This window comes from Thiomicrorhabdus immobilis, assembly GCF_021654855.1.
In the GTDB taxonomy this organism is placed as follows: domain Bacteria; phylum Pseudomonadota; class Gammaproteobacteria; order Thiomicrospirales; family Thiomicrospiraceae; genus Thiomicrorhabdus; species Thiomicrorhabdus immobilis.
Map to the genome: position 1 here is coordinate 461,371 of NZ_AP024202.1, position 57,671 is coordinate 519,041.

The 57,671-nt window shown below is 43.4% G+C and carries 49 protein-coding genes and 1 riboswitch (1 of these 50 running past the window's edge); of the genes, 27 read left to right on the plus strand and 22 right to left on the minus strand.

What is annotated here, in order from left to right:
* Nucleotides 1-32: 32 nt before the first annotated feature.
* The 3 genes from L6421_RS01990 to L6421_RS02000 all read right to left on the minus strand — a co-directional run bounded on the left by L6421_RS01990 (nt 33) and on the right by L6421_RS02000 (nt 5,855).
* A complete protein-coding gene (locus L6421_RS01990; protein WP_237262328.1) occupies nt 33-1,481 on the minus strand; it encodes an efflux transporter outer membrane subunit in 1,449 nt (482 codons plus the stop codon).
* Nucleotides 1,481-4,630 carry an efflux RND transporter permease subunit gene (locus L6421_RS01995; RefSeq protein WP_237262336.1) on the minus strand — a complete coding sequence of 1,050 codons (3,150 nt, stop codon included), beginning with the start codon at nt 4,628-4,630 and terminating at the stop codon, nt 1,481-1,483. The genes L6421_RS01990 and L6421_RS01995 overlap by 1 nt, the downstream gene beginning before the upstream one ends.
* Before the next feature lie 61 nt (nt 4,631-4,691).
* A complete protein-coding gene (locus tag L6421_RS02000; protein WP_237262344.1) occupies nt 4,692-5,855 on the minus strand; it encodes an efflux RND transporter periplasmic adaptor subunit in 1,164 nt (387 codons plus the stop codon).
* 144 nt (nt 5,856-5,999) lie between these two features.
* Between L6421_RS02000 and L6421_RS02005 the strand changes: the two genes are divergently transcribed.
* Nucleotides 6,000-6,623 (plus strand): TetR/AcrR family transcriptional regulator, encoded by a 624-nt coding sequence (locus L6421_RS02005; RefSeq protein WP_237262357.1) that lies wholly within the window; start codon nt 6,000-6,002, stop codon nt 6,621-6,623.
* Nucleotides 6,624-6,661: 38 nt separating this feature from the next.
* Here the strand turns inward: L6421_RS02005 and L6421_RS02010 are convergent, their stop codons facing one another.
* On the minus strand, nt 6,662-8,056 hold the full coding sequence (locus tag L6421_RS02010; RefSeq protein WP_237262380.1) for a patatin-like phospholipase family protein: 1,395 nt from the start codon (nt 8,054-8,056) through the stop codon (nt 6,662-6,664).
* Nucleotides 8,057-8,260: 204 nt separating this feature from the next.
* On the opposite strand from L6421_RS02010, the gene L6421_RS02015 reads away from it, so the two are divergent.
* Nucleotides 8,261-8,881 (plus strand): hypothetical protein, encoded by a 621-nt coding sequence (locus L6421_RS02015; protein ID WP_237262388.1) that lies wholly within the window; start codon nt 8,261-8,263, stop codon nt 8,879-8,881.
* A gap of 108 nt (nt 8,882-8,989) precedes the next feature.
* Here L6421_RS02015 and ispB read toward each other — a convergent pair whose 3' ends face one another.
* Nucleotides 8,990-9,955 carry an octaprenyl diphosphate synthase gene (gene ispB, locus L6421_RS02020; RefSeq protein ID WP_237262396.1) on the minus strand — a complete coding sequence of 322 codons (966 nt, stop codon included), beginning with the start codon at nt 9,953-9,955 and terminating at the stop codon, nt 8,990-8,992.
* A gap of 371 nt (nt 9,956-10,326) precedes the next feature.
* Between ispB and rplU the strand changes: the two genes are divergently transcribed.
* From rplU to L6421_RS02060, 8 genes are all read left to right on the plus strand, one after another.
* On the plus strand, nt 10,327-10,641 hold the full coding sequence (rplU, locus tag L6421_RS02025; protein WP_237262435.1) for a 50S ribosomal protein L21: 315 nt from the start codon (nt 10,327-10,329) through the stop codon (nt 10,639-10,641).
* A 66-nt stretch (nt 10,642-10,707) separates the two neighbouring features.
* Nucleotides 10,708-10,965 carry a 50S ribosomal protein L27 gene (gene rpmA / locus L6421_RS02030; protein ID WP_029406786.1) on the plus strand — a complete coding sequence of 86 codons (258 nt, stop codon included), beginning with the start codon at nt 10,708-10,710 and terminating at the stop codon, nt 10,963-10,965.
* A gap of 233 nt (nt 10,966-11,198) precedes the next feature.
* On the plus strand, nt 11,199-12,278 hold the full coding sequence (gene cgtA, locus L6421_RS02035; protein WP_237262440.1) for an Obg family GTPase CgtA: 1,080 nt from the start codon (nt 11,199-11,201) through the stop codon (nt 12,276-12,278).
* 34 nt (nt 12,279-12,312) lie between these two features.
* Complete coding sequence (gene proB, locus L6421_RS02040) at nt 12,313-13,437, plus strand: glutamate 5-kinase (protein ID WP_237262441.1); 1,125 nt, start codon at nt 12,313-12,315, stop codon at nt 13,435-13,437.
* Between the two features lie 283 nt (nt 13,438-13,720).
* Nucleotides 13,721-14,011: a co-chaperone GroES gene (locus L6421_RS02045; RefSeq protein WP_237262442.1), complete on the plus strand. Its 291-nt coding sequence runs from the start codon at nt 13,721-13,723 to the stop codon at nt 14,009-14,011.
* A gap of 72 nt (nt 14,012-14,083) precedes the next feature.
* Entirely contained in the window at nt 14,084-15,715 is a 1,632-nt protein-coding gene (groL, locus tag L6421_RS02050; protein ID WP_237262443.1) for a chaperonin GroEL, read from the plus strand.
* 338 nt (nt 15,716-16,053) lie between these two features.
* Nucleotides 16,054-16,788, plus strand: coding sequence for a glutathione S-transferase (locus L6421_RS02055; RefSeq protein WP_237262444.1), 735 nt, complete (start codon nt 16,054-16,056; stop codon nt 16,786-16,788).
* Nucleotides 16,789-16,883: 95 nt separating this feature from the next.
* Nucleotides 16,884-18,302, plus strand: a complete 1,419-nt coding sequence (locus L6421_RS02060) for a sensor domain-containing diguanylate cyclase (protein WP_237262445.1) — start codon at nt 16,884-16,886, stop codon at nt 18,300-18,302.
* Between the two features lie 13 nt (nt 18,303-18,315).
* On the opposite strand, the gene msrQ is transcribed toward L6421_RS02060, so the two are convergent.
* Nucleotides 18,316-18,903: a protein-methionine-sulfoxide reductase heme-binding subunit MsrQ gene (gene msrQ / locus L6421_RS02065; protein WP_237262446.1), complete on the minus strand. Its 588-nt coding sequence runs from the start codon at nt 18,901-18,903 to the stop codon at nt 18,316-18,318.
* Between the two features lie 72 nt (nt 18,904-18,975).
* Nucleotides 18,976-19,872 (minus strand): protein-methionine-sulfoxide reductase catalytic subunit MsrP, encoded by an 897-nt coding sequence (msrP, locus tag L6421_RS02070; protein ID WP_237262447.1) that lies wholly within the window; start codon nt 19,870-19,872, stop codon nt 18,976-18,978.
* 194 nt (nt 19,873-20,066) lie between these two features.
* Between msrP and argC the strand changes: the two genes are divergently transcribed.
* From argC to L6421_RS02085, 3 genes are all read left to right on the plus strand, one after another.
* Nucleotides 20,067-21,110, plus strand: coding sequence for an N-acetyl-gamma-glutamyl-phosphate reductase (gene argC / locus L6421_RS02075; RefSeq protein ID WP_237262448.1), 1,044 nt, complete (start codon nt 20,067-20,069; stop codon nt 21,108-21,110).
* A gap of 121 nt (nt 21,111-21,231) precedes the next feature.
* Nucleotides 21,232-21,573, plus strand: coding sequence for an iron-sulfur cluster insertion protein ErpA (erpA, locus tag L6421_RS02080; RefSeq protein ID WP_237262449.1), 342 nt, complete (start codon nt 21,232-21,234; stop codon nt 21,571-21,573).
* A gap of 78 nt (nt 21,574-21,651) precedes the next feature.
* On the plus strand, nt 21,652-22,830 hold the full coding sequence (locus L6421_RS02085) for a citrate synthase (RefSeq protein WP_237262450.1): 1,179 nt from the start codon (nt 21,652-21,654) through the stop codon (nt 22,828-22,830).
* Between the two features lie 166 nt (nt 22,831-22,996).
* Here L6421_RS02085 and L6421_RS02090 read toward each other — a convergent pair whose 3' ends face one another.
* The 3 genes from L6421_RS02090 to L6421_RS02100 form a co-directional block, all read right to left on the minus strand.
* Nucleotides 22,997-24,124: an anhydro-N-acetylmuramic acid kinase gene (locus L6421_RS02090; RefSeq protein ID WP_237262451.1), complete on the minus strand. Its 1,128-nt coding sequence runs from the start codon at nt 24,122-24,124 to the stop codon at nt 22,997-22,999.
* The gene (locus L6421_RS02095) at nt 24,125-25,426 is read right to left on the minus strand and encodes a peptidoglycan DD-metalloendopeptidase family protein (RefSeq protein ID WP_237262452.1); all 1,302 of its coding nucleotides are present in this window, start codon (nt 25,424-25,426) and stop codon (nt 24,125-24,127) included. It lies immediately after the preceding gene.
* Nucleotides 25,427-25,580: 154 nt separating this feature from the next.
* Nucleotides 25,581-25,835, minus strand: a complete 255-nt coding sequence (locus tag L6421_RS02100) for a sulfurtransferase TusA family protein (protein WP_237262453.1) — start codon at nt 25,833-25,835, stop codon at nt 25,581-25,583.
* Nucleotides 25,836-26,063: 228 nt separating this feature from the next.
* On the opposite strand from L6421_RS02100, the gene glyQ reads away from it, so the two are divergent.
* From glyQ to L6421_RS02135, 7 genes are all read left to right on the plus strand, one after another.
* A complete protein-coding gene (gene glyQ / locus L6421_RS02105; protein ID WP_237262454.1) occupies nt 26,064-26,981 on the plus strand; it encodes a glycine--tRNA ligase subunit alpha in 918 nt (305 codons plus the stop codon).
* The gene (gene glyS / locus L6421_RS02110; protein ID WP_237262455.1) at nt 26,981-29,062 is read left to right on the plus strand and encodes a glycine--tRNA ligase subunit beta; all 2,082 of its coding nucleotides are present in this window, start codon (nt 26,981-26,983) and stop codon (nt 29,060-29,062) included. Before glyQ ends, glyS begins: the two co-directional genes overlap by 1 nt.
* 93 nt (nt 29,063-29,155) lie before the next feature.
* Nucleotides 29,156-29,692: a D-glycero-beta-D-manno-heptose 1,7-bisphosphate 7-phosphatase gene (gene gmhB / locus L6421_RS02115; RefSeq protein ID WP_237262456.1), complete on the plus strand. Its 537-nt coding sequence runs from the start codon at nt 29,156-29,158 to the stop codon at nt 29,690-29,692.
* Complete coding sequence (locus L6421_RS02120) at nt 29,689-30,441, plus strand: lysophospholipid acyltransferase family protein (protein WP_237262457.1); 753 nt, start codon at nt 29,689-29,691, stop codon at nt 30,439-30,441. The genes gmhB and L6421_RS02120 overlap by 4 nt, the downstream gene beginning before the upstream one ends.
* Entirely contained in the window at nt 30,442-31,266 is an 825-nt protein-coding gene (locus L6421_RS02125) for a motility protein A (protein WP_237262458.1), read from the plus strand.
* 10 nt (nt 31,267-31,276) lie between these two features.
* Entirely contained in the window at nt 31,277-32,083 is an 807-nt protein-coding gene (locus L6421_RS02130) for an OmpA/MotB family protein (protein WP_237262459.1), read from the plus strand.
* Nucleotides 32,080-32,757: an OmpA/MotB family protein gene (locus tag L6421_RS02135; RefSeq protein ID WP_237262467.1), complete on the plus strand. Its 678-nt coding sequence runs from the start codon at nt 32,080-32,082 to the stop codon at nt 32,755-32,757. The genes L6421_RS02130 and L6421_RS02135 overlap by 4 nt, the downstream gene beginning before the upstream one ends.
* Before the next feature lie 42 nt (nt 32,758-32,799).
* On the opposite strand, the gene L6421_RS02140 is transcribed toward L6421_RS02135, so the two are convergent.
* From L6421_RS02140 to pdxH, 5 genes are all read right to left on the minus strand, one after another.
* A complete protein-coding gene (locus L6421_RS02140) occupies nt 32,800-34,575 on the minus strand; it encodes a methyl-accepting chemotaxis protein (protein WP_237262470.1) in 1,776 nt (591 codons plus the stop codon).
* Nucleotides 34,576-34,987: 412 nt separating this feature from the next.
* Nucleotides 34,988-36,961 (minus strand): methyl-accepting chemotaxis protein, encoded by a 1,974-nt coding sequence (locus L6421_RS02145; RefSeq protein WP_237262480.1) that lies wholly within the window; start codon nt 36,959-36,961, stop codon nt 34,988-34,990.
* Nucleotides 36,958-37,611, minus strand: coding sequence for an SCO family protein (locus tag L6421_RS02150; protein ID WP_237262490.1), 654 nt, complete (start codon nt 37,609-37,611; stop codon nt 36,958-36,960). The genes L6421_RS02145 and L6421_RS02150 overlap by 4 nt, the downstream gene beginning before the upstream one ends.
* 168 nt (nt 37,612-37,779) lie before the next feature.
* Nucleotides 37,780-38,469 carry a uracil-DNA glycosylase gene (ung, locus tag L6421_RS02155; RefSeq protein ID WP_237262507.1) on the minus strand — a complete coding sequence of 230 codons (690 nt, stop codon included), beginning with the start codon at nt 38,467-38,469 and terminating at the stop codon, nt 37,780-37,782.
* A 40-nt stretch (nt 38,470-38,509) separates the two neighbouring features.
* Nucleotides 38,510-39,166, minus strand: coding sequence for a pyridoxamine 5'-phosphate oxidase (gene pdxH, locus L6421_RS02160; RefSeq protein ID WP_237262517.1), 657 nt, complete (start codon nt 39,164-39,166; stop codon nt 38,510-38,512).
* 64 nt (nt 39,167-39,230) lie between these two features.
* Here pdxH and parE point away from each other — a divergent pair, with 64 nt between their 5' ends.
* Nucleotides 39,231-41,117, plus strand: a complete 1,887-nt coding sequence (gene parE / locus L6421_RS02165; protein WP_237262549.1) for a DNA topoisomerase IV subunit B — start codon at nt 39,231-39,233, stop codon at nt 41,115-41,117.
* A gap of 137 nt (nt 41,118-41,254) precedes the next feature.
* The gene (locus tag L6421_RS02170; RefSeq protein WP_237262550.1) at nt 41,255-41,848 is read left to right on the plus strand and encodes a hypothetical protein; all 594 of its coding nucleotides are present in this window, start codon (nt 41,255-41,257) and stop codon (nt 41,846-41,848) included.
* A gap of 85 nt (nt 41,849-41,933) precedes the next feature.
* Here the strand turns inward: L6421_RS02170 and L6421_RS02175 are convergent, their stop codons facing one another.
* From L6421_RS02175 to L6421_RS02185, 3 genes are all read right to left on the minus strand, one after another.
* Nucleotides 41,934-44,324 (minus strand): methyl-accepting chemotaxis protein, encoded by a 2,391-nt coding sequence (locus L6421_RS02175; RefSeq protein ID WP_237262562.1) that lies wholly within the window; start codon nt 44,322-44,324, stop codon nt 41,934-41,936.
* Nucleotides 44,325-44,420: 96 nt separating this feature from the next.
* Nucleotides 44,421-44,501: riboswitch (cyclic di-GMP riboswitch) on the minus strand.
* Between the two features lie 153 nt (nt 44,502-44,654).
* On the minus strand, nt 44,655-45,002 hold the full coding sequence (locus tag L6421_RS02180) for a hypothetical protein (protein ID WP_237262564.1): 348 nt from the start codon (nt 45,000-45,002) through the stop codon (nt 44,655-44,657).
* A gap of 319 nt (nt 45,003-45,321) precedes the next feature.
* The gene (locus tag L6421_RS02185) at nt 45,322-46,788 is read right to left on the minus strand and encodes a protein adenylyltransferase SelO (RefSeq protein WP_237262575.1); all 1,467 of its coding nucleotides are present in this window, start codon (nt 46,786-46,788) and stop codon (nt 45,322-45,324) included.
* A gap of 297 nt (nt 46,789-47,085) precedes the next feature.
* Here L6421_RS02185 and L6421_RS02190 point away from each other — a divergent pair, with 297 nt between their 5' ends.
* The 4 genes from L6421_RS02190 (at nt 47,086) to L6421_RS02205 (ending at nt 51,563) form a co-directional block, all read left to right on the plus strand.
* On the plus strand, nt 47,086-47,409 hold the full coding sequence (locus tag L6421_RS02190; protein WP_237262585.1) for a heavy-metal-associated domain-containing protein: 324 nt from the start codon (nt 47,086-47,088) through the stop codon (nt 47,407-47,409).
* A 105-nt stretch (nt 47,410-47,514) separates the two neighbouring features.
* On the plus strand, nt 47,515-49,743 hold the full coding sequence (parC, locus tag L6421_RS02195; RefSeq protein ID WP_237262596.1) for a DNA topoisomerase IV subunit A: 2,229 nt from the start codon (nt 47,515-47,517) through the stop codon (nt 49,741-49,743).
* A 224-nt stretch (nt 49,744-49,967) separates the two neighbouring features.
* Nucleotides 49,968-50,807, plus strand: a complete 840-nt coding sequence (locus L6421_RS02200) for a motility-associated protein (RefSeq protein WP_255695492.1) — start codon at nt 49,968-49,970, stop codon at nt 50,805-50,807.
* A 51-nt stretch (nt 50,808-50,858) separates the two neighbouring features.
* Nucleotides 50,859-51,563 carry an OmpA/MotB family protein gene (locus L6421_RS02205; protein ID WP_237262617.1) on the plus strand — a complete coding sequence of 235 codons (705 nt, stop codon included), beginning with the start codon at nt 50,859-50,861 and terminating at the stop codon, nt 51,561-51,563.
* A gap of 69 nt (nt 51,564-51,632) precedes the next feature.
* Here L6421_RS02205 and L6421_RS02210 read toward each other — a convergent pair whose 3' ends face one another.
* The 4 genes from L6421_RS02210 to hemA form a co-directional block, all read right to left on the minus strand.
* Entirely contained in the window at nt 51,633-52,409 is a 777-nt protein-coding gene (locus tag L6421_RS02210) for a HesA/MoeB/ThiF family protein (RefSeq protein WP_237262626.1), read from the minus strand.
* Between the two features lie 57 nt (nt 52,410-52,466).
* The gene (gene prmC, locus L6421_RS02215; protein WP_237262638.1) at nt 52,467-53,318 is read right to left on the minus strand and encodes a peptide chain release factor N(5)-glutamine methyltransferase; all 852 of its coding nucleotides are present in this window, start codon (nt 53,316-53,318) and stop codon (nt 52,467-52,469) included.
* Nucleotides 53,319-53,398: 80 nt separating this feature from the next.
* Nucleotides 53,399-54,487, minus strand: coding sequence for a peptide chain release factor 1 (prfA, locus tag L6421_RS02220; protein WP_237262654.1), 1,089 nt, complete (start codon nt 54,485-54,487; stop codon nt 53,399-53,401).
* A gap of 74 nt (nt 54,488-54,561) precedes the next feature.
* The gene (gene hemA / locus L6421_RS02225; protein ID WP_237262680.1) at nt 54,562-55,842 is read right to left on the minus strand and encodes a glutamyl-tRNA reductase; all 1,281 of its coding nucleotides are present in this window, start codon (nt 55,840-55,842) and stop codon (nt 54,562-54,564) included.
* Nucleotides 55,843-56,224: 382 nt separating this feature from the next.
* Between hemA and L6421_RS02230 the strand changes: the two genes are divergently transcribed.
* On the plus strand, nt 56,225-57,671 hold the 5' portion of the coding sequence (locus L6421_RS02230; RefSeq protein ID WP_237262689.1) for a tetratricopeptide repeat protein. The gene runs 344 nt beyond the window's last position; 1,447 of the gene's 1,791 nt are visible here — the first part of the coding sequence; it begins with the start codon at nt 56,225-56,227; its stop codon lies beyond the right edge, outside the window.

Below are 57,671 nucleotides of genomic sequence, written 5' to 3' on the forward strand. Positions count from 1 at the left end.
ATGATGCTTTTTTGTTTTTAGGGGCCGAGGTTTTAGCCTTTAATCGATGGATTTTTGGCGGTTTGGGTTTCCCAGTTGCCGCCTAATGCTTTATAAAGGTTCACCAAGGCGGTTGAATAAGTTAATTTAACCGCTACTTGTGACAGCTCGGCACTAAATAAATTGCGTTGTGCATCAAGCACTTCTAGGTAGCTTGAATAACCCGCATCAAAACGAGTTTGCGCCAAATCCAAAGTTTGTTGTAAAGCCGTTACCTGGTGTTGCTGTGCTTCCAGTTGTTTATAACTGCCTTCAAGTTGAGTCATCGCATCCAATACTTCCTTAAAAGCGGTTCTAATCGTTTGTTGGTATTGGATTAGCATCGCCTGTTTTTCTATTTCTGAAACCTCAACATTAGTTTGACGACGTCCATAGTCAAAAATGGGTGCATTGATGTCAGCCGAGGCATTCCAGTTGTTTGAACCGGCTGCAAACAGGCGGTTTAAAGCCTCACTTTGAAAACCTACCAGGCCTGTTAGGCTTATGGAAGGAAATAGAGCGGCTTTCGCCAAGCCGATATTGGCATTAGCGGCAATAAGCCGTTGCTCAGCGGCCAAAATATCCGGGCGGCGTTCCAGTAGTTCAGAAGGTAGGATATTCGGCAGAGGTAAACTTTCTATCAAGGTCAGTTTATTGGTCTGCAGCGTTTCACGGCTCATTGTCATTAAAGACTTGGGTGAGCGACCCACCAGTACCGCCAAAGCATGCAGTTGTAAGTCACGTTGTACTTGTTGTTGATTAAAAGCTAACTCAACCGATGCCAGTTCTGCTTCTGCTTGGTGAACACTCAAAGGTGTGACACTGCCATATTCAAGTTGGGTTTGGCGAAGTTCTAGCGCCTCTTTACGAGATTGCACCGTGTTTTCGGCAAGTTCAACATCTTGGTTCAATGCCATTAAATTTAAGTAGGCGTTGGCCACTGCGGCGCTGACCGTTAATTTGACTGTTTGGTAATCAGCCTGAGTGGCATTGAGATTGGCTTCAGCTTGTTGATTTAATGCATCGACCTTACCCCATAAATCGAGTTCATAACTTAACAAGGTACCAAGTGAAAAATTGCCGTAAGAGGTTTGGGTAAACTGGGGGTAGGCTTCATCACTGGTTTGAGTTCGCGACAAACCCGCTGTTAGGCCAATCTCAGGAAATCGCGAGGATTGGCTCTGTTTCAAGAGTGATTGTGCTTGTAGTAAATTCAATTTAGCTAAAGCAATATCACTATTGTGTTCTAAAGCTTCATCAATTAGCGTTTGGAGACTTTGATCGCCAGACAGTTGCTGCCACCATGATTTGTCATCGACATTCATCTGTAGCACCAATCCGGCATTTTCAGATGGCCATGTTTTTGGCAGTTCTGTCTTAGGGTGTTCATAGCTAGGGATTTGACTGCAACCAGCTATGAATAAAATAGGAACAAGGCTAGAAATCGTGATGAATTTTTTCATTATTTAGACTCCTTGTGCTGTTCAAAGTCGCGAGTGTTTTGGCTTTGTTTGCTAAAACGTTCTGAAAATCCTGCAATCAAACGGAAAAACATCGGTATAAACAATGGCGCCAATAAGGTCGCAGCTATCATGCCACCAACCAGGCCTGTTCCGACGGCCTCACGAGCGGCGGCTCCGGCTCCGGTACTCAAAATGAGTGGGACAGCGGCAATCGTAAACGCCAAAGAGGTCATCACAATCGGTCTAAACCTTAGTTTTGCAGCCATTTCTGCCGCTTCTGCTAATGACAGGCCTTCTTTGCGTTTCTGCATTGCAAATTCAACAATCAAGATGGCATTTTTGGCAGAAAGTCCAATTAAGGTTAAGAGCCCCAGTTCGAAATAGATATCATTTTGTAATCCGCTCAAGCCAACCGCAATCGCCGCGCCTAATACAGCGAACGGTACAGCCGTCAAAACGGCAAATGGAATTGACCAGCGTTCATATTGGGCGGCCAGAATCAAAAACACAAATAACAGCCCGAATAGGAAGGCTTGATTGCCCGTGTTTGCAGACTGCTTTTCTTGATAGGCTTCACCGACCCAGCCTAAAGAGTAACCTTGTGGCATGACTTCTTTAGCGGCTTCTTCAAAGGCTTGAATCGCCTGGCCTGAACTGTAACCCGGGGCAGGTTCTCCCATTAACTTGGCGGCGGGGAAGAGATTGAAGCGGTCAATAACATCCGCTCCAGTTAGGCGTTTGACTGTTACCAATGAACTCAAGGCAATCATGTCGCCCTTGTTGGAGCGTACAAAAACTTGAGAAAGGTCTTCCGGTTTTTCCCTAAAGTTAGATTCAGACTGTAGGTTCACCTTATAGATACGTCCATAAAGGTTAAAGTCATTCACATATAAACTGCCGAATGTGGCCTGCATGGCGGCAAAGACATCATTGATAGGAACTTGCATCGCTTGCGCTTTTTCACGATCTAACAAGATTTCGTATTGCGGAACCTTGGTCGAAAAAGTGGTGCGTACTGACGCAAGTTCTGGACGTGCGCTGGCTTTTGCAATCAGCTCTTCAGTGACTTTGTTAAGGGCTAGAGAACCATCGCCGTTACGGTTTTGCAGATAGGCTTCAAAGCCACCGGTCATGCTCATTCCCATAATGGTCGGCATGCTGATGGGAATACTGAAAGCATCCGGAATCGCCATTAATTTGCCGAAAAGTTGGCCGACAATCGATTGCGAACTCAGCTCGGGTGCTTGACGTTCATCCCAAGGCTCTAAACTCACAAAGGAAACCGCTGAGTTGGTTTTGAGGGTAAAGGTTTGTAAGTCAAAACCAGCAAAACTGATTGCATGGGCAACACCTGGATGATTGGTTAAGGCCTCGGATGTTTGGTCTCGAACTACTTCGGTTCTAGAAAGCGATGCCGCAGGAGGTAAGTAGTTTAAAACAAATAGAGTCCCTTTATCTTCTTGTGGTAACAGGCCTTTTGGCAAACCATTTAAAGATTGATAGGTCAATGCCAGCAGGCCTGTAAATAGCAACAGGCTGATAAGGGTGTAGCGCATAACGGTTCTGACACCTGCGGTGAAACCTCTAGTGAGTTTTTCAAAAAAGTGATTAAAACCTTTGAAGAATCGGTTGGATTCTAAATGACCTGCTTTAAGAATATTGGCGCATAATGCGGGTGTTAACGTTAATGCGACCATACCTGAAATGGTCACCGATATCACAATGGTAATGGCAAATTGCTGGTACATCTGTCCAGTCAAACCACCGACAAATGCGACCGGGATGAATACCGCTCCCAGAACTAAAACAATGGCAATAATCGGACCGGTTATTTCATTCATCGCCTTAATGGTCGCTTCACGAGGAGAAAGCTGTTCGGTCCGCATGATCCTTTCAACGTTCTCTACCACGATGATGGCATCATCGACGACGATACCTATCGCCAGAATCATTCCAAATAGGGTAAGTTGATTGATGGAGAAACCCAGTAGATACATACCAACAAAAGTTCCGATAATCGATACTGGAATAGCCAATACGGGTATTAGGGTGGCGCGGAAGTTTTGTAAAAATAAAAACACCACTAACACCACTAAAATCAAAGCTTCAAAAAGGGTGTAGATGACCTTGTTAATAGAGATTTTCACAAATTCGGTGGTGTCATACGGCACCGCATAACTCAATCCCTTTGGGAAAGACTCCGACAGTTCGGCAAGTTTGTTGTCGATCAGATCCGAGGTTTCTAAGGCGTTGGCCCCCGGTTTTAAAAACACCCCAATCGGTACGGTTGGCTTGCCGTCGAAGGTGGCGTTAAAGCTGTAATCTTGAGCTCCCAATTCAACTCGGGCGACATCTTTTAAACGCAGGGTTTCACCTTGGTTTGCCGCTCTTAAGATGATATTTTCAAATTGCTCAGGTGACGATAGACGTCCTTCGGTGGTAACGGTATAGGTAAAAGCCTGTGGGTTTGCCATCGGCTCTTGTCCAAAACGTCCCGCTGCAAATTGCGAGTTTTGTGATTGGATTGCCTGGTAAACATCATTGGGGGTGAGTTTGTATTGCGCTAATTTATTCGGGTCTAACCAAATACGCATCGAATAGTCTTTTGAACCGAATTGACGCGCTTCACCAACACCTGGAATACGGGCCAATTCATCCAAAACATTAATCAAACCATAGTTGGCAATGAATACGGTGTCTAAACTAGCATCGTCCGAATACAGTGAAATGACTTTTAAAATGCTTGATGATTTCTTGTTGACCTGCACGCCAATCCGCTGGACTTCTTGGGGTAATTTGCTTAAAGCCCCTTGTACTTTGTTATTGACATTAATATTGGCTTCTTCAATATCGGTACCAATCTTAAAGGTGACCGTTAAGGTCAAGGTTCCTGACGAGGAGGTTACCGAGTTGATGTAGAGCATGTTCTCTACACCGTTAATCGCTTGCTCCAACGGGGCCGCAACCGTTTCGGAAATGGTTTCCGCACTGGCGCCAGGGTAGGTGGCAGTCACAGCGACTTGGGGAGGCACGATTTCAGGGTACTCTGCAATAGGCAGCGATTTCATCGCCAAATAACCGGCAATGATGATGATTAGCGACAGTACGGAGGCTAAGACAGGGCGGTTAATAAAAAATTTAGAAAACATGCGGTATCCTTAAAAGCGTTTTATAGAATCAATTAAACTGTATTTTTCTTATTGAGCTTAATTAATGAACTGCCTGAGATTTTTCTGAGTCTGCTGGCATGATTTGTACAGGCGTTTTGGGACGTAATTTAATCAGGTTGTTAAGTACTACTTGGTCACCTTCTTTTAAACCAGACTCCACCAGCCAGTTATCGCCTTGTTGGTCTGCTAATTGCACCGGTAAAAGATCGGCAATGCCGTCTTTAACCACATAAACAAACGCTTGTTGCCCCATTTGTAAAACCGCTTTTTGTGGAATCACAAAAATATTTTTGCGAAGCGCATTCGTCACTCTTAAACGGACAAATTGACCAGGCAACAGTTGGAGTTTTTGGTTGTCGAATAGGGCGCGTGTTTGCACCCCACCGGTTGAGGTATCAATTTGATTGCCGACAAAGTCGACTTTACCTGAGGCAATGATTTGGTTTTGAGCATCAAGCAATTCAGCCTTCCACTCGGTTTGTTCAAGCAATTCAAGTTTGCCTTGTTGAGAAAGGGTCGTCATTTGACTGAAGTTAGCATCTGGTATCGCAAAAACCGCATGAATTTGCTCAAGTTGGGTTATGGTGGTCAATAAAGCATTTTCTGCGGTGCTTCCGACAAGGTTGCCAATATCTTGTTGTTTCATTCCCGTAACACCAGAAATTTGCGCCTTGACATCCGTGTAGTCTAAATCGATTTGTACCTCGTTTAAAGCCGCCTTTTGGCCTTCGATGGTGGCTTTTGCCAATTCCAAAGCGGAGAGTGCGTTATCGACCTCTTGTTCACTTACGGCTTTATTTTTGTATAAACCTTTGACACGTTTATATTCTCGTTCGGCTTTATTGTAGTTGGCCTGGGCAACAGCCAGTTCGGCTTTGGCTTTAACTACTGATGCACGGTATTTGCGGTCGTCTATTTTGTAGAGGCGCTGACCCGCTTTAACGATTTGCCCTTCGGTAAAAAATTTCTTTTCAAGAATGCCGCTTACACGAGCATAAACCTCGGTTTGTTGGGTGGCACGAGTACGTGCGGAATATTCCGAATAAACAGCAATATCTTGCTTATGTACGGTTTTTACGGCAACAGGAAGGGTTGGTTTGGCCGGTGCTTGCTGTGCGGCAAACAAAATAGAAGGCGCTAATAGTAAGCCTCCAATAATTCCTATCTTTAGGCGAATTTTTGAGCTAAAAACGGCTAATGACATAAATGCTTCCTTTGCAAAATAGTGGGATAGTTAAAGAAGTGTAGCATACACTACACTTTTATTTCAATCTTAATAACTGGGTTATTTAAAGTATAATAAGTCAAAATTTCATGCGGATCGAAATACAAAACAATGCCTAAAAATATGCAATTAAATATCGTTGAGCCCTCTAACAAGAGGGGGTTGGCACGACAACAAAAATTCTTGGAAGTTGCCGAAAATTTATTTTTAACGCACGGTTATGCAAATAGCAGTGTGAATGAAATTGTACGTTTGGCGGGTGGTTCTTTAGGCACTCTGTATCGAATCTTCGGCAATAAGTTGGGGTTGTTTGAGGCGGTTTTCAAACGCAAATCACTTGAAATTTTCAGCGAGTATAGTGATGGTGATTACTGGCACGATGATTTGGAGCAGAGTTTGTTCTTGTTTGGAAAGCATCTGCAGAGTGTGGCCTTATCTACCGATGGTCTTGCTATTTACCGTTTGGTTATCACCGAAAACAACGTCGATCAACAAGAAATCCAACGGATCTTTTATAAGTTTGGCCCGGAAGTCGCCATTAGCATGTTATCGAATTATTTGAAAAAGCATGTCGATGCAGGCCGTATCACATTGTTTGATGAGCGGCTTGCGGCATCACAGTTTCTAGAAATGGTAAAAGGTCCATTTATCCATAGAGCCTTGTTTGGTGAAACGATTTTAGATGAAGAGTTGGATTGCGCTTTAGAGCAAGCGGTAAAAATCTTCATAAAAGGCTGTTCTACATAGTTCTGTTAATCACTTTTCAACCGTTTTAAAAGCGGTTTTTATAAATTACCAGGCCTGGTAACTTTCGACTTGATCGTGACATCTTGGTCGCTGTCTAAATCTTGTAGTAGTAATTGAAATTGCAGATTGTTTTTAAGTAGTGATCGTCCGGCGCGAATCAGTTTGCTGATTTCGGGTTCAGTCAGTGTTAGGCTCGTTGGAATAAGGTTAAACTCGGCTTGCTCTTCTTGACTGGGGAGTTGTTTGAAGTTTAGCTGAATAAAGTGTGAATGAACCTTTTCTTGCGTGGTTGAAAGTTCATTGCTCCACTTGGTCAAGCTTTCCTCAAAAAGTTGTGTGGTTGAAATATTGTAACGATGGATTTGAATATCGGTCATCGCATCGACACTTTGTTTAATGCTCGGGCTTTTATTGGTCAAACGTATTGCTTTTGTGGTTTTCGTTGAAGCATCAACCGAGATGACAGCAATATGTTTGACGTTATGTTTACCGACTTGTTTCATAAATGCACTAGCACCTCCAGCCAGCTCAATCGCCTCATAAATCGCTCTTAATCCAAGGTTGTCACTGATTCCTCCGTCCACCAATTGTAGATAGGGGTAATACGAGTCGGTGTAGTTTTTCAAACCGTTAATCGTCTGCATCAATTCATAGTTGTTTTTTGCAATCTGCTCCAAACCGCTTAATTTTTTCTTGATCTTACTGTTACAAGGGTAGTAGTTTTTTAACACAATAGGGTTAAACACGACCGGTACTGCCGAAGAGGCTGTTACCGCTTTGGCAATAGAAAAGCTATTGATGTCGGAGCAAATGAGATCGAAATAATCTTGGGTGAATGAAAATCGTACGCCGTTACTTAAGTCGGTTGCACTGATGAGGATTAACGGTCGCCCTGGTTTGTTCAAATCCGCAAAAGTCGCATCTTTAAATATCGATTGATTATAGAGTTGCACGGCCATTTCAGTGCGGCCGGTATCCATAAACCAACGAAAAGGGTTTAACACGCCACTGATTAATTGCGATTCTATGTCTTGTTTCAGCATCACCGTTTCGAAGTCTTCAAAGGTTCGTTTGCCTTTAAGACCGTAATAGGCGGCAATAAAACTACCTCCCGATACAGAACTGATGATATCGACCTCATCTAATAGTGGAATAAGGCGATCTTGCAAGCGCACTTTGGTGTCGTTAAGTTCTTCGAGTACGCCATAAGCTAAAGCCGCCGCTCTTGTGCCGCCGCCTGAAAACGTGAGCACTAAGGCGATTTTACCTTGCGTTTTATTTTGGATAATCGATTGCATTGAGTAGGGTGGGGATGATGGTTGAGCATTCTTTTGCTGTTCAGCATTGCTGATAACACCATATGAAGAACAGCCTGAAATCAAACTTAGAAAAAGAGCGAAAATAGTGGTTTTTAAGCGAAATATGAACTGCACGATAAATGACCTGGTGAAAACGTTTGCGATATCTTATCACGTCTTTTGATAGCTTTAGTTAAGATGATAAGGGTGTGTTTTGATGGCGACTTAACGATGTAAAAGTTGATGTAAATGCAGACGGTAAAAAAGTGCAAATTTAATTGAATTAAACACTTTATAAAAATGGGGTTTGGCCGATACCTTTACTAGAGGTATCCAAGGATGAGAAACAATAAACCCGTCGCTCCAGCAGTTCGGTATTTTTTTAGACGTTTAGAAAAGCGTTCAGAGCAGATTCAAAAAGCCATTCACTCAGAGGCTTACTCAAAGCAAGAGGTTGAGTTTGATAAGGTTGAAGGTTTTTTTAGACAGATTATGACGCAGAATATTTTTATTCATACGGTTGGCTTGAATGGTAAGCATGAATCGACCATTTTATCTAAAGCCATTTTTAGTATGAATAGGGTGGTGCGTGTTTATTACAGTACCAGTTTTGACGAGAATCAAAGCGGTTTCATTCGTGTACGCCCAGATAGTGATTTGCAAGCGATTGTGGTCGAGCGTTTACATGGTTATCGCCCGACTCCTGAAACGCTTTATGTGAATAGCCAGCAATGTCATATTATCCGTTTTATGGTGCGTTGGTTGATTCGCCGTATCGATTGGGATAAGACTAAGCTAAATAATCTAGACCTCTATAAACGTTTTCTTGAAGAGCAGCAGATGGAGATTGAGGCAAAAATAGCCGAAGCGGCCGCCAAGCAGGAAGAAGAAGAGATTAAGAGAGCGTTAGAGAAGCATCAGGCTGTCGGCAATCGTCGCAGGAAAATCCATGCGAATTAAATAGGTGAGTTACCTGCTTTGCTTGTAACTGGATTGATCATGATAAAACCCTTTTTCAATGGTATATGAAAAAGGGTTTTTTAATGGCTGGTCTTTTATTAGGCAGGTTTAGTGTGAACGGTTTACAGCTAAGTCGGCTAAAGAACAGAGCGCTGTTTTCAGGTCGTTGGATTCTAGAACGTCTAACGCAGATTTTGCGAGTTCGGCTTCTTTTTGTGCAATCTCTTGGGTGTAGGCGATTGCGCCAGAGGCTTTGATGATTGCCGTGACTTCATCTAGAAGCTTGATGCCTTCTGTTTCGATGGCTCTACGGATAATGGTTTTCTCATCGTCACGACCATTTTCGAGCACGTAAATCAATGGTAAGGTCGGTTTACCTTCCGCTAAATCATCACCGATGTTTTTCCCCAGCTCTTCTTCATTGGCGGTGTAATCCAAAGCGTCATCAATTAACTGGAAGGCCGCACCCAGGTGTTTTCCGTAAGCGACAAATGCGTCTTCCAGTTCTGGCTTGTTGGCTAGGATTGGACCCATTTGAGTGGCCGCTTCAAATAATTTTGCGGTTTTACGGTGAATCACTTCCATGTAACGTTCTTTAGTGGTGTCGGCATCATGGCAGTTTAACAGTTGCAGAACTTCACCTTCAGCAATCACGTTGGTCGCTTCGGACATCACTTGCATGATTTTCAGTTCGCCGGGTTCAACCATCATTTCAAAGGAGCGTGAGTATAGGAAGTCGCCGACTAATACGCTGGCGGCATTTCCCCAAACTTCGTTGGCTGTTTTGTTACCGCGGCGAGTATCCGATTCATCAACAACATCATCGTGAAGCAAAGTAGAGGTGTGGATGAACTCAATGACCGCCGCCATTAATTGATGATTGGTACCAGTATAACCACAGGCACGCGCACTTAATAAAACCAGTAAAGGGCGTAAGCGCTTGCCACCACTATTAATAATGTAATGCCCTATTTGGTTGATGAGGACAACGTCTGATGAGAGTCTGTCTAGGATTAACTGATCAACAGCGTGAATATCTTCTTGGATTAAGGCACGAATTTCAGATAGTGTCATGGCGAGATAGGCAATTTGCCTTCCAGGTATTAATAAAAAACGCTATTTTAGTATGAATGGGATGTTGAAGCTAGTATTAGCGAATCCATCATTCTATTTTAGATAAAATCAGTGGTTGAATGGAGTTGAATTTCGAATGAAAGGCTTGAAATCGCCCTGTAGGATGTCTAAAAATAATTGAATATTTTCAAACTGTTATCCGGTTTTTATGTAAAATGCGCGCTGCAGATTAACTAAAGACTCTTGCCAGGCCTGGTAAGTTAAAAATATTTATAATTTATTTTGACCTTATCTAAAAAAGCTTATATAATTCCGCTTTCGCTAAATTAGCGGCTTATTAAAAAGAATATAGATATCCGGGAGATATAGTTATGTATGCAGTTATTAAAACCGGTGGTAAGCAGTATAGAGTTCGTGAAGGTCAAATCTTACGTATTGAATCACTAAACGCAGAAGCGGGTGATGCAATTGAGTTTGACGAAGTATTGATGGTAGGTGAAGGCGCTGATGTTAAAATCGGTATGCCTGTTGTTGAAGGTGCTAAAGTTGCAGCAACTGTTGAATCAAACGGTCGTGGCAAAAAAGTAACTATCATCAAGTTCCGTCGTCGTAAGAACCGCTCTAAGACTAAGCAAGGCCACCGCCAAAACTACACTGAAGTTAAAATCGGTAAGATTTCAGCTTAAAATTTGAATCTAAAACGGCTGTTACTTCTGAGTAGGGGGTAACACTGTTAACAAAAGGACTATACCATGGCTCATAAGAAGGCAGCAGGTAGTACTAAAAACGGTCGCGATTCTAATGCCAAGCGACTAGGTGTGAAAGCATTTGGTGGTCAGCAAGTTTCTGCTGGAAGCATTATCGTTCGTCAGCGCGGAACTAAATTCCACCCTGGTGAAAACGTTGGTCGCGGTAAAGACGATACCTTATTTGCGAAAGCAGACGGAGCAGTAGCATTCGTTTCTAAAGGTAAGCCTGTACGTACTTACGTAACAATCGTTTCTGAATAATTTCAGCTTCTATTGTTAACAAAACGCCCCGCTTTGACGGGGCGTTTTCGTATGTAAAAGAAAAATTTTAATCCGCTTGAAAATAGGCTTACAGAAATTGAAGCAAAAAGCTTAAAATAAACGCTTTATATCAAATGATTTTCTAAACTGATTATTTGTATTGTTATAGTCATTTTATAAAATCAAAAAATAATACCGCTCATTAGTGGTCAACCAAAGGAAAGGGTGCATTCATGCAATTTGTAGATGAAGCTAAAATTCACGTAGAAGCAGGCCGTGGCGGAAACGGAGTGGTGAGTTTCCGCCGTGAAAAATATATTCCTTTTGGTGGCCCAAATGGCGGTGATGGCGGTGATGGCGGTAGTGTCTATCTATTGGCTGACCGCAATCTGAATACCTTGGTGGATTTTCGTTTCACCAAAAACTACAAGGCTCAAAACGGTCAAGGTGGAATGGGGCAGCAAAAAACCGGTTGTGCCGGTGAAGACCTGATTATCACCGTGCCGGTTGGAACCACGGTTTATGACGTGCACGCAGACCAGATTATTGGCGATTTAACCGAGCACGGTGAGAAACTGTTGGTTGCAAAAGGCGGGCTTCACGGTTTAGGCAATATACACTTTAAAAGTAGTAAGAACCGCACGCCACGCCAATGTACCCCTGGTGAAGATGGCGAAGAGCGCGAGTTACGTTTAGAGCTTAAAGTGCTTGCAGATGTTGGTTTGTTAGGCATGCCTAATGCCGGTAAGTCGAGTTTAATCACTTCGGTATCTGCTGCACGTCCTAAGGTGGCTAATTACCCGTTTACCACACTTTATCCTAACTTGGGTGTAGTTGCGGTTTCTCCTGAAACCAGTTTCGTGATTGCGGATATTCCTGGTTTGATTGAGGGCGCGGCAGAAGGAGCAGGCCTGGGTATCCAATTCTTGAAGCATTTGTCGCGTACCGGGTTGTTGTTGCATGTGGTGGATATTGCGCCAATTGATGGTTCTGATCCTGTTGAAGATATCAAAATCATTCAAAAAGAGCTGGAAAAATACAGTGAGGAGCTTTCGGGGAAAGAGCGTTGGTTAGTGTTGAATAAAATCGACCTGTTGCCTGCAGAAGAAGTGGATGAACTTTGTCAGCGAATTGTTGATGAAACGCAGTGGCAAGGTGAAGTTTATGCTATCTCAGCGGTTCAGCGTGAAGGCACCCAGAAACTGGTAAATGATATTGCTTATAAACTGAATCAAAATCGTATTGAGGCTCAAGCTCAAGAAGAGCATGAGCAGCCGGAGCGTGCTCAAATTGATGAAGATTTCGATTTTTAAATTTGTCTGTTATTGTTAGGAAGCTTAAGAGTAAATGCAACGTTCTGATTTAAAAAATACCAAACGCTGGGTGGTTAAAATTGGCAGTGCTCTATTAACCAATGATGGTCAAGGTCTGAATCGTGAGGCTTTAGCCAGTTGGGTTGCTCAAATGGTTGAGCTGAAAAAACAAGGTATTGAAGTTGTGATTGTCTCTTCAGGTTCGGTTGCTGAAGGCATGAAAAGACTCGGATGGAATACGCGTCCCAAGTTGTTGAATGAGTTGCAGGCAGCGGCTTCAGTCGGTCAAATGGGGTTGATTCAGGCCTATGAGTCAAAGTTCTCCCAGTATGATATCCACTCAGCGCAAATTCTGATGACACATGACGATTTATCGAATCGTAAGCGGTATTTGAATGTCAAAAATGCCATTGAAACGCTGTTGGAATATGGGGTGGTGCCGATTATCAATGAGAACGATACAGTGGTCACCGATGAGATTCGTTTTGGTGATAATGATACTTTGGCCGCGTTGACTGCGAACTTAATTTCCGCTGATGTATTGGTTATTTTAACCGACCAAAAAGGCTTATATAACGACAACCCGCGTGAAAACCCTAATGCCGAGTTGATTTCTGAGGCACGGGTCAGCCGTAAAGATATTGAAGCGATGGCAAGCCCTGAGGGTGGTGCTCTTGGTAAAGGTGGAATGTATACCAAAGTGATGGCGGCTAAACGTGCGGCACGTTCTGGTACGGCAACCTTAATCGCTTCAGGACACGCAACGAATGTTTTACCAAAGCTATTCAACGGTGAGGCGGAAGGGACTTTATTGATTCCTGATTTGGAGCCATTAACGGCACGCCAGCAGTGGTTGGCTGGGCATCTTCAGGCGAAAGGCTCTTTGGTGCTGGATGATGGGGCGGTAAATGTGTTGCGTAGCTCTGGTAAAAGTTTATTGCCAATTGGTGTTAAATCGATGCGAGGGAGTTTTCTGCGTGGTGAAATGGTGGTTTGTTTTGATGAGGCCGGTCAAGAAGTCGCGCGCGGTTTAATCAACTACTCTTTCACCGAAGCCAATAAGATTATGGGGCACCCTAGCCAGGATATAGAATCTATTTTAGGTTTTATTGAGGATGAATCTCTTATTCATCGCGATAATATGGTTCTAAGCGAATAACTCTTATCACGTGATATTTAATGTGAGTTCTTTAAGGCTAAACTTTCGTTTAGCCTTTTTATTTTCAGATTCTGAACTTATTTTTACTGTAAACACTTGAATCCTAAAGATTCAGCCTTATATTTTGTTGACAGATGAAGATAGATGACTAAAATTATTAGCACTCTCGATGTAAGAGTGCTAATTGAGATATGGACCACTTTATTTCTTAAGCGAAAATTAAGATAAAAGTGGTTTTACAGTTTGTACTACTATGAAATTTATAAACTTTTAGGAGAAACCTATGAATATTAAACCATTACAAGACCGCGTTGTTGTTCGTCGTGTAGAAGAGCAAAAAGAATCAGCTGGTGGAATCATTCTTCCAGGTTCAGCACAAGAACAGCAAAACATTGGTGAAGTGGTTGCAGTGGGTCCTGGAAAGGCATCTGATTCAGGCGCTATTATCGCTATGACCGTTAAAGTTGGTGATAAGGTTATGTTCGGTCAGTATGCCGGTCAAGAAGTTAAAGATGATGCTGGTCAGCCAGTCATGATTATGCGTGAAGACGATATCGTTGCGATTATCGACTAATTAATATTTAAAACGAATATTTAACCCGTTTATACAGTATTAAATACAGAATTAAATAAAGGAATTAGAAAGATGGCAAAAGACGTCAAATTTGGTTTAGATGCACGTGAGTTAATGGTTGATGGTATCAACATCCTTGCAGATGCGGTAAAAGTAACTTTAGGTCCTAAAGGTCGTAACGTTGTATTGGAAAGATCTTTTGGTTCACCATTGGTCACTAAAGATGGTGTGTCGGTAGCGCGTGAAATTGAACTTGAGAACAAGTTCATGAACATGGGTGCACAAATGGTTAAAGAAGTTTCTTCACAAACCAATGATGTAGCTGGTGACGGTACTACAACAGCGACGGTTTTAGCTCAAGCAATCGTTCGTGAAGGGATGAAGTCTGTTGCTGCAGGTATGAACCCTATGGATTTGAACCGTGGTATCCACAAAGCCGTAGATGCGGTTGTCGCTGAAATCAAAGCAATGGCTCAGCCTTGTACGACTTCTGAAGCAATTGCTCAGGTAGGTACTATCTCTGCAAACTCGGATGCGGCTATCGGTAAGATGATTGCGGATGCGATGGAAAAAGTATCGACTGAAGGTGTTATCACGGTTGAAGAAGGTTCTTCACTACAAGATGAATTAGTAGTTGTTGAAGGGATGGAATTTGACCGTGGTTACCTGTCTCCTTACTTTGTTACCAACCAAGAGAAAATGGTTGCTGAATTGGACAACCCATTCATCTTGTTATATGACAAAAAAATCTCAAGCATCCGCGACTTATTACCAACGTTAGAAGCGGTATCAAAAACAGGTCGTCCGCTACTTATCATCGCTGAAGATGTTGATGGTGAAGCTTTGGCAACATTGGTTATCAACAATATGCGTGGCATCGTTAAGGTGTCTGCGGTTAAGGCGCCTGGTTTTGGTGAGCGTCGTAAAGCGATGATCCAAGATATGGCTATCCTAACAGGTGGTACAGTGATTTCTGAAGAAGTGGGTCTATCATTAGAATCCGTTACTTTAGACATGTTAGGTGAAACTAAGTCAGCGGTTGTTGGTAAAGATACAACTAAGTTGATTGATGGTGCGGGTGCTAAAGAAGATATCGAAGCTCGTTGTGCACAGATCAAATCACAAGTAGCAACCACAACGTCTGAATACGATTCTGAGAAATTGAATGAACGTCTAGCTAAACTTTCTGGTGGTGTTGCGGTACTTAAATTAGGTGCGGCGACTGAGATGGAAATGAAAGAGAAGAAAGACCGTGTTGATGATGCACTTCACGCAACACGTGCAGCGGTTCAAGAAGGGATTGTTGCAGGTGGTGGTGTAGCATTGGTACGTGCTTTATCTAAAGTTGACGTTAAAGGTGATAACGATGACCAGAACGTAGGTATTCAGATCGCTTTACGTGCCATGCAAGAGCCAATGCGTCAAATCGCAGCTAACTGTGGTTTAGAAGGTTCTGTTATCGTGAACAAGGTAATGGAAGGTGAAGGCCACTTTGGTTTTGATGCGGCTAAAGAAGAGTATGTAGACATGATTGCAGCGGGTATTATCGATCCAGCTAAAGTAACACGTTCTGCACTTCAAAATGCAGCGTCTGTTGCTGGTCTAGTTCTGACTACAGGTGCGGCGATTGCGGATATTCCTGCGAAAGATGGTGGCGCGGCAGATGCGGCGGCTCAAGGTTACGCACCAGGCGGCATGATGTAAATTTTTTGTTTGAGAAGCTCATTTTTACGCCATCTTCTGCGTTGATAATTTGCTTCCGATGCTCATGGACTTAATGTCCACTCGGCTCTGGCGTCCTGCTTTGCTCTAACAACCACATCCGTGTGGTTGTCCGCTTCGGATTAAATTCTCGTCTTGAGGCTAACGCAAAACTGAACTTCTCAATTCAGAAATTAACATTTTGTTGATTAAAAAGCTCGAATTTACAGGTTAAGTTCGGGCTTTTTTATTATTTAAATCTTATAAATTAAGAATGGATTCAAATTACCAGGCCTGGTAATTTGAATCTGTTTTTAAATAAAGTTTTTAGAAGAAAATTCATGGATAAACACCCTATCTTATACTCTTATCGTCGCTGCCCTTATGCGATGCGTGCCCGTATGGCGATTGCTTTTTCGGGTGTGCAAGTAGAGCAGCGTGAAATCGTCTTTTGGGATAAACCTGAACAGATGCTGTTAGCCTCCCCAAAAGGAACGGTACCGGTTTTGATTTTGCCGGATGGCCAAGTCATTGATGAAAGCCGGGATATTATGTTATGGGCACTTAATCAGGATGAGAAATCTTACCAGGCCTGGTTGTTTACGGAAAACGCTCACGAGCAAGCCCAAATCAACGATTGGATTGATGCTTGCGACAATGAATTTAAAACGCATTTAGATCATTACAAATATGCTGATCAGTACCCAGAATATTCCGAAGAGCATTATCGTGAGCTAGGCTGTGATTATTTAAGGAAGTTGGAAAACGCCATTAAGGAAAACTCTCAGTCCGACAATATTGATTCCGAATTTACCTTGATTAACGGTCGAATCACCATGGCCGATATCGCCGTGTTTCCGTTTGTCCGCCAATTTGCAAATGTGAATAAAGACTGGTTTGCACATTCTGACTTTGTCTATTTACAGCGTTGGTTAGAGAAGATGTTGGCTCTGCCTTATTTTGTATCGATTATGAAGAATCGGCCGGTGTGGAATCCATCTCATAACGCACTATGGGTGGATGAACCCGAGTTGATTTATAAAAATCAATTTGTCGCTAAAGCCGAAGCTAGCTAAGGTCGCTGTTAATCAAGTTTGTATTGACTTAATAATCTGTTTTATGGCAATGTGAATCGAATAGTGCCTGCCTGGTACCAAGTTAGGAGATTTGGATGGAGCGTATTCGCTCAAAATCGATGTTTATCTTGATTATGTTGGTCGTTTTGACGGTTCTGACAGTTTTGCTGTGGCAACGCTATAACTCTGAGGTGAAACAATTTTCTGAGCTCCAGCAGACCTTGATGCAACAACAGGCTTATCAAACGGCTAAAGATATCAAAAACCAAGTGAATATCTATCGAAATCAAATGGCGGCGATTAGCCTAGACCCGTCCTGGATATCCAATTTATCGCTATTTCGAGATATGACGGTTCTCCAAAAGAGTATGCATGACCGACTCCAGCTGTATTTCCCCAATATGTATGCGTTTTCCATCGCTGATGATAACGGTGCTCAATTAGGCGGGGATATTGAGCTGTTTGTAGCAGATGTGTGTCAGGCGGATATCTCTAATTTGGCAACGATGTTTAATCCCCAAGTACCTTATTTCGATTATGAACCTTATATTCATCCAAAAGACGGGGCTTATCACTTTGATGTCATGATTCCGATTTTTGTGCAGGGCAAAAAGTTGGTTTTTTTCATGAGTTTCAAAGCGAATATCTTAACCCGTATACTCCATGAGCATATCATCTCTGAGCATCGATCATTTTTGGTGCGAAAGGATATCCCAGATTTGATCGAGGTCAGCGACAAGCATGTCAGAGATGAACTTAAGCGTCCTTTCAGGTTGAGTGAGAGTGAAGTGAAAAGGGTTGCGGCAACGGCATTTGTTGATAATACGAGATGGAAGGTGGTGGTTGTCGAAAACTCAGAAATTATGAACAACTTCAAATATGAACGATTCTTGGATTTCATCATTCTCTTTCTTATTCTGTTTATGTTTTGGATGGCGGTTGCCTGGTTGGGTTTACAGCACGAAACTAGACAAGGGACTCTATTATCCAGGTTGTCCCATCAGTCTTCCCATGATGCTTTAACCGGTTTGGTTAATCGCCGTCAATTGGCCGCAGAGATGGCTAGCGCAATTGAGGACGCTCGTGCTTTAAATACCTTTAGCGCAATTCTATATATGGATTTGAATGGCTTTAAGGAAATCAATGATGAATATGGCCATGATATTGGCGATGCTTTATTGGTGAGTTTCGCACATCGCCTTAAATATCTGGCACGTAATCATGATGTGGTGGCAAGATTAGGTGGAGATGAGTTTGTGGTGTTATTAAAGAATATAGGAACCACTCTAGAGGAGGTTGAGAAGTCGGTAAATGACACTCTAAAGCGTTTTGAGGTTAAGCTTGACACACATTATCGTTTTAAAGATTTGGAACAAACGATAAACTGTCAACCAAGCATCGGTAAAGCAATTATTGATAACCAGGATAGAACGGTGGAAGAGTTGTTGAAAATAGCGGATTACGAGATGTATGAAGCGAAAAGAAGTTTTCATAAATACCGAGAGAATGCTTAATCGGCAATGGCTTTCAAGAATCGAATCGTATTCTGAGCAGCATTAGAATAGCGAATAAACTTAGGTAGATCAAAGGCTGGAAAAGGTCGGCTTTTACCAATAAAGCGTAATGCAGAATCCCTAAAAAAGTCAGGGTGTAAATCGCTTTATGTAACGTTTGCCAATGCCTTTTTAGGCGTTTTTGCCAGCTGGCTGTTGATGTTATCGCTAGCGGGATTAGCAGTATCAACGAAACCATGCCAATCAAAATAAACGGTCTTTCAATGATGTCGTTGACGCTATCTGTCAACGAAAGCCCCATATCAAAGACCAAATAGGTCGCCAAATGTAATAACGCATACCCGAATGCACTTAAACCCAAAACCCTTCTCACTAGATGCATTGGCATAAGCCATCGATTCCAATTCGGTTTAAAGAATTTTTGAATCGGGGTGATGCTTAAGGTTAAGAGTAAAAAATAAATCGTCCAATCTCCGGTGTGATGCTCTAGAAATTCCACAGGGTTGGCGCCGAGTTCATCGTTCAGAAAACGCCAGGCTAAATCCCAAGCGGGTAGACTACACAACAAGCTGAATAAGAAGACTTTTAGGGCTGTCGTCATTAACTGGATTTACCTTGATTTTAAGATGAAGTTTTTATGATTCTGATTCATTTTTAGGATTTAATCGTTTTTTTAAAAGTATTTTTTTAAATCCATGCCTTTATAAAGGCCTGCCACTTCGTTTTCATAACCGTTAAACATCAAGGTCTTTTGTTTAAAGAAAGAGCCTAAGGGGCGCTCCTTGGCTTGCGACCATCTTGGGTGTGACACATTGGGATTCACATTCGAGTAAAAACCATATTCAGATGGGGTTGCGACCATCCAACTACTAAACGGTTGCTTCTCAACTAGGCGAATTTTGACAATGGATTTACTGCTTTTAAAACCATATTTCCATGGAACCACTAACCGTATAGGGGCGCCGTTTTGGTTTGGTAATGCTTCACCATAGATGCCGGTAGCCATTAAGGTTAAGGGGTGCATGGCTTCGTCCATACGTAAACCTTCTCGGTATGGCCAGTCTAAAATTCTAAAACGTTGTCCAGGTAGATTGGAATCTTCAATACTGACAAATTCAACAAATTTTGCTTTGCTTGTGGGTTGAACCTGCTTTAACAGTTTTGCCAAAGGAAAGCCAATCCATGGAACCACCATTGACCAACCTTCTACACAGCGAAAACGGTAAATACGCTCTTCTTGTTCAAGTTTAAGCAGGTCATCCATATCAAAGGTAGTGGGTTTACTGCATTCCCCTTCAATAACGACTTTCCAGTTGTCGGTGTTTAATTTATCGGCATTCCGAAAAGGGTCTTCTTTTGAGGTGCCTAGTTCGTAAAAATTATTGTAATGGAGTGCGTGCTCAGGGTCGGTAAGTTTTAAACGGGGTTGATAGTCTGGATTTTTTGAAAAGTCCAATGCATTGGCGATAAAAGGCGTCCCAAGCAGGCCTGCAGCCGTTAAGCTTTTTACAAATTGACGACGATTTAAGTATAGATTTTGATCGGTTACTTGGTTTTCTGTCAGTTTCATCTTAATGGCTTCCTGCTTTACTAAGTGTTTGGATTGAAAGAATTCAAGCGGATTCAATTATCGGCTTTAATCAAAAGACCTGTATGACCGCAAAAACTTTCAAATAAACCCGATTATAGCAGTCAAAAGTTTTATTCAAGCGATGGATGCTTGTAAAATAGTCATACAGTTTTAAATCTTAATAGAGAATCGAAATGGCAAAAGTAAAAGTAGGTATTGTTGGTGGTACGGGTTACACCGGTGTTGAATTGTTACGGCTGTTAGCAAACCATCCAAATGCAGAAGTTGTGGCAATCACTTCACGTAGCGAAGCAGGTATGCCTGTTGCAGAAATGTTTCCCAATTTACGTGGCTTTTACGATTTAGCTTTTTCGGAGCCTAATCCTGATGTGTTGAAAGCGTGTGATGTGGTGTTTTTCGCAACCCCGCATGGTGTGGCCATGAGCATGACTCCTGATTTGGTTGAAGCCGGAGTTAGGGTCATTGATTTGGCCGCAGACTTCAGGATCAACGATTTAGAGGTTTGGGAAGATTGGTATGGTATGTCACATGGTTGTCCTTCAATTATGGATGAAGTGGTATACGGTTTACCGGAGATGTTTCGTGAGAAAATCAAAGAAGCCCGCGTTATCGCCAATCCTGGTTGTTACCCCACTGCGGTTCAGCTAGGTTTTCAGCCTTTGTTGAAGGCCGGCCTGGTGGATATTGATCATTTGATTGCGGATGCTAAGTCGGGGATTAGTGGTGCAGGTCGAGGTGCAAAGGTAGAGTCTTTGGCTGCAGAGACCAGTGAGGGGTTCAAAGCGTACGGTATCAATGGACATCGTCATTTGCCTGAAATCGTACAAGGTTTAAATGCGATGGTTGGCGGTAAGGTGAATTTAACATTCGTTCCTCACTTGATTCCGACTATTCGCGGTATCGAAGCCACGTTATATGGAAAGTTGACCAAAAACGTCTCACAGCAAGAGTTACAGGAATTGTTTGAAAACACTTATTGTGAAGAACCTTTTGTCGATGTAATGCCTGCCAATAGTCAACCTGATACACGCCTGGTTAAGGGGTCCAATATGTGCCGCATGGCGGTGTATCGTCCCTCAGGCGGTGATATTGTAGTGGTCACTTCGGTGATTGATAACCTGGTAAAAGGTGCGGCAGGTCAGGCGGTGCAAAACATGAACATTATGTTTGATTTAGAAGAAAACGCCGGCCTAAATCACGTTGCATTGCTTCCATAAAACTACAAAGAGCAAAATTTAGTTTTTTGTTATAATGACTCTTTGGCTACATTTAATTTGAGTTGAGCAAGTTTTTTAAGGCTTAGTTTGACCAAAAATATAAAAACAAAAGGAAACAGAAATGTCTGATATTCCACAACCACTGGACTTTACCGAAGCTGCGGCACGTAAGGTGAGTGGGCTTATTGAAGATGAGCAAAATCCAAACTTGAAACTTAGAGTTTATATCACTGGTGGCGGTTGTTCGGGTTTCTCTTACGGCTTTACGTTTGATGAAACACAGGCAGAAGATGACACTGTGGTGAGCAAAGATGGCGTGACTTTATTGGTTGATTCGATGAGTTTTCAATATCTAGTCGGCGCTAAGATCGATTATTTAGAAGATCTTCAAGGTGCTCGATTTGTCATTGAAAACCCAAATGCAACCACCACTTGTGGTTGCGGTTCATCTTTTAGCGTTTAATACGTAAATCCAATAAATTCTCATTTATATTCACGCTCTAGACTTTAGTTTAGGGCGTATTATTTTTTAGGGCAGTCTATGCAGTATATTCCAGGCCTGGCAGGTGTTCCAGCCACAGAATCTAAAATTTCTTATATCGACGGACAGAAAGGTTTACTGACTTACCGTGGATATGACATTCAAGAGTTGGCGGAGTTTTCTTCTTTTGAAGAAACTACGTTATTGCTTTTGTTTGGAGATTTGCCGACTGCAGAAGAGCTGGAAAAGTTTGATACCCTGTTAAGAAATAATCGACGTGTGAAATATAACATTCGTGAAATCATGAAGAATTTACCGCCGACAACGCATCCTATGCACATGTTGCAAGTGGTGGTGGCAAGTTTAGCGAGTTTTTACCCAAGCACCGAGTACATGAAAGGTGCTTCTGAAAACCAAGATTATATTAACTCGGTAACGGTAAAGATTATTGCCCATATGGGAACTTTGGTTGCCAACTGGGAGCATATGCGTAATGGTTATGACCCGATTGAGCCTCGTAAAGACCTGAATTATGCCGAAAACTTTTTGTATATGGTCACTGGTGAAGAGCCCGATAAAGATTGGGCTCGTCTGCTGGATGCAATCCTAATTCTGCATGCTGAGCATACCATCAATGCTTCCACGTTTACGACTATGGTTACCGGCTCTACCTTGGCCAATCCATGTTCGGTGATTTCATCGGCAATCGCTTCTCTATCCGGGCCTCTTCATGGTGGTGCAAACCAAAAAGTCATCGAGATGTTGGATGAAATTGGTAGACCAGAGAATGCGCGTGCCTATATTGAAGAGCGCTTGGCTAAAAAACGTGTGATTTGGGGAATGGGGCACCGTGAGTATAAAACCAAAGACCCACGTGCCACTATCCTGCAAAAGCTTTCCTTAGAGCTTCTAGAGAAAAAATCGGGCAACGGTGAATTGAGTTTGGCTTTTGATACGGCAATGGAAGTGGAAAGAGTATGTGAAGAGCTTCTAGGCCATAAAGGTGTTTATCCTAATGTCGATTTCTATTCGGGTATTTTGTATAAGGAGATGGGTTTTGACCCAGGCCTGTTCACTCCAATTTTTGCCGTAGCTCGTTCAGCTGGCTGGATGGCTCATTGGCGTGAGCAATTGCAGAACAATAAAATCTTTAGACCCACTCAGGTTTATACGGGTGCGGGCAAAGCCTGTTATATTCCGGTCGAAAAACGTGGTCAAGGCGATAATGAGTTGTTGTAACAACGGTTGTTGAATTTGTTGTTAGTAACTCTTTAAAATCAAAAAAGCCCAGTAGATACTGGGCTTTTTTGTTGATAAGCAAAAGTTTTGCTGTAGTTTCTATTTAGTTTTCTAGCGGTAATGATAAGCTTGAATTCTAGTTTATGACGGTGTCGTGGTGAGTGTGTTATGGATGCCATATTCCGCCAAGCACGGCATCGCGTTTCGCGCCCGTTACCGCAGCAAGCTCAACGGTCTTGTTGAGTATCCGTTGTTCAGCCAGCCAGCCGCACATCATTGCTTCAACGGCGTTTGGATTAACGCCTATGGTTTCACTGCTTGCTACCTTGTATAGAGGGAGATGCTTCTGCAGTCTTTCTAGTAAGAAATCGTTATAAGCACCACCACCGACTACCCACAGGCTGGCTGCAGAAAGTTCAGAATCGGTTCGTTGGACACTCTCTATTTGTTGAGCAATGCTGATGGCCGTTAATTCACAAAAAGTGGCGAGTTTGTCCTCGCTTGATAAGCGGATGCCGGCATCCTGGATTATTTGATTGACCCATTGGTTATTGAAGGTATCACGTCCAGTGCTTTTAGGGTGCGTTTGTGAAAAATACGGGTGTTTAAGCAAGGTTTTTAATAGGGTTGGGTTGGGTTTGCCTCGGCGCGCATTCTCTCCGGCAGGGTCGAAATGGATATTCAATTCACTATGGCAAATTTCATCCATTAAGGCATTACCTGGTCCGGTATCCCAACCTATCACTTTAAGTGCGCTATCAATGCCAGGCAAAAAACTGATATTGGCGATGCCTCCGATATTGACCGCAAAACTTGGATTCTCTTCTGAGAAAAGCGCTTTATGAAATGCTGGTGCAAAAGGTGCCCCTTGACCATTTAAAGCCATATCGTCGGTTCTGAAGTCTCCAATGGTGGTGATGCCGGTTTGTTTGGCAATAAAAGCCGGGTGGCCGATTTGCAGTGTCATTGGAATCTGCGGCGCATGGTAAATTGTCTGACCATGACTACCTATGGCCGTAATTTCTGAAGAATTGAGCCGATTTCTACTAAGCAGATTTTGGGTTGCTTCGATAAAGGCATCGGCAACTTGTTTGTGCAATAGGCATAACTTTTCAAGGTGGATGTTTGAGTCTTGATTGAGTTTTAACAAGTCCTCTTTAAGTTCATGCGAAAGCTCGGTAGAGCAGAAATCGAGTAATTTAACTTGGCCGTTAGAGGTATCTATCAAAGCCGCATCGACACCATCGGCACTTGTGCCTGACATCAGGCCAATAAAATAGCCTTGTTTGGCCATTTATTCAAAGCTCCTTGCAATGTGTGTATTGCTGTCGATGCGGTTAAGTTGTGTCAATAAGAAATGGCTTTGTTCCTTAAACAGGGCTTTATACTTTTTCGGTATTGGGCCAGAAGCAGGGAATTTCACTTTTAGAGGGTCAACGTGTTTGTTGTTGATGCGGAATTCATAGTGTAAATGCACCCCTGTAGCGAGTCCTGTTTTACCCATGTAACCGATGACATCACCCTGTTTAACAAATTGGCCTTTTTTGTATTTGCCAAATTTATTCAGGTGGCCGTATACCGTCATATATTTTCCAGCATGTTGAACTTTGATGTGATTTCCGTAACCGTTAGCCCAGCCGCGTTGAACAATTTGGCCGTTTCCGGTAACGTGAATCGGGGTGTTGATTGGTCCACCATAGTCGACACCTCGGTGTGAGCGCCATTTCTTCAGGACAGGGTGGAAGCGTTTCGGGTTGAATTTCGACGTGATGCGTACATAGTCAACCGGGTTGCGTAAAAAGGCTTTTTTAAGGTTTTTACCTTGTTCATTGTAGAAGCCAATGATTTCTTTATTGTTCCTTAGAATAAACGCGCTGTGTACATCTGTTCCGCCACCGGTAGTGATTTGAGCCGCCAATATGTCGCCGTCGCCTAGGTATTCACCATTAAGGTAGCGTGTTTCATAGATAACTTTAAATGTATCGCCCTTGCGTAATTCACGAATAAAATCAATATCCCAGGCAAACATGTCGGCTAATTGCATGATGCTTTTTGCGCTTAAGCCTGCACGTTGGGCGGCTAGATAAAATGCACCATCGATTGTGCCATAAGCGGTTTCGGTACGGATTTCTATGGCCGATTTTTTTTCCTGGATTTGGTAACCGGTATCGGTTTTGATCACTTCGTAGGAGAGGGTTCGGCTTTTTGGATAGAGGATTTTTTGTAATTCAGAATCTTTGTCAACCCAAATTGTCAGCTCATCTCCAACACGTAAATTGGTGATTAGATTGCTGTTTTTCAAACGTCCGATATTATAAGTTGTGGTCGCACTGACTTTGGCTTGATCCAAAGCGGTGCTTAAAGAATCGTTCTTGCCGATTTTGATTTTATGAGGTTGCCAATTAGTTTCAGCTGATTTGGTTTTCTCTACGTCTTGGTTGTCATCATTGGTTTCAATCGGTGGAAGGGGGAGGCTTGAGGTTTCAAGCGGCAAGTTGGCTATAGAGGGGGTTGGTAAGAAGCTAATCGCGGTGGTTAAAACCACAAAAGAGATTGCTAATTTGGTAATTTTAGATGCTGATAGCCAGTTCTTCATTTGTATTCTGTGTTTTTAAATTATAAAAATTGAAAATCATTATAACTAAATCTAGCAGGCTCTGAGTAGCTCTAAGGGTCTTTTTTAAGACTATTTCAATTATATTTTAATCCATGTATAAACCATATTTATTGTCATGTGGTTTTAAAGCAATTTAATCCATTTTTACTTGAACTATCAACTCACATCCATAATCGGTTTTGATGGCTTTGACCAGAGTGTGTTTGTTGACTCTGCACCAGCTTGAGATGTCTTTCTCGGCTCCCGGGTCAGTACAGGCGATTTTTAAGGTTTCACCAGGCCTGCTTTTACGAACCTGCTGTTGGAGTTTAATCACCGGCATCGGGCATTTAAGGCCTTTTGCATCGATGGTGATGATTTCGGTTTGGGTCTCTGTGGTTGTTGTCATCGCAAATTCTCGTTAATTCAAAGCCGATTGTCATAAGGGTGAGTTGTGAATTTTGCTTAAAAAGTCACTGCTTAAGGTTTTTAGTGGGTTTTTGTTGGTTTTTGGCCGTGCAAAATACGTTATAATTGTCGGAATTTTACAAGCGAAATCTCGCCATTTGCTAATGGATTTTTACATTTAGTTGGCGGGAATGCAAAGACAAAAATATTCTTTAATGAGGTTTTCACGGTGTCGGCACAAGCAGCAACAGATATTCGTACGTTTCAAGGGTTGATACAAACCCTTCAAGCCTATTGGGCAGAACAAGGTTGTGTGGTCATGCAACCTTACGACAATGAAATGGGAGCGGGGACGTTTCACCCATCTACATTCTTAAGAGCGGTTGGCCCAGAGCCGTGGCGTGCTGCTTATGTTCAGCCTTGTCGCCGTCCAACAGATGGTCGTTACGGAGAGAACCCTAACCGATTACAGCATTACTACCAGTTTCAGGTTATGTTGAAGCCATCTCCAGATAATATTCAAGAGTTGTACTTAAACTCTTTGAAAGTGATGGGTGTCGATCCTTTGGAGCATGATATCCGTTTTGTGGAAGATAACTGGGAATCGCCTACTTTAGGAGCTTGGGGCTTAGGTTGGGAAGTTTGGATGAACGGTATGGAAGTGACCCAGTTCACCTACTTCCAGCAAGTCGGTGGTTTGGAGTGCCGTCCGGTCACGGGTGAAATCACTTACGGTTTAGAACGTATCGCCATGTACCTACAAGGTGTGGATTCAGTGTATGACTTGACTTGGGTCGATGGCCCTGCAGGTAAAGTCACTTATGGTGATGTGTTTCACCAAAATGAAGTGGAAATGTCGACCTATAACTTTGAAAAAGCCGATACCGATATTCTGTTCAGAACCTTCGATGAGTGTGAGCAAATCTTTGCCAAGTTGGTCGAGGATAAACTGCCATTGCCAGCTTACGAGCAGGTGTTGAAAGCGTCACATGCATTCAATATGCTTGATGCTCGTCACGCTATCAGTGTGACGGAACGTGCCCGTTTTATCGGGCGTGTGCGTACCATGGCAAAACAGATTGCCGAATCCTATTATGAAGGGCGTGAAGCGCTTGGGTTCCCGTTAGTTAAAAAGGAGGCTAAATAATGAGTTTAGACAATCTGAAAACCGAAGCCTTTTTAGTCGAAATCGGAACGGAAGAGTTACCTCCAAAAGCGCTGAATAAACTGGCGAATGCTTTTGCTAAAGGCATTGAAGATGGTCTGCAAGAAGCCGAGTTGGCTTATGGGGCAGTCACCATTTATGCGGCACCCCGTCGTTTGGCGGTGATGATCGATGATATGCAATTGGTGCAAGCCGATAAGGTTGTCGAACGTAAAGGACCTGCGAAAAAGGCAGGGTTTGATGCGGACGGTAATCCGACCAAAGCGCTAGAAGGTTTTGCTCGTGGTTGCGGTGCGACAGTTGCTGACTTGATTGAAATTGAAACCGATAAAGGTATCTGGATGGCTTATAACCTTGAGCAAAAAGGTCAGCCAGCAACAGCGTTATTAGCCGATATCGTCAATCAATCTTTGGCAAAACTCCCTATTCCAAAACGTATGCGCTGGGGAAGTTCGGAAGTTGAATTTGTACGTCCGGTACATTGGGCGATGATGCTGTTAGGCAGTGAAGTGGTTCCGGCAACCATCTTGGGACACCAAACTTCAAATACCACACAAGGTCACCGTTTCCATGCACCAGGCCAGCTAACAATTTCTGAGCCAAAAGAATATGTTACAAAATTAGCTGAAGAAGGCTATGTGTTAGCCGATTTTGCGCAACGTTCAGCTCGTATTGCACAACAAGTTAATGAGGTCGCTAAACAAGCCGGTGGTAATGCGGTGATTGATGCGGATCTTCTAGAAGAAGTTACCGCTTTGAATGAATGGCCAACTGCATTAGTCGGTGGCTTTGATCAATCGTTCTTATCCGTGCCTTCAGAAGCTTTGGTTTCGGCGATGGCTGGGCACCAAAAATATTTCCATATGTTGGATGCCGATGGCAAGTTGATGCCTAACTTCATTACCATCAGCAATATTGAAAGTTCCAACCCGGAATCGGTCAAATACGGTAACGAGCGTGTGATCCGTCCACGTTTGTCGGATGCCAAGTTCTTCTGGGATCAAGACCGTAAACAGCCGTTAGATGATTTCCTGCCTCGTTTGAAAACCGTGGTATTCCAACAGCAGCTGGGAACCTTGTTTGATAAGGTTGAGCGTCTAGAGACTCTAAGCGTTAAAATCGGTAAGCCACTTGGGGTTGATGGCGCCTTATGTGAAAGAGCGGCACGTTTATCTAAGTGTGATTTGATGTCGGAAATGGTCGGGGAATTCCCAGAACTGCAAGGTGTGATGGGGCGTTATTATGCAACTGCCCAAAATGAACATGCCGATGTGGCGGAAGCCATTGATGCTCAATATCAGCCTCGTTTTGCCGGTGATGATTTGCCAAATTCCGCTGTAGCGCAAGCTTTGGCGATAGCCGATAAACTCGATACCATCACAGGTATCTACGGTATCGGTCAATTGCCAACGGGCGATAAAGATCCTTTTGCATTACGTCGTGCGGCATTGGGTCTGCTAAGAATCATGATTGAGAAAAATCTAGATTTGGATTTACGCCTGCTGATTCAATTTAGCTTGGAGTTGCATGAGCAAGTCAAGGTTGATGATAAGTTGATCGATGATATCTATGACTTCATCATCAGTCGCTTACGAGCTTATTACGCTGATCAAGGCATCTCGGCAGAACAGTTTGAAGCGGTGCGTGTTTGTCGTCCTGCTCATCCAATTGATTTTGCAAAACGTATTGAAGCGGTTAAACAGTTTAGCCAGATGGACGGTGCGGAGAGCTTAAGTGCAGCCAACAAGCGTATTAGCAATATCTTGAAAAAAGTGGATGATGCTATTGCGGAAACGGTTAGCCCGGAGTTGTTTACAGAACAAGCTGAAATCAATTTGTGGAATGCTTTAGATTCACTGCGTGAGACTGTGAGTGAACAGATTGCGGGACGTGATTACGTTGCGGCGATTTCTGCTTTAGCGACCATCAGGGAAGCGGTTGATGCGTTCTTTGATGATGTTATGGTCATGGCTGACGATGAAGCCGTAAAACAGAACCGTTTGGCACTGTTGAATCAAATCTATCAACTATTCCTTCAGGTTGCCGATGTCTCAAGACTGTAAGTTTTGATTGGTCGGTAGAGAAGAGTTTAAAGGTAAAAAAATTCCCGCTTCGGCGGGATTTTGTTTTTTGGATAAGTTTCTTTGGACACAAGCATGGCTCAAAAAATTATTGTGTTGGATCGTGATGGGGTGATTAACCATGATTCGGACGCGTTTATCAAATCGCCTGATGAATGGCTACCCGTGGAAGGCAGTATTGAAGCGATAAAACGTTTGAAGAAAGCCGGTTGGATCGTGGCTGTGGCGACCAATCAATCGGGCATCAAACGAGGTTATTATTCACGCCAAACTTTAAGTCAGATGCATCAGAAGTTTGTTGGATTGTTGGGGGGGATGCAGCTTGACTGGATCAGTTATTCTCCTTATTTATCTGAGGATAACTCTCCTTCAAGAAAACCTGGAACCGGAATGTTGCAAGCCATTGAACAACGTTTTGATTGTAGCTTGATTAATGCACCAATGGTGGGCGATACTTTGGCAGATATTGAAGTGGCGTTGGCAAAGTCGATGCAACCCTATTTGGTGAAAACCGGTAAAGGGGAGCGCACTTTGGCAAGTGGCGACCAGCGTTTACAAAATATACCGGTTTATGAAGATTTATACGCAGTTGTGGAGGCGTTATTAGCATGAAAGCGATTTGGTTTGTTCGTTCTGTTCTATTTGCTTTAGGGCAAGTTACCACATTGGTCTTATTTTCGTTAGTTGGCCAGTTGACTCGCCCGTTCTCCTTCAAGGCACGTTATCAATTCATGCACTATTGGGCTAAGTTTTGTTTAGTGTGGGTTCGTTGGACATGCGGTGTTAAATATCGTGTACATGGTGCAGAGAATATCAATCCTAAAGAGGCTGGCTTAATCCTTGCTAGACATGAGTCGGCCTGGGAGACATTAGCCTTTCAGGCAATTTTCCCAAGGCAAGCGTATGTGCTTAAAAGAGAGTTGCTGAAAATTCCATTTTTCGGCTGGGGAATGGCGCTGCTTAACCCGATTGCGATTGATCGTGGTGCAGGTAGAAAGGCTTTGAACCAATTGGTCAAAGAGGGTTCGGCACGTTTGCAGCAAGGCGACTGGGTCGTGGTTTTTCCAGAAGGCACCCGGATGCCGGCTGGTGAACTCGGCAAAATAAATATTGGTGGGGCAATGTTAGCCACCAAAGCGAAAGCCCCAGTGTATCTAGTGGCACATAATGCCGGCAGTTATTGGCCTAAAAACAGTTTCATCAAAAAACCAGGCACAATTGATGTGTTTATCAGTGCGCCTTTGGATGTGGCGGAGATGTCCGCCGCTGAAGTAAACCAACAGATAGAGAATTGGTTAAGTCAACACTTAGTGACCACGACAAGTTCGGTTGCAAAAGAGGAGACTGCCCAACCGGAATAAATGAGTAAATTTGCCACATTATTAGGAATTTTGATTGGCTCAATTATTTTAGTATTGAGCATGATCGATTACCAACAAGGCCAGTTCATCTATGCTTTTCTTAATTGGCAGGGTTTGGCTTTGGTTTTGGGTGGCACATTTGCAGCTATTCTCATCAACTATCCGCTTAGTCAGGTCGCTTGTGTTTTCAAGGGATTTGCTAAGGTCCTCACTTCCGAACCCGCAGGTTACAAAGACATTATCGAAGAGATGGTGCGCCTGAGTCATATTTCCAAGCAAAAAGGCCTATTGGGTGTTGAAAACGAGATAGATTCCATTGAGGACCGTTATCTAAAATTTGCTCTGACCGAAATGTTGGTATATCAAAATTCGGACACACTACGCCAAAGTTTGGAAAACCGCCTGTTCAATATCCGTTTACGCCACCTGTCTTGCCAGGAAGTATTTGGCAATATGGCCTCCTATGCACCCGCATTCGGCATGATGGGAACCGTCATGGGGTTGATTATCATGATGACAACTCAGGTCACTGATACCGGTTCACCGTATGGTGGGGCGAATGGCCAGGATATGTTGGGTGGTCTGCTGAGTGGTATGGGGTTGGCGTTAGTCACGACTTTTTATGGAGTGTTGTTTTCCAATCTGGTGTTTTTACCGATTGCAGGCAAACTTAAGGTGTTGACCGATGCCGAGGTGTTGCGTAACGAGATGATTATTCAAGGGGTCATCGCGTTAAAAAAATCCGATGCGACCTTATTGGTGAAAGAGCAACTATTGGCTTATGTGAATGAAAAAACTAAACAAAAGCTAGAATCCTTAAGGTAGGGCGTTATTGATGTCTTTGCTGCTACTTTCCCATGTTCTCAAAAACAAACAAAACAAGTTACCAGGCCTGGTCAGTTCAGATATTGACAACGAATCCAGCGAGGTAAAATCCATCAAGCGTAACCGTCTGTGGTTGTTGACCTATATCGCCCTATTTACCTCTTTATTAGCCTTTTTTATCTTGATCATTAGCTTGGTGGAGCTAGAGGGTTCAACACCCAAACGCAATTACCAGAAGTTGGTGAACCAGCTTTATCGAGATGTACTCTACCAAAGAAATCAACAAGCCATTCCCTGGTTGCAGGTTGAAAACACCCTGACCAAGGGGGTGCGTTTAACCTTGCCAGCGGATTTAGTTTCGAATTCGAGTTTATTTGCATCAGCCCGTGCGCAAATCAATCCACGTTATCTGCCATACTTACAGAGTGTTGCAGAGCTACTGCAGCGGTTGAACGTGGATGAATTTAGAAACCGTAATGCCAAGCTGATTCGTGGAATTGAAACCCCGGGCACAAAAGTCAAATTCATGATTCGTATAGAAGGGCATACCGATTCCCAACCAATGGCGGCATCGGCACGTTTCAAAAACAATGTTGAACTCAGTACGTTCCGAGCCTATGCGATGATGGAGTGGATGCGTATCCATACCGGGCTAGCAAGAGACCATTTTGCGATTTCTGGCTATGGTAGCTTCCACCCTTTAACTTCTAATGCACAAGAACCGGAAAACCGCAGAATTGAGATTTACCTTATTCCGCAACTTATTGATAACCCTGCTGCTGTGGCGGTAGAAAATGAACTTGAGCGACCACGATGAACGTGGTGATGGAAAGGGCAAAATCAGCTTGGTTGTTGGCGTTTGGTGATGTCATCACCTTGTTGATTACCTTCTTTATTATGGCTATCGCGTTGAATAAAGGCGAAATCAGCAAGGTTCAAAGATGGGTCGATGACCAGGTCACGGAAAGTTATCAAGTCTTGGCCGATGAAATCAAACAGCAAAATCTACAAGTGATAAAGGTTAATAGAACCGCGCGTGGGGTTTTGTTGAGTATACAAAGTGATAATGCTTTTGAAAGCGGTTCTTTCAGGCCAACAGAGCAACTCAGTCAGGAGTTGGAGACCTTAGGTAAAGTGCTTAAGAAAACGCCTTTATTGAATATCTTACAATCGGAAGACAATCGACAAGTGATTGGGCGTGCCAAGGAAGATGGCATGCAATGGTATTCCGAGATAAGAGTGGAAGGGCATACCGATAATGACCCAATCAACCCTTTATCAAGGTTGCGTAACAACTATTTCTTGAGTACCTTGCGAGCGGAATCGGTCATGCAAACCCTTTATAGGGCAAGTGAATTGCCTGCTCAATTATTCTCAGTTTCTGGTTACGGAGAGTGGCAGACGATTGCTGATAATGGCACCGATGACGGCAAGCGCCAAAACCGTCGAGTTGAGGTGTTGATCAGCGCCAGTTTTCAAAAAATAAATTAAGTGGCCGTAATGTTTAAATCGGTTGAAGTTGTATTAAGTTTCTTAATTTGCAACGACCAATTGTTTGTTGATTGAGAACGAATCCACTTCTGTTTGTAGGTTGTGAGAAAGAGAAACCAGTGAATCCGATTTTTCTTTAGTGGCTTCAACCAACAGCGCATTTTCACGAATCCCGCTATCTAAAGCGGAAATAGCCTGGTTCATCTGTAACATTCCGGCGGATTGCTCTTGTGCGCTGTGGGAGATGCTTGTCACCAATTCATCAATCGTACAGATGCCGTTGTGGATTTGATTAAATACGATATTGGTTTCATTGATCTGCTCGGCACCTAAGTTGACCTTTTCCACCACTTGAGTGATTAATTCGCCAATCTGTTTAGCGGAGTCCGCCGATTTTTGTGCAAGGTTTCTCACCTCGGTTGCCACTACGGCAAACCCTCGGCCTTGTTCACCCGCTCGAGCGGCTTCTACGGCCGCATTTAAGGCCAGCAGGTTTGTTTGGAAGGCAATCGTATCAATCAGGCTGATAATGTCGCTGATTTTCAAACTCTCTTCCTGGATAGCTTGCATGGAGCTAACGGTTTGTTCCATCACTTTTGAACCTTGTTGAGCCATTTTCTGGGTTTCAATGGTTTTCTCATTCGCATCACTGGCGTTTTGAGCGGTCTCTTGGATGGTTGCGGTCATCTCCTCCATCGCGCTGGCGGTTTGGTCAATCGATGTAGCCTGGTTTTGGGTGCGTTCAGCCAAAGCTCGGTTACCTTCGGCTATTTCGGCGACTTCTTTGTTAAGGTCCGCAGCACCATTTGAAACCGCTAAAATGGTTCCGTTCAATTGTGCCGAGGTGTTGTTTAAACGATGTTTAAGCGTCTGCATCTCACCTTGAAAATCCCCTTCGATAACATGAGTTAAATCCTTGTTGGAGAGCTCTTCTATTGCCGTGTTGATTGCGCCTAAGCCCGACTCCAAGCCTGACATCGCTTCGTTGATATAGCGTTTTAATTCGTCCAATCGCCCATCGGCTTTGGCGGAAACTCGTTGTTCAAAACGACAGTGTGTCACATTTCCCATAACCATGTTGATGTCTTCAATGATGTTATCCATCGATTGCATCGCATGGTCTACTTTTAACTTGAGTTCACCTTGTATGGCATCACTCATGCGTACACTGAAGTCACCGTGGCTGATACCATCCATGATGGTTTCAAGAGAGTCCATGGTTGCGGCAACACTGTCAATTGAGGCATTGACATTGTTCTTAAAGAGCTCCAAATCACCACCGACATCCAAGTCAACACGTTGATGGAAATCACCATTTGCCACTCGTTCCAAAGTGTTATTGGTTTCGTTGAAGGTTTGTTTTAAATTTGCGGTTAGATGATTAAAACTGGTTAGTACTTGACCCACTTCATCACAATTTTTAATCGGTAATTCGGTTGAGAAGTCGTTGCTTTCGGTAATGGATTCGATTCCTTGGCGCATCTTTTCTAAAGGGCGTGCAATTTTACCGATTAGGGTGAAGTACATGAGTAAGGTAAACATCGCTACGGCAATCAAGACAGCAATAATGAACCAGTCGATCATGGAAACCGTGCTGACAATGAGTTGTTCATATTGAACGGGCATGGCATGGTCGCTACTTAGAAGTTCGGGATTTGCTTCGAGTTGAATCCATTTTTCTAAAATGGATTCCGTATTGCTTTTAATCATCAAGAATGCGGTGGTGAAAAATACCCCTGCCCCTGCCATCATGATTAACAATGTTCGACTGAGTGTAACGATTTTAGTCCGACCCCAAATAGATTTTAATGCCTTCATTCCGTTTTATCCCTATTCCAACAAAGATGGTTTGTATTAATTAACATATAATCAAATTATTATAATCATGGAGGGATAATACGTAGGTTAAGCAGCCAGTTCGAGATAAAAGTTTACATAGGTCGATAAGCACCATTTATAAGTTGTTATAAGCCGTACTGATTTTGAGTGAATGGCTTTTATATTTGATGGTTGTAATCAGGTCGGTAATGGCTAAACGCTTGGTAGTAATTTATGGAAGGGGGTGCAATAGCCTTGTAAGGCTTCAGTCAAGAGATGGACTGTTGTTGGTTACATTGATGATTGCATGGATGAATGAGGGAATAATTTCATTGCGAAATTATCCCCATTTTGGAATTGACGTGTTTTGGTAACTGCCATCAATCAATAAGAAAATCGATAACGGGTAAGCTTAGCGCAACTTTGGAACCGTTGCCGTCGTTTCAAATTGGCGCACGCTGTCCGATAAAGACTCAACTTCTTGCACCACGGTATTGGCGGAACCCAAAGCTTGGTTGGCGACGTGAACATTGTGTTGTGTGGTTTTATCCATTTCTGAAATTTGCTGATTCAGGTTTGCAATACTGTTCGCTTGTTCCAAACTCATTGAGGCCATTTCTGAAATCAGCTCACTTACACTGTTAATACCAGTATTGATTTCACCTAAAGCATCGCCCGATTTTTCAACCAGCTGGGTTCCTGACTCAATCGCATTCACTGTATTATCTATCAGGCCTCTAATCTCTTTAGCGGCATCTGCTGATTTTTGGGCAAGGGTGCGAACTTCACCCGCCACCACGGCAAAACCTCTACCTTGTTCACCCGCTCGAGCGGCTTCAACCGCTGCGTTTAACGCCAATAAGTTGGTTTGGAAAGCAATGCTATCAATCAAGCTTACAATCTCAGCAATTTTCTGGCTTGAGTTTTGAATGCTACGCATGGAATCTATCGTACTATTCATGACCGAGACGCCATCTTGTGCTTGTTGGCGCGCTCTGTCGGAGAGTTTATTCGCCTCAATGGCGCTATCTGCCGATTGTTTTACTTCATGGGTTATGCGTTCCATGGTATCGGCAGTATGCTGAAGTTGCGAAGCCTGGCTAGATAGACTATTCGATAAAGAGACACTGTCTTTAGAAATGCTTTGCGAAGCTTGTTCTAATTTGCCATTCATATGAGTGACATTGTTTATCAGGATGTTCAAACTCTGGAAAGCCGAATTCATACCTTGTTTGATGGTATCCAGTTCACCTTTGTATTCGCCTTCAATCATCTGGTTCAAACGCCCGACCCTCAAGCGTTCGGATGCTTGGTTTATTTCAGTAAAGGCGTGTTGAACATCGTCTAATGCTTTATTCACATCATCTTTAAGCAATCCAAGCTGGCCTTGAGCCTCTATCTGGATGCGCTGGCTAAAGTCCCCATTGGATAAGCCTTCCATTACGCTGATTAAACGTGAGATAAGCGCTTCGGTTTGCTCCATTGCATGGTCCACTTTGACTTTAAGTTGGCCTTGTACCTTTGGATTCATCCGCACAGAGAAATTACCTTGGTTTAAACCATCCATGATCTCTTCTAAGCTGTTCATGGTATGGGTAACACTTTCTGCACTATGGTTCACGGCTGTTTTGAGTGTATTGATGTCACCAGCGAACTCTTGTTTGATGCGTTGATCGAATTGTCCTGCAGCAATCGCACTCATGACATTGTTGATTTGTGAGAAGGCGGCCTGAATTGAGCTTAACAGTGTGTTGGTGGCAACCACTGAAGGGTGGGATTCATTTTCTGTAATGCGGGCAGAAAAGTCGGAGTCTTTAGAGACTTGATTGATGGTCTGCATCACACTGTTAGAAACATCCGCTTCACGTTTCATAATAACCGAGTAGTAAATCAATACGGCTGATTCAATCACCACAAACAACGCATGGAGAAAGGTGATGCCCCAACTGCAGTCATAGTTGAATAACATAATGGGCATGCCGGCTATTTCAACTTGATTGAGTTGTAAATAAGTCACCAATAGGTGGTGAACGGCACCCACTGCCGCCGCTACAACCACCACCAGCCAGTCTTTATAAAGTAGTAGGAAAGCCAATGCGACAAAGATGTGAAAGTGCATTTCGATGCGCCCCATCTCGGTTTGAATGAGAGTGGCGGAATAGAGCATAAGAAACACACCACTTAAAATACCAAAACCTCGCGTCCCTTTTAAGGTGAAAAAACTTAGTAAGATTAAAGTGGCAATCACCGCGGTCATAGGAATGGCAAAACTGAAGGTGTCATAACCCAATGGCGCTAATAATGCGACAAATGGGATATGAGCCAGTAATATCAGCAACATTTTTTTATCTGCTGAAAGTAGCACAGGGTCTTTGGCGGTACTCATAAACTCTCCTTTGAGTGGCTTTGAGGTTTTTCAGTGTCATTTTTCAGTGATTTGCTTCTTAGTTTATTTAAGTCTTCAATCACTTTGTCATAACGTAAATAGGTGTTTTGGTAAACCAAACGGATTTGACCATTCGGGTCAATCAAAAAAATATTACCGGGGTGGGATATCTCATAATCCTTACCGAGATTGGTACCGCCATCCGCAAAAAAGTAGGCTTTATATAAGCTGGCTACTTTTTGGATTTGGGCCATTGACTCAGCGGTTAAGGCATAAAAATTTTGTCCAAACTGGTTGAAGTAGTCATTCAGCATGCTGTTTGAATCGCGTTTAGGGTCCATGGTGACAAAGATAAAATCTAAGTCGCTATTATCCGTTTGATGATTGATGTTAAACATCACCCCAACTTGATTATGACAAACCTCGTTGCAGTTCAGATAACCGAAATACAAGAAAGTGAATTTCCCCTTATGTTCAGCCAAACTATGCGGCTGGTTTTGGGTATCCCTTAAAGTAAAGTCGGGCGCGGTTTCATCCACTTTTCGTCCATAATACTCTCCGGTTGTAATCAAGTAAAATGCCATAGGCATGATAATCATGACAAGAAGAGTAAGAGTCAGCAGTCCAAAGAATAATGGTCTATGCGTCATCGGTTTTTTTCATCATTTTTATATAAACCTTTTTTATATAAACCTTCCCTGAACAACGTCTTAACGCTTTTATATGATGGTGATTGAACTTTATCAATAACAAAGTTGTGACTTTGAAAGCCGTATTTCAATTATGTATTTTAATTGAAAACCAAGCGAAAATTGTGCCTACAGTTGCCAGTCGATACCTTGTTTTTGATGCTGTTTTAGATAGTGGTTCACCTTAGAAAAGGGTTTGCTGCCAAAAAAACCACGATAGGCTGACAGCGGAGAAGGGTGCGGGCTTTCAATCACCAAGTGTTTTTGTCGATCAATCATCTTGCCTTTTTTCTGAGCATAGGCTCCCCACAAAATAAATACCGTATGTTCGGTCTTTTGATTGACTGTGGCGATAATGGCATCGGTGAATTGCTCCCATCCTTTGTTTTGATGGGCGTTGGCCTTGCCTGCTTCGACCGTTAATACCGCGTTGAGTAACAAAACACCTTGTTCTGCCCAGGGCTGCAAATAACCCGTATGGTCATTATTAATGCCTAAGTCATCTTGTAGTTCTTTATTGATATTCAGCAATGATTTAGGTAACGGCTTAACGTGTTTTTGCACAGAAAAACACAATCCATGGGCATGCCCAGGTGTTGGATAGGGGTCTTGTCCCAAAATAACCACCTTAACTTGATCAAGCGGCGTGCTATTGAGGGCGTTAAACCATTCATTGCCTTTAGGTAAAATCTGTTTTCCCTGTTGTTTTTCAGCAAGTAAAAAAGCCTTTAGCTGTTGCATATAGGGTTTGGAAAACTCGGCCTCTAGATAAGGTAGCCAGCTACTGTCCAGTTTTATCTGTGAATTATCTTGAATCATATATTTCGAGTTACATTGACTATGTTTGTATACGGAAAATTTAAGGCGCAAGCCTGTCTATTGACCAGGCCTGGTGACTTTCTGCCGGTTGTTTTTCAAAGACAAAACGGTCATGTAAACGGTTAGGGCGACCTTGCCAAAATTCAAAACGATTCGGGATAAGGCGATACCCTCCCCAAAGTTCGGGGCGCTTGACCTCCACAAGTTCGTAAAGCTGTTCTTGAATGGCATAGTTTTGCTCTAGGGTTTTGCGTCCAGGGACAACAGCGCTTTGCTGAGAACTGGCCGCGGCTAATTGACTATCACGAGGGCGAGAATGAAAATAACGTTCGGATTGTTCAACGGAGACTTTTTCAAGCGTCCCTTCTATGCGTATTTGGCGATCCATCTGTGGCCAAAAAAACAGCAACGCCGCTTTGGCGTTTTGAGCAATTTGCTGGCCTTTATCACTGTCGTAATGGGTATAGAATACCAAGCCGGTATCATCGCTTTCTTTGAGTAGAACTACACGACTATGGGGTTGCCCGGCGTTATCAACGGTAGACACCGACATGGCAGTAGGGTCAAGGATTTGATTGGCCAACGCTTGATCCATCCAGTGAGTGAATTGCTTGAAAGGATCGCTAGAAAGTTCATCTCTAGAGAGTTCAGTATAGTCGTATTCACGACGTTCTTGATGGTAGTCTCGATTTGGCATAATAATGTGATATCATTTTGAATTGAATTATCTTTCAGCCCATTTTATCACTAGGAATTTTTCTGTGAGCGAAAACTATAACGCATCCGAAATCGAAGTCTTAACCGGACTAGATCCTGTCCGCAAACGTCCTGGAATGTATACCGATACGACTCGTCCCAACCACTTAGCGCAAGAGGTAATCGACAATAGTGTGGATGAAGCGATTGCAGGTTTTGCAACGGAGATTAGCGTTATCCATTACAAAGATGGTTCCATGAGTATTCAAGATAACGGCCGAGGTATGCCTGTGGATATTCACCCTGAAGAGGGAGTGCCTGGTGTCGAGGTCATCATGACACGATTACATGCCGGGGGGAAATTCTCCAACAAGGCGTATCAGTTTTCGGGTGGTTTGCATGGTGTGGGTATCTCTGTGGTGAATGCCTTATCCAAGAAAGTGGAAATTCAAATCAAGCGCGATTCTAAATTACATGCCATCAGTTTTGCCAATGGCGACTTGCTTGAACCCTTAAGTGTTATCGGCAAGGTCGGCAAGAAAAATACCGGAACCTATGTACGCTTTTGGCCGGATGCGTCGTTTTTTGATTCCCCCAAATACGCCTTAGGACGTTTAACCCATCTATTACGCGCCAAAGCGGTGTTAAGTCCTGGCTTAAAGATCAGCTTTACCGATGAAGTCACTGGAGAAACCCAAGAGTGGTTTTATGAAAATGGTTTAAAAGACTATTTAAATGATGCGTTAGATGGTCAAGACAGAGTGCCGATAGAAGGTTTTATCGGCAGTAGCCTATCTGAAAATGAAGGGGTGGAGTGGGCGATTACCTGGTTGGTTGAGCCGAACGAAAGTTTGATGGAAAGTTATGTCAACCTGATTCCCACGCCGCAAGGTGGTACCCATGTAAATGGTTTACGTGCCGGGGCGACTGATGCGATTCGAGAGTTTTGCGAGTTCCGCAATCTGATCCCACGCGGTGTGAAAATCACACCGGAAGACGCTTGGCTCAATGTGGCATTTGTTCTTTCCGCTAAAATCAGAGAGCCGCAGTTTGCCGGGCAAACCAAAGAGCGCCTGTCCTCGAGAGAGTGTGTGCCGTTTATCTCCGGAGTGGTCAAAGATGCCTTGAGTCTGTGGTTGAACCAACATACCGAAGTGGCTGAAAAAATTGCCGAGATGGTGATTAACAATGCCTCAAACCGCAGTAAAAAAGCCAAAAAAGTCACCCGTAAAAAAATCACCTCGGGCCCGGCATTACCAGGTAAATTAGCCGATTGTACCGAAAACGATTTAACCCGTACCGAACTGTTTTTGGTTGAGGGTGACTCTGCGGGTGGTTCTGCCAAACAAGCGCGAGATAAAAACTTCCAAGCGATTATGCCGTTACGCGGTAAGATTTTAAATACCTGGGAAGTCGAGTCCGGCCAGGTATTGGCTTCGCAAGAGATTCACGATATCAGTGTCGCCATCGGGGTTGATCCAGGTTCGGAAGATTTAAGTGGCTTACGTTACGGTAAAATCTGCATTTTGGCCGATGCCGACTCCGATGGTCTGCATATCGCCACGCTGATTTGTGCGCTATTTGTGCGTCACTTTTCTAAGTTGGTAGAAGAGGGGCATATCTATGTGGCGATGCCGCCTTTATATCGTGTGGATGTGGGCAAGCAGGTGTTTTATGCTTTGGACGAACCCGAGCGACAAGGTATTTTAGACCGCATCCAAGCAGAGAAAATGACCGGTAAAGTGTCGGTCACCCGATTCAAAGGATTGGGGGAAATGAATCCTTCACAGTTAAGAGAAACCACCATGCTGCCAGAAACCCGTCGATTGGTGCAATTACAGCTGCACGGCACGGAAGATGTGAATGAGGTTATGGATAAGTTATTGGCTAAAAAGCGCGCCAGTGACCGTAAGGTTTGGTTGGAAGATAAAGGCGACCTAGCCGAGGTTTGATATTTGTCATATTGATAACGCCTTCATGGTTTTGTCAGCTATCTATTGTGCGTTTTAATCTACAATAACGTTACAAAATTTTATTTTAAAGCCCTAAGTTTCTAGAATTTAGGGCTTTTTGTTTTTAGGGAACTCTCATGTATCAGTCGTCTTATCCGTTGTTTTCAAGCCCGTTCAAGTTGTTTTATGGCGTTGTTTTTAGTGTTTTGGTTTTGTCACCAGGCCTGGTGAGTTCAGCGGAAACTCAAGTGAATCAAGACTATCATTTGAGTTTGTATAAGGATGTTCAGGATTCGGTTGATGCCTTGGAACTGTTTACCAAGGCTGAGCAGACACGTGAGTTTTTTGGCATTAGCTGTTCAATGCAGTCACCGATGCCGCTCATTCAGGTGATTTTATTCGATGATGAAATCATGAGTGAAACGACTAAATTACTGTCGGTAAAGCTGTTTGTAGACGGCGTTGAGCAAGAAGGGGTGATGAATGGGGTTGTTAAGGTGATTGATACTTCTGAAGAGTTATCCAATAAAATACGCCTTGAGTTAGTGGCTGAGAGGGGAACTTCGTTACAAAATCTGCAGCAGCAATATAAAGATTTACTTAATCGTTTACAACAAGGTCAAGAATTAACCATTCAATTAAGGCATAGAAGCTTAGAGCCAAAGAGTCTCAATTTTTCTTTGCACGGCTTGAAAGAGTTGCTAAAGCCCCATCAATCCGTATGTTTTTAAAATAACCATATAACGTCAAAACAGATTTGTTGTTAGAAAACCAAATTGGTGAATGAGCTCATTCACCAGGCCTGGTTTGTTGGTATTAAAACTCACTCCATTCATCTTCATTACTGTTTTTAGCGGGTTCAGAATTTATTGTAGGAGCCGTTGCTTGAGGTTTGTGTCTCGTTTGTTCACTCTTCGATGGGGCTGGGGATGCTGAGTGAGCTATTTGTGGTTTGTTCTGCTCTGGTTTGATGTCAGCTGAAGCAATAGTGACGCCGTTGCTTTGGTTGTCAAATTTGAAGTGGCTGATAAACTCCGCTTGTTTGGTGGACTCTTCACTCATATTCCCTGCGGTGGCTGAAAGTTCCTCTACAAGTGCGGCGTTTTGCTGAGTGACTTCATCGAGTTGTCCTATGGCAAGGTTGACTTGTTGAATGCCTTGGGATTGTTCATTGGTTGTTGTATACACTTGAGAGACAAGGTCTTCGACTTCTTGAATGCTGTGAACCATTTTTTCAAATACGCTGTTGGTCTCTTCAACTAAGCTAGTACCCGTGGTAATTTGTTGTATCGCTGAGCCAATAAGGGTTGAGATGTCTTTAGCGGCTTCGGCCGATTTACTGGCAAGGTTTCGGACTTCTCCAGCAACCACGGCAAAGCCGCGACCATGTTCGCCTGCTCTTGCCGCTTCAACGGCGGCATTAAGTGCTAATAGATTGGTTTGGAAGGCAATGCTATCAATCACCGAAGTGATTTCACCAATTTTTTTACTCAGTTCAGTAATGCCTGCCATCGCTTCAAGGGTTTTGTTCATTACATCAATACCGCTACTGGCTTGTGTAACTGTTTCATGGGCAAGTTTATTCGCCTGAATCGAGTTATCGGTTGAATTTTTAAGTGTTGCGGTCAGCTCTTCCATGCTTGCCGCCGTTTCTTCAAGCGAGGCGGCTTGCTCCTGGGTTCTTTGAGATAAATCCTCACTGGCTACCGCGACTTCTCTCGCCATACCGCCAATTTCTTGTGCACCGGTATTTACTCGGCTTAAGGTGTGACTGAAACTTTTTATAGCATCGTTTGTGGCGGTCTGCATTTCTAATAGTTCCGCTTGATATTCACCTGATAAACGATGGGTCAGGTCTCCTGTCGCCATGTTGGATAAAATGACATTCAGATTTTCTGTGATTTGAGAAAAGTTTTCCAACAGTAGGTTGATGGATTGTGAAATCTGTAATTCAAATCCATGCAGTTTCGTCTCATCTATACGACGTGATAGGATGCCTTTAGCGGCATCGGCAATAATGCTTTCAATGTTCTCTTCGATAGCCAATTGATCGGTCATATTTTTCCATTCGGCTACTGTCCCAATACGATTATTGTTTTCATCAAAAATCGGATCAACAATTAAATCAATGATGGCGTTTCCCACATGGATTCTCGATTGATAACTTTCTTTTAGGTTGTCTAGTAGGGAAGCCTGGTGTTCCGGGTGTTGGTGAAATACATCAATGCTTTGACGTATCAATTTGTCACTATCAAAGTTAGGAAGGTCTTTTTTGATTTCATTCTCAACACTTTTAAGCATCTGAATAACGGAATCATTCATAAATATAATGCTACGGAATCGGTCGATAACCATGATATTGGACGATGCGGCTTTAAGTGCGCTTTCAACACGCATGGAGTTCGCTAACGCCGCCTTAACATCATCCAAGTCCGCACCGAGCTTGATTTGCATCGACTTCAAACGACCGAAAGTCTTGGATACCAGGCTGTTGCCCCTTGAGTCGATTTCTCCGTGAAAGTTCCCCTCGGAAATAGCCGTGATTTTTTCAGACAACAGATTGAGGCGTTTACCATTTAGCCAGCTGCTCAAGACAATTAGAAAGACCAGCGCGATATCAATAACTTCAAATACGACTGTGGGAATGACGCTTTCAATTTCAGGGAACAGTAGGGTGGTAAAAATCGATACGAGTAGAAGTGTGGATAATATAAAGGCAATCGCAGATTGATTGAGTTGCAAAAGAGGGTTGAAAGTTTCGGTCAGGTTTTTAACATTACCGTTGCGAAGGGCTATTTTGCCTTTAGCGATCAGTCGGTAGGCATTTTCAGCGGCGGAAATCTGTTCTCTGGTTGCCGGAGTTCTTACCGACATATAACCAGTCATTTCGCCATGTTCAAATATTGGCGTCGCATTTGCAATTACCCAATAGTGGTCGCCGTTTTTTCTACGGTTTTTTACGGTTTGCGACCAGGGTTTACCTTCTTTTAAGGTTGACCAAAAATCCTCAAATACAGCAGCGGGAACATCAGGATGGCGCAAGATATTGTGAGGTTGACCGACCAGTTCACTCCAGGAAAAACCACTTGCTTCAATAAAGGCTTCATTCGCGGATATGATATTGCCGCGCAAGTCGGTCCTTGAAACAATCGTAGTATCTTTAGGTAGATTGAATTCTTTTTGGGTAACAAGTCCATTGTCTCGCATGCTACGTTTACCTTTATTGGATTTGGTTGTTTTTTATCTATTCTGATTCTATTTTAGGAAGCCTGTTCTATGCCAGGGGGCGGTGGTGTTGTATTTTTAAGCAACCTGGCGGTCTTAAGGTTGTTAAGATCCATGGCTTTCCGTCCTTGTTTCGCAACAAGTTTGGCTAAATCTAATGTAGTGTTTTTATCAAGTAGGGTTCAATATCATTTGAATAAAAATAAACCCCTTAATCTCAGTATGTTATTGATTTTAAAAAAAGGATATTCAAATAAAATGATATCTAAATAGAAGAAGTTTATAAGGTTTAATCAAGTTAGTATTGAGAAACTAATCGCTATGATGGCGTTTTCCCATATCGATTAAGCGTTTTTTATAGGCGAAAAAATCTTCCAAGGCTTCTTGTTCAAAATGACTGAGTGATGCAAATTCTAGCTTTAGGTAGATTTTATCTTCGGTGTTATGCCGGTGAGTAACTGAGGTGTTAATCGATAAGGTGGTGAACTCGCCTAATGCGGGAATTTCAAACTCTAACTTGAGCTCGGTACCCTCTTTAGCCCCACGGGGAGTGATGACCCCCGCTTCGAATAAAGACAAGTCTACCAATGTGGCTTCTGCCGATGCGTTTTTACCGATCAGTAAGGCCTTGCGATCTGTTTTGTAGATAGGGCTTTTCATTGTCTTGGAAACCAGTCAAGTGAGATTGTTCAATGTCTTTATTGGTGGATTATGCATCAAAACGTTTGTGAAAGTTTGAAAATTCTTCAATTGTCAGTATGCGGTATCGACTTAACTACATGAATATTAATCAATAAAGATTATGATTAACAGGGCGGGTGGATAATTCTTAACCCATAACAGGGGATGTCGGCCATCATTACAGGAAGCGAGATGGCCTTCAGGATGAGAGTTGCCAGGTTATTGAGAGGGGGCGCTCCGTGCAACGCCATCTTTTAGTTTACTTTATGGTTGATTTTAAAAGAGGTTACGGTGGTGTTTACGAGGAGCAGCTTAAGGCAAGCCCTTTATTATGCTTGTGCGGGGGTTGCAAATAGTGACGATGGCTTTGCTCAAGAAAAACCTCAGCTGGATTATAGGGCTGCCTAAGCCATTGCATCCAGTTTTCCAATGGTTTTACATTGCCCTGGGTGGTGGATTCGATAACCTCTTGAGCGATATAGTTGCGTAAGGTCAAAAGCGGCACGTTTTCTTTTAAACACTGTTGGCGCTGTGTTTTAGATTGTTCAGATATGCGTTCACGATAGCGCTTTTGCCAGTTTTGCCATGCTTTTGAGTCCAAAAGGTAGTCGGTGAACAGATGGTGTTGTTCTGTATCGAAGTGGGTCAGTAGCGTAAAGAAATAGTGAAAGTCGAGCTGAGATTCGTCCATTAAAATCAGTGTGTCAGCAATGAAATGTTTGTCTTCTTCAACCGGGTCGACCAGTCCGAATTTGCGCCCCATCTTAAGAAGATATTCCTGGTTGAATGTTTCAATATAGTGGTCGATCGCATGTTCGATATCTGCACTTGAAACTAGGTTGATAAAAGCTTGTCCGAGTACTTGGCAGTTCCATAGGCCGATATTGGGTTGTTGGCTGTATGCATAGCGACCTTCAGTGTCGGAGTGATTGCAAATATAGTGGATTTTGCAATCATCCAAAAAGGCATAAGGGCCAAAATCGAACGTTTCACCTGCTACCGACATGTTATCGGTGTTCATCACCCCGTGACAGAAGCCCACACTTTGCCAACCGGCAATCATGCTTGCGGTGTTTTGCATGATGGTTTTCAAGAGTGTGGCATAACGCTGTTTTTCATCTTTAATACAACTTAGTTCAGGGTAGACCGTTTCAATGACATACTCAGCGAGTTGTTTTTGTTGTTCAATATCGCCTTGTTGGGCTAGCCATTCGAAATGCCCAAAACGGATATGCGTTTTTGCGATGCGAATATAAGTGGCCCTTGGTTCAGATTGCTCCCTCTGAACACTTTCTGGACTACCGCAAATACTTAAACAGCGAGTGGTCGGAATGCCAAGCGCATCGAGTGCTTCACCTATTAAATATTCCCTGATTGCGGAGCGAAGTACCGCACGCCCATCACCTCGTCGAGAGTAAGGTGTTCTGCCGCAGCCTTTAAGGTGTAAATCCCAGTATTGGTTGTCTTTATCTTTGATTTGCCCTAGTAATACGCCACGTCCATCACCAAGGTCGGGGTTGTAATAACCAAATTGATGTCCGGTATATTTTTGCGCCAAAGGCTCGAATTCATTAGGAAAAGTTTGGCCAGAGGTCATTTCAAATAGCTGTTTTTCTGAGAGTTTAATGCCTAACTCATTGCATAAATTTTGGTTGAAGTGCAGTAAATTGGCTTGCTGCATCGCCTCAGGTCTGATTCGACTATAAAAACTATCGGGAAGTTTTTTGTAGTTCTGCTGAAATAGGGTTTTGTTTGAGTTGGGCATGTTTTGGATGTATTTTCATAGAGTAAAACGATGGTTAGGATTTTATCACTAGATAGTCTTAAAAGAATGAAATAACCGATTAAATTGCTAGGTTATTTTCGGGTTCTTTTTAAAGTCACCAGGCCTGGTCATTGCCAAACGATTTTATTGCCGGCTTGAGTGCTTGCCATTATCACGGATTACGACATACTAAAACTTATGGTAAATTAGTGATAGTTTAAGTTGTTAAGTCATTCTAATTGGTCGTGCTGAGTCAGCATTCCTAATCGCTTTCTTTAAATATAAAAGGTGAGTCTTATGGCAATTTCTATAGCGGTAGAGAATATTAAATGTGGCGGTTGTGCAAATAGCATTAAACAGAAGTTAACTGCAATTGAAGCGGTTCAGGCGGTTGATGTGGATATTGAAGCAGGCCTGGTGAGTTTTGAGATAGATGATCAACAAGTCAGTCAAGAAAATAGCGAACAAGTGCTGTCAGCGGTAAAGCAGCAACTGGCTTCCATGGGCTATCCTGAAGTTGGCAGTGTGGAGGGCTTGAAAGCCGTGGGTGCCAAAGCGAAATCTTTTGTGTCTTGTGCGGTCGGAAAAATGACGGATTCTTCATCGGATGCAGACAAATAAAGTAGAATCACTAAGATTATAAATTTCAAGTAAACGACAGAGCAATTTTTGGACGGAAGTTGTTGTGTTTATGTCAGTCAAAAAGTCAAAGTCAGGAGAGGATGAGTGACCCAGCAGACCATGAACTATGAAGGGATAGAGCAAAAAAGCGTTGCTGAATTTACTGAAAAGGCATACCTGGATTATGCCATGTACGTTATTTTGGACAGAGCTCTTCCGCATATTGGTGACGGCCTCAAACCGGTTCAACGCCGTATTATTTATGCCATGTCAGAATTGGGTTTAAAGGCCACTGCAAAATATAAAAAGTCGGCACGTACTGTGGGGGATGTATTAGGTAAATTCCATCCACATGGCGACAGCGCATGTTATGAAGCGATGGTGCTGATGGCGCAAGATTTCTCGTTTCGTTATCCATTGGTCGATGGTCAGGGCAACTGGGGGTCTATGGATGATCCTAAATCGTTTGCCGCCATGCGTTACACCGAGGCTAAACTCTCCAAATTTAGCCAGCTTCTGTTGGAAGAAGTCGGGCAAGGAACGGTTGATTGGACACCGAACTTTGATGGCTCTTTAGATGAACCATTGGTTTTGCCTGCTCGTGTGCCGCATGTGTTGTTGAACGGGACTTCGGGGATTGCCGTAGGGATGGCGACCGATATTCCGCCGCATAATTTACGTGAAGTGGTCGATGGGTGTATTGCTTTGCTGAGTAACCCTAATCTCACGATTGCTGAGTTGGTCGAGATTATTCCCGCACCCGATTACCCAAATTCCGCCCAAGTGATTACCCCCAAGGCAGAGTTGTTGAAACTCTATGAAACCGGACGCGGATCGATTCGACAACGTGCCAGTTACCGTGTTGAAGATGGTGTAAATGTGGTGATCGATGCGCTGCCTTATCAAGTGTCTGGTGCCAAGTTGATGGAGCAGATCGCTTCACAAATGCGAGCAAAAAAACTACCGATGGTAGTGGATTTACGTGATGAATCCGATCATCAAAATCCGGTGCGTTTTGTGATTGAACTGCGTTCTAAACGTGTTGATGTCGAAACCGCGATGTTGCATCTGTTCGCTACCACTGATTTAGAAAAAAGTTATCGTGCTAACTTCAATGTCATTGGTTTGAATGGCCGTCCTCAAGTTAAAAACCTCAAGGTCATGCTGGCTGAATGGCTGGTTTATCGAGTGGAAACGGTTCGCCGCCGCTTGCAGTATCGTTTGGACAAGGTTTTGGCGCGTCTGCATATTTTGGACGGGATGCTGATCGCCTTCCTGAATATCGATGAAGTCATCGCCATCATCCGTGAAGAGGATAAGCCGAAACCAGCCTTAATGGAGCGTTTTGGATTGACGGATATTCAAGCCGAAGCGGTCTTAGAACTTAAGTTGAGACACTTGGCGCGTCTTGAAGAGATGAAGATTCGTACGGAACAGGCCGAATTGGAAGCTGAACGTCAAAAACTGGAAAAGTTGCTTGGTAGTGAGGCACGTTTGAAAACCTTGGTAAAAAAAGAGCTTCTGCAAGATGCTGAAATGTATGGTGATGAGCGTAAATCTCCATTGATTGAAGGGCGTTCCGCGCAAGCGATGAGTGAACAAGACTTGTTGCCATCAGAAGCGGTCACCGTTGTCTTATCTGAAAACGGTTGGGTGCGTGCCGCAAAAGGGCATGATGTCGATGGTAAAGCCTTGGGTTATAAGTCGGGTGATGCTTTCTGTTCCCAAGCATCCGGTCAAAGCCGACAGATGACCGTGTTTTTAGATTCGACAGGACGTGCTTATGCCTTGCCCGCCCATAGTCTGCCATCCGCACGTTCGCATGGTGAGCCCTTAACCGGGCGTTTGAGTCCGCCAATGGGCAGTGCGTTCACTCAGGTGTTAATGGGGCAGCCGAATGATAAGATTATTCTAGCTTCAAGTGCCGGTTATGGGTTTATTACCCAGTTGGAAAACCTTTATTCAAAAAACAAGGCGGGAAAAACCTCTATTTCTCTGCCTGCCGGAAGTTCTGTGTTGACGCCGGTTTATGTCGAGGCCGAGCAGTGGGTTATGGTGGTGACCAGTGAACCACGTATGTTGGTGTTCAAGGCTGAAGAACTACCAGAACTTGCCAAAGGTAAAGGGAATAAACTTATCCAATTGCCAAAAGGTGAAACCGTGCAAGCCGTTTTTGCCTTTACGCCAGGACAAAAAGTGGCGGTTCAAGCGGGCAAATATGAAAAGGTTTTTGGTCCTACCGCCATTGAAGAAGCCTTTTCCAGCCGCGCCAAAAAAGGCATTGTTCTGCCAAGAACCTTAAAACAAACCACACAAATATCCATTGCGGACTAATTGCTCGGGTTGTCAAAATACATTGGCAACATCTATTTTGGTATAGGTGTTGCTTAAGTGTCTCTAAGTTAAAATCTGTCATAAAACCGTCAGTTATCAAATTTCATAAGATTATGATTTATATTTAATAGCTAGGTTTACAAAAAAATGATGGTTTATCAATTGTTTATAATGCAGATTGCCAGTGTTTAGTCTGTTTTTAACCCCAGTGATAAGTGAAATATATGTTTGCAAAACCGTTTGCTATTCTTGTTATATCGTTAAGCTTCTTCGGAGGCTTTTTGCTTATGGGCGGCAATTTAGTTTCTTTATGGCATCCGTCTGAATTAGTGGTGATTTTAGGAATCGCGTTAGGTACGTTTTTAGCCTCCACCCCGGTTTATGTCTGGAAAAGGACTATGGGGTTTTTGGGGCGGTACTTTACGGGTGATAGGGTGTCCAAAAAACTGTATGCGGAAACGTTAGGTTTGCTGGAAGAGTTGGCCAGATTGTCGCGTTCTTCAGGGGTTTTGGCTTTGGAAAAGCACATTATCAACGCGGAAAACAGTCCGATATTCCAGCACTACTCTAGTGTTTTAAAACATAAAGATTTAAAGAAATTTATTGTCGATAATTTCAGTTATCTATTGCTCAACCCGCCTCAGAGTCAAAGTTTTGCACATCATTTGGAAAACCAGATTTACGATATTTTCGACTCAATGAGTGAAGTGCCTAAATCGGTGGGTAAGGTTGCCGATTGGTTGCCTGGTTTTGGTATCGTAGCCGCTGTTTTAGGGGTGATTCTAACTATGGAACTACTTGGTGGCGATATGGATGTTGCCAAAATCGGTACGGCAATCGGTGCCGCCTTGGTTGGTACTCTGACCGGTGTGTTTTTCGCTTTCGGCGTTTTAGCGCCTTTTGTGCATGCGGTTGAAGTGATGATTCGCCAAGATAAGTCATTGCTTGAGATGACAGCTTCGTTTTTAGAGGCATATTCCAATGGCGTGTCGCCTAATTTGGCTGTAGAGATCGGTCGACAGCGTGTTCCTCCAGAATTTGAAGTTCCACGTGAAGCTGAGTAAGCAAGGGAATTGGCTTATGTGCTGTGTTAACGATTATCAGGGTATTCAATAATGTCACGCAGACGAGGACATGATGAAGGGGGTGCCCACGGCGGTTCTTGGAAAATCGCTTTAGCCGATTTAATGACGGTTTTAATGGTCTTTTTTTTGGTGATGTGGCTCATCTCTGTTGTCGACCCTGTTGAAAGGCAAGCGTTCATTAACAGTATTGTCGGTGAACCTCCTATCGGTGCTGAAATTCAGGATGAAAAACTACTACCTCCACAGACTGAACTCATTCAATTGGATTTGAAACCACCAGCTTCCCAGGCTGAAATCGAGGAAGCGATGAAAGAGGTCGACCCTAAAGACATTAAAATTGAAGAGACCCCAGAGTTTACCAAGATTACCCTGCGTTCAGATAGTTTCTTTGAAAGTGGGCGTGCCACCATCAGCGATAAGACTCGAGAAAATCTGGAGATTTTAGGTGAGACCTTGAAAGGCCGACAGCAACCGATTACCGTGACCGGTTATACCGATAGTGTACCCATCAATAATTTTCAGTTCCCTTCGAACTGGGAATTGTCGGCGGCTCGTGCCGCGATGGTCGCCCGGGTTTTTATCGATATGGGGATGAATAAAAAAGTCTTGACGATTGAAGGTAAAGGCGACAATGAAGAGGTGGCATCCAACGCCACGGCGTATGGTCGTTCACTGAATCGTCGAGTCATTATTTTGGTTGATAAACGTCCTGAGTCAGCCATTGAATTGAATTAATTCAAAACGTTTTTGTGATTTTATCGCCAGCTTGTTAAGAGTTTTTGTGTCTTGTCCTATCCATTCTTGTTATTGTTGGCTGCAGTGATTGCAGTTGCTGTCTTTTTTCAAATTCAATGTTCTAATCATCATCGTGTAAGCATCGATAATCATCAGCTTTCCGGTTAAGGTCGGTAACTTAAGCAGGGCTTTAACCGCCTCGATGGCCTGCATTGAACCTACCATGCCCACTACTGGCGAAAGCACGCCATTTTGGCTGCAGGTGAGTTCCTGTCCAGAATCTTCAGGGTATAAACATTGGTAACATGGGCTGTTTAAGTCTCGAAAGTCGTAGGTTGAAAGTTGTCCTTCCCAGCGAATGGCCGCTCCAGAAACCAGCGGGACTTTGGCTTGAAAGCAGGTGCGGTTAAGGGCGAAACGTGAAGCGAAGTTATCGGTACAGTCTAAAACCACATCGGCGCTTTTAACCAGTTCAGCCACTTCCGCTTCATCTAACTTGTTGGCAATGGTTTGAATTTCAATGTGGTGGTTAAGCGCGGTCAGGTTCTGTTTGGCTGACTCGACTTTGGCTTGGCCGATATTGTTTTCCCTATGGACGATTTGGCGCTGCAGGTTGGAGTCGTCGACTTCATCAAAGTCAACCAAAGTCAGTTTTCCAACCCCTGCTGCGGCAAGATAAAGTGAAGCCGGAGAGCCTAATCCTCCCAAGCCAAAGATAATCGCATGGGATTGAGCAAGTTTGAGTTGTCCTTCATAGTCGATTTCAGGCATCAGGATTTGGCGACTGTAGCGTGACAGTTCAGCGTCATTTAATTCGGTTTTGCTTGCGATGTTATCTGTAGTCATTTGGGTATCTTCGATTGTGTATTTTTAACGAGAAATTGCCGGAATCGTTTTATTCAACTAAGGTTTTTGTCCGAGGCTGACCCTAGGATTCCCACCTAAATCTTTGCAAAGAGTGCGGTTCTGAAAGCCTGTTTCTTTGAAAAGTTCGGCAATGCTTTCCGCTTGATTATAACCATGTTCAATCACAAGCCAACCCTGGGAAACTAAATGTGACCAGGCCTGGTTGATAATCAAACGAATATCGTCCAAGCCATCTTCACCTGAAGTTAATGCACTCAAAGGCTCAAAGCGCACATCCCCTTGATTCAAGTGAGGGTCATCTTCTTCTATATAGGGCGGGTTGGAGACAATGCAGTGGTATTGTTTTTGACCGATGGCCGAAAACCAGTCGCTTTGCATGAATTGAACGTCAAGTTGGTTTGATATGGCGTTTTCCCGAGCAATCTCCAGTGCGGCCTGGCTTTGGTCGATTGCGGTGATGTCGCAGTGTGGAAGCTCAGATTTTAACGCTAGGGCGATTGCGCCGCTACCGGTCCCCAAATCAAGAATCGTACATTCGGCCTGTTTGTTTTTGATGCCATCAAGGTTTAATACGGCTTCGATTAAGGTTTCGGTATCCGGACGGGGGATTAACGTATTATTACTGACTCTAAGGTTGAGTCCCCAAAACTCACGCTGCCCGATAATATGCGCGATAGGATGTCCGGCAAGACGCAATTGTAAATCGTTTTGAAAGGCATGGGTTTGCTCAGCGGTTAGTTCTTTCTCCGGCCAGGTGAAAAGATAGCTGCGGTTGACATCAAGGGTGTGGCATAAAAGCAGCTCGGCATCAATTTTTGGCGAATCCACCAGGCCTGCTTGTATCAGCTGTTCTTGTGATGCTTGTAAGGTTGCTTGAATACTTGCCATAAATTTGACCGCTTGCTCAATACAGGTTGTTCGATGTTATTCTGCGCTGGTGACCAGGCTACTACATCCGTTATTGATTGTTAATTTTCGCTACTTAAGTTCGCTAGCTGTTCCGCTTGATGCTCTTGAATCAGTGGGCCGACAATTTGATCCAAACCACCGTTCATGACCTCATCCAATTTATACAGGGTTAAGTTGATACGGTGATCGGTAACACGGCCTTGCGGATAATTATAGGTGCGGATGCGGTCGGAACGGTCTCCCGTACCCACCAAGCTTTTACGTTCTTGAGCAATCTCGGCGTCATGCTTTTGTTGGCGAGCATCCATGATACGTGCCGCCAATAATGACATGGCTCGGGCACGGTTTTTGTGTTGAGAGCGTTCATCCTGGCATTCCACGATGGTTCCGGTTGGAATGTGGGTGATACGAATCGCCGAATCGGTTTTGTTGACGTGCTGACCACCCGCACCCGAAGCGCGGAAAGTATCGACTTTTAAGTCGGCTGGGTTCAGCTCGATTTGCTCAACATCGGGCGCTTCGGCCATGATGACAACGGTCGCCGCAGAGGTATGAACGCGCCCCTGTGTTTCTGTAGCAGGTACACGCTGTACACGGTGTGCGCCGGATTCAAATTTCAGTTTTGAATAGGTGCCGTCACCGATAATACGGGCAATGATTTCTTTATAACCACCGTGTTCACCTTCATTGGTGTTGATGACTTCCACTTGCCACTTCATTTTCTCAGCAAAACGGCTGTACATCTTAAACAGGTCACCGGCAAATATCGCGGCTTCATCACCACCGGTTCCGGCACGAATTTCCAAGAAGGTATTCGAGTCGTCACGAGGGTCTTTAGGCAGCATCATGGTCTGCAAATCGGTTTCATAGGATTTGATTTTTGCTTCAAGTTCAGGCAACTCTTCTTGTGCCATCTCTTTTAGGTCAGGGTCGCCAGACTGCATCATCTCTTTGGCTTCGGCAATGTCGGCTTCAGCACCTAAAAACGCATTGAAGGTTTCAACCACAGGAGTGATTTGCGCATACTCTTTAGTTAAAGAAGTGAATTTCTTCTGATCGTTGATGACTTCCGGATCAGAGATCAAGGCATTTACTTCATCTAAGCGTTCAACTAAAAGTTCTAGTTTTGAGCGAATGGAATCTTTCACGGGGCTTTCTCAGTATTGGGTTAATTTGGTGGTATCGCTTACATTGCTGAATGCCAACCAAAGGTTGATTTTGGCTATTTGTGTGAAGGTTTTGAATGCTCTTCACAAATTAATAGGGTTTCAGCGGCTTCGATTAAGGCGGTATCGCCATTCATGCCTGCTTGGTTGAGTTGTTTGGTCGGTGTGTGAATCAGACGGTTGGTGAGCTGGTTCGCTAAACGTTTAATGATCTCTTCTGAATTCACACCTTGTTCGAGTTGGTGTAAAGCGTGTTCTAATGCCGCTTCTTTAATGTGCATGGATTGTTGGCGATACGCTTGAATAACCGGCTTTATCTGCTGGGTTGCTTGCATTTGCGTAATAAAATGCTGAGCTTGCAGTTCGATAATCTCCTCGGCTTCTAACGCCGCGCTTTGGCGAGACTGTTTGCTGGTTTCAATGATTTCCTGCAAGTCATCCACGGTATAGAGATAAACATCGTTTAAGTCACCGATTTTAGGCTCGATGTCGCGCGGCACTGCGATATCGACCATGAACATCGGTCGATTCTTACGTTTTTTCAATGCGGCTACAACAGAGTTTTTCATCAAGATGGCGTTTGGACTGCCGGTTGAGCCAATAACGATATCGGCTTCATGCAAATGGTTGTCGATTTCATCAAGTTGGATGGCGTAACCAGCAACACTTTCTGCCAGTCTATGGGCGCGCTCAAAAGTACGGTTGGCGATAATCAAATTGCCGATATGATTCTCTTTAAGGTGGCGGGCGACCAGTTCAATGGTTTCCCCCGCACCCAATAGCAGTGCCGTCTGTTGTGACAGGTCGCCAAAAAACTGCTTGGAGAGTGATACCGCCGAAAAGGCAACCGAGATTGGACTGTTACCGATAGCGGTGTCGGTACGAACCTGTTTTACGGTTTTGAAAATATGTTGAAACAGATTCTCTAGATTCTGATGAATGCTTTCGGTTTTATGCGCCGCATTGTAAGCATCTTTGATTTGTCCAAAAATTTGCGGTTCACCTAAAACCAATGAGTTCAAGCCGCTTGCCACACGCATGATGTGTTTAACCGCGTCTAAATCACGGTGGCTATATAAATAGGGCATCAACGATTTGGGTTCTAGATTAAAGAATTGATGTAACCATTCGTGAACTTGAGTTTCAAGGTGGTTTTCTTTAAGAATGCAATAGAGTTCTGTGCGGTTGCAGGTGGAGAGGATAACGCACTCTGATACAAGCGCTTGCGATTTTAGCTGTTCAATCGCTTGGCAAGCGGAATCGGCTGAAAATGAAACTGTTTCACGGATGTCGACAGGTGCCGTTTCGTGATTTACGCCAAGGGTACATAGTTTCATAGAGTTAGGGCTTTACCGTTATTCAGATTATGCAAAATTTATCTGCAACCAAAGAGGCGTAATTTTGCTAAAAATTAAGGGTAATTGCAAGTTTTTGACGTAAATAGCACGATAATAGACCGATAAAAACAGGCCATAAAGGAATCGTTGCTGAACAACGAAGCCATTTTGTATCGGTTTTTAAATTTAAAAGTAAATAAGCTTAGTCGAATTATGCGGGGAGATTCTCGCAAATTAACCTCGAAATGTCCTAGAATGTGAAGCATTATTGATTGTTTTTTTAAGGAATAATCCGACTGTGCATCAATTTGGCTTCAAATTCAATCCGCTGGCAAAAGCGAGTAAGGTGATGAATCTAACTTTGGATAAAAGAGCATCCTTTATGCAACCAAGATCGGCAGTGGTCAAATGGAGCTTTTTTGCCGGGCTGGCATTGATTTTGTCCGGTTGTGCTTTGACTTCAGAACTCAAAGAGAATGAATCAACGACGGCGGATATTGAAAAACAAACAGTGGTTGAAACACCAGCAGAAAAAGATTCAGCAGCAATAAAATATACCAAGTTGGACTCGCCTACCATGTTCGAGATCTTGGCGGCTGAAATGATGGTGCAAAAAGGTCAAATGGCTCCCGCGTTTGAGATTCTTTACCCTCTAGCGCAAAAAACACAAGATAAGGCGCTTGCCGAACGTGTTTTTCAAATCTCAATGGCCACTTATGATATAGACAATATTGAAAAAGCCACCGAGCTTTGGAGAACGGTTTCACCTGAATCCGCAGTCGCTTGGCGCGCCTCTTTTTTATTGTCGTTAAGAAACAATCAAATCCCTTTGGCCTTAGAACAGTGGGAAACCTTTCACTCGTTATCGAAAACGGATCTGTATGAAGATTTAACCACCTCGGTGGGTAAGGTGGTCGCAAGTGTTCCCAAAGATGCGGGGCTTGAGTTTTTCCGGAAGTTGTCTGAAAAATATGACCAGGCCTGGTCGTCTTATTACGCTTTGGCCATGGCTGCGGCAGTTTACCAAGAGCCACAAATCGGTATTTCAGCCGTGGAGAAAGCCAGGTCTCTTCTTCCACGGTCCGAACGAAAAACCTCTGAATCACAGATTTACCACTTGATGTCAAAACTCTATTTACTGGGAGAGGAACCTTTAAAAGGTATTGAGGCTTTAGAATCTTATGTGGATGAGAATCCCCAGGATTTGTTGCTGCAAGAGCGTTTTGCAAGGTTGCAAGTGCAAGCTAAACAATATGAGGCAGCTGAACAGCGTTACCAGTCTATTATTAAAGCAGAGCCTAAGGCTTATACCTCTCGGCTTTCTTTAGCATTGATTCAATTGGAGCGTAAAGCTTTTGATGAAGCTGAACAGAATTTACTTAAAGTGATTGAAGAGCCGTCTTATATCGCTGTCGGAAATTATTACTTGGGTATTCTCTACCAGGACAGTAATCGTTTTAAACTTGCCGAAACGGCCTTTAAGAAAGTGGTTTCGCCTAGCTATTATGTAGATGCTCAATTACATCTGTCTGAGATTTATTTTGCGCAGGGAAATGCCTCCAAAGCCTATGCAACACTTGACGCGATGCCGGTGACGGATAAGCTGGATAGAATCAAGGTGTTGCGTGCTAAGGCGATATTTTATGGGGCGGAAGCCAAATATTTCTCGGCGATCGATTTGTATGATCAAGCGTTGAAGATCGAACCGAATAATATAGATGTACTTAAAGCGCAGTCGATGTTGTTTTTTAAAGTTGAAAAGTTCACCGAGTATGAGGCCAATTTACTCAAAGTCTTGAAGCAGGATGACAATGATGTGGATGTGTTGA

Excerpts from the sequence above, each read along its gene's own strand:
- L6421_RS01990 (WP_237262328.1), bottom strand. The coding sequence starts at position 1,481 with ATGAAAAAATTCATCACGATTTCTAGCCTTGTTCCTATTTTATTCATA.
- L6421_RS01995 (WP_237262336.1), bottom strand. The coding sequence starts at position 4,630 with ATGTTTTCTAAATTTTTTATTAACCGCCCTGTCTTAGCCTCCGTACTG.
- L6421_RS02000 (WP_237262344.1), bottom strand. The coding sequence starts at position 5,855 with ATGTCATTAGCCGTTTTTAGCTCAAAAATTCGCCTAAAGATAGGAATT.
- L6421_RS02005 (WP_237262357.1), top strand. The coding sequence starts at position 6,000 with ATGCAATTAAATATCGTTGAGCCCTCTAACAAGAGGGGGTTGGCACGA.
- L6421_RS02015 (WP_237262388.1), top strand. The coding sequence starts at position 8,261 with ATGAGAAACAATAAACCCGTCGCTCCAGCAGTTCGGTATTTTTTTAGA.
- ispB (WP_237262396.1), bottom strand. The coding sequence starts at position 9,955 with ATGACACTATCTGAAATTCGTGCCTTAATCCAAGAAGATATTCACGCT.
- rplU (WP_237262435.1), top strand. The coding sequence starts at position 10,327 with ATGTATGCAGTTATTAAAACCGGTGGTAAGCAGTATAGAGTTCGTGAA.
- rpmA (WP_029406786.1), top strand. The coding sequence starts at position 10,708 with ATGGCTCATAAGAAGGCAGCAGGTAGTACTAAAAACGGTCGCGATTCT.
- cgtA (WP_237262440.1), top strand. The coding sequence starts at position 11,199 with ATGCAATTTGTAGATGAAGCTAAAATTCACGTAGAAGCAGGCCGTGGC.
- proB (WP_237262441.1), top strand. The coding sequence starts at position 12,313 with ATGCAACGTTCTGATTTAAAAAATACCAAACGCTGGGTGGTTAAAATT.
- L6421_RS02045 (WP_237262442.1), top strand. The coding sequence starts at position 13,721 with ATGAATATTAAACCATTACAAGACCGCGTTGTTGTTCGTCGTGTAGAA.
- groL (WP_237262443.1), top strand. The coding sequence starts at position 14,084 with ATGGCAAAAGACGTCAAATTTGGTTTAGATGCACGTGAGTTAATGGTT.
- L6421_RS02055 (WP_237262444.1), top strand. The coding sequence starts at position 16,054 with ATGGATAAACACCCTATCTTATACTCTTATCGTCGCTGCCCTTATGCG.
- L6421_RS02060 (WP_237262445.1), top strand. The coding sequence starts at position 16,884 with ATGGAGCGTATTCGCTCAAAATCGATGTTTATCTTGATTATGTTGGTC.
- msrQ (WP_237262446.1), bottom strand. The coding sequence starts at position 18,903 with ATGACGACAGCCCTAAAAGTCTTCTTATTCAGCTTGTTGTGTAGTCTA.
- msrP (WP_237262447.1), bottom strand. The coding sequence starts at position 19,872 with ATGAAACTGACAGAAAACCAAGTAACCGATCAAAATCTATACTTAAAT.
- argC (WP_237262448.1), top strand. The coding sequence starts at position 20,067 with ATGGCAAAAGTAAAAGTAGGTATTGTTGGTGGTACGGGTTACACCGGT.
- erpA (WP_237262449.1), top strand. The coding sequence starts at position 21,232 with ATGTCTGATATTCCACAACCACTGGACTTTACCGAAGCTGCGGCACGT.
- L6421_RS02085 (WP_237262450.1), top strand. The coding sequence starts at position 21,652 with ATGCAGTATATTCCAGGCCTGGCAGGTGTTCCAGCCACAGAATCTAAA.
- L6421_RS02090 (WP_237262451.1), bottom strand. The coding sequence starts at position 24,124 with ATGGCCAAACAAGGCTATTTTATTGGCCTGATGTCAGGCACAAGTGCC.
- L6421_RS02095 (WP_237262452.1), bottom strand. The coding sequence starts at position 25,426 with ATGAAGAACTGGCTATCAGCATCTAAAATTACCAAATTAGCAATCTCT.
- L6421_RS02100 (WP_237262453.1), bottom strand. The coding sequence starts at position 25,835 with ATGACAACAACCACAGAGACCCAAACCGAAATCATCACCATCGATGCA.
- glyS (WP_237262455.1), top strand. The coding sequence starts at position 26,981 with ATGAGTTTAGACAATCTGAAAACCGAAGCCTTTTTAGTCGAAATCGGA.
- gmhB (WP_237262456.1), top strand. The coding sequence starts at position 29,156 with ATGGCTCAAAAAATTATTGTGTTGGATCGTGATGGGGTGATTAACCAT.
- L6421_RS02120 (WP_237262457.1), top strand. The coding sequence starts at position 29,689 with ATGAAAGCGATTTGGTTTGTTCGTTCTGTTCTATTTGCTTTAGGGCAA.
- L6421_RS02125 (WP_237262458.1), top strand. The coding sequence starts at position 30,442 with ATGAGTAAATTTGCCACATTATTAGGAATTTTGATTGGCTCAATTATT.
- L6421_RS02130 (WP_237262459.1), top strand. The coding sequence starts at position 31,277 with ATGTCTTTGCTGCTACTTTCCCATGTTCTCAAAAACAAACAAAACAAG.
- L6421_RS02135 (WP_237262467.1), top strand. The coding sequence starts at position 32,080 with ATGAACGTGGTGATGGAAAGGGCAAAATCAGCTTGGTTGTTGGCGTTT.
- L6421_RS02140 (WP_237262470.1), bottom strand. The coding sequence starts at position 34,575 with ATGAAGGCATTAAAATCTATTTGGGGTCGGACTAAAATCGTTACACTC.
- L6421_RS02145 (WP_237262480.1), bottom strand. The coding sequence starts at position 36,961 with ATGAGTACCGCCAAAGACCCTGTGCTACTTTCAGCAGATAAAAAAATG.
- L6421_RS02150 (WP_237262490.1), bottom strand. The coding sequence starts at position 37,611 with ATGACGCATAGACCATTATTCTTTGGACTGCTGACTCTTACTCTTCTT.
- ung (WP_237262507.1), bottom strand. The coding sequence starts at position 38,469 with ATGATTCAAGATAATTCACAGATAAAACTGGACAGTAGCTGGCTACCT.
- pdxH (WP_237262517.1), bottom strand. The coding sequence starts at position 39,166 with ATGCCAAATCGAGACTACCATCAAGAACGTCGTGAATACGACTATACT.
- L6421_RS02170 (WP_237262550.1), top strand. The coding sequence starts at position 41,255 with ATGTATCAGTCGTCTTATCCGTTGTTTTCAAGCCCGTTCAAGTTGTTT.
- L6421_RS02175 (WP_237262562.1), bottom strand. The coding sequence starts at position 44,324 with ATGCGAGACAATGGACTTGTTACCCAAAAAGAATTCAATCTACCTAAA.
- L6421_RS02180 (WP_237262564.1), bottom strand. The coding sequence starts at position 45,002 with ATGAAAAGCCCTATCTACAAAACAGATCGCAAGGCCTTACTGATCGGT.
- L6421_RS02185 (WP_237262575.1), bottom strand. The coding sequence starts at position 46,788 with ATGCCCAACTCAAACAAAACCCTATTTCAGCAGAACTACAAAAAACTT.
- L6421_RS02190 (WP_237262585.1), top strand. The coding sequence starts at position 47,086 with ATGGCAATTTCTATAGCGGTAGAGAATATTAAATGTGGCGGTTGTGCA.
- L6421_RS02200 (WP_255695492.1), top strand. The coding sequence starts at position 49,968 with ATGTTTGCAAAACCGTTTGCTATTCTTGTTATATCGTTAAGCTTCTTC.
- L6421_RS02205 (WP_237262617.1), top strand. The coding sequence starts at position 50,859 with ATGTCACGCAGACGAGGACATGATGAAGGGGGTGCCCACGGCGGTTCT.
- L6421_RS02210 (WP_237262626.1), bottom strand. The coding sequence starts at position 52,409 with ATGACTACAGATAACATCGCAAGCAAAACCGAATTAAATGACGCTGAA.
- prmC (WP_237262638.1), bottom strand. The coding sequence starts at position 53,318 with ATGGCAAGTATTCAAGCAACCTTACAAGCATCACAAGAACAGCTGATA.
- hemA (WP_237262680.1), bottom strand. The coding sequence starts at position 55,842 with ATGAAACTATGTACCCTTGGCGTAAATCACGAAACGGCACCTGTCGAC.